The 56,642-nt window shown below is 52.0% G+C and carries 41 protein-coding genes; 33 read left to right on the forward strand and 8 right to left on the reverse strand.

What is annotated here, in order from left to right; genetic code table 11:
• Positions 1-202: 202 nt before the first annotated feature.
• From FD38_RS06350 to FD38_RS06410, 13 genes are all read left to right on the forward strand, one after another.
• Complete coding sequence (locus FD38_RS06350) at positions 203-1,318, forward strand: hypothetical protein (RefSeq protein WP_057732431.1); 1,116 nt, start codon at positions 203-205, stop codon at positions 1,316-1,318.
• Positions 1,319-1,634: 316 nt separating this feature from the next.
• Positions 1,635-2,822 carry an ROK family protein gene (locus FD38_RS06355; RefSeq protein WP_057732433.1) on the forward strand — a complete coding sequence of 396 codons (1,188 nt, stop codon included), beginning with the start codon at positions 1,635-1,637 and terminating at the stop codon, positions 2,820-2,822.
• 227 nt (positions 2,823-3,049) lie between these two features.
• Positions 3,050-4,399 carry a xylose isomerase gene (gene xylA, locus FD38_RS06360; RefSeq protein ID WP_057732435.1) on the forward strand — a complete coding sequence of 450 codons (1,350 nt, stop codon included), beginning with the start codon at positions 3,050-3,052 and terminating at the stop codon, positions 4,397-4,399.
• Positions 4,400-4,610: 211 nt separating this feature from the next.
• Positions 4,611-6,122, forward strand: a complete 1,512-nt coding sequence (gene xylB / locus FD38_RS06365; protein WP_057732437.1) for a xylulokinase — start codon at positions 4,611-4,613, stop codon at positions 6,120-6,122.
• 290 nt (positions 6,123-6,412) lie between these two features.
• Positions 6,413-8,455, forward strand: coding sequence for a right-handed parallel beta-helix repeat-containing protein (locus FD38_RS06370; RefSeq protein WP_057732439.1), 2,043 nt, complete (start codon positions 6,413-6,415; stop codon positions 8,453-8,455).
• A gap of 348 nt (positions 8,456-8,803) precedes the next feature.
• Positions 8,804-10,171, forward strand: a complete 1,368-nt coding sequence (locus FD38_RS06375) for a sugar porter family MFS transporter (protein ID WP_057732441.1) — start codon at positions 8,804-8,806, stop codon at positions 10,169-10,171.
• Positions 10,172-10,504: 333 nt separating this feature from the next.
• The gene (locus FD38_RS06380) at positions 10,505-11,878 is read left to right on the forward strand and encodes a sugar porter family MFS transporter (protein ID WP_057732443.1); all 1,374 of its coding nucleotides are present in this window, start codon (positions 10,505-10,507) and stop codon (positions 11,876-11,878) included.
• A gap of 516 nt (positions 11,879-12,394) precedes the next feature.
• Positions 12,395-13,144, forward strand: a complete 750-nt coding sequence (locus tag FD38_RS06385) for a helix-turn-helix domain-containing protein (protein ID WP_225430796.1) — start codon at positions 12,395-12,397, stop codon at positions 13,142-13,144.
• A 177-nt stretch (positions 13,145-13,321) separates the two neighbouring features.
• Positions 13,322-14,800, forward strand: a complete 1,479-nt coding sequence (locus FD38_RS06390; RefSeq protein ID WP_057732447.1) for an MFS transporter — start codon at positions 13,322-13,324, stop codon at positions 14,798-14,800.
• A 36-nt stretch (positions 14,801-14,836) separates the two neighbouring features.
• A complete protein-coding gene (locus FD38_RS06395) occupies positions 14,837-16,462 on the forward strand; it encodes a glycoside hydrolase family 43 protein (protein ID WP_057732449.1) in 1,626 nt (541 codons plus the stop codon).
• Positions 16,463-16,631: 169 nt separating this feature from the next.
• A complete protein-coding gene (locus tag FD38_RS06400) occupies positions 16,632-17,696 on the forward strand; it encodes a PfkB family carbohydrate kinase (RefSeq protein WP_057732451.1) in 1,065 nt (354 codons plus the stop codon).
• Between the two features lie 204 nt (positions 17,697-17,900).
• Complete coding sequence (locus tag FD38_RS06405) at positions 17,901-19,202, forward strand: glycoside hydrolase family 28 protein (RefSeq protein ID WP_057732453.1); 1,302 nt, start codon at positions 17,901-17,903, stop codon at positions 19,200-19,202.
• Positions 19,203-19,227: 25 nt separating this feature from the next.
• Positions 19,228-20,748 carry an MFS transporter gene (locus tag FD38_RS06410; protein WP_057732455.1) on the forward strand — a complete coding sequence of 507 codons (1,521 nt, stop codon included), beginning with the start codon at positions 19,228-19,230 and terminating at the stop codon, positions 20,746-20,748.
• A 146-nt stretch (positions 20,749-20,894) separates the two neighbouring features.
• Here FD38_RS06410 and FD38_RS06415 read toward each other — a convergent pair whose 3' ends face one another.
• Both FD38_RS06415 and FD38_RS06420 read right to left on the reverse strand, forming a co-directional pair.
• A complete protein-coding gene (locus FD38_RS06415; RefSeq protein WP_057732457.1) occupies positions 20,895-21,407 on the reverse strand; it encodes a universal stress protein in 513 nt (170 codons plus the stop codon).
• 14 nt (positions 21,408-21,421) lie between these two features.
• Positions 21,422-21,931, reverse strand: a complete 510-nt coding sequence (locus FD38_RS06420; protein WP_057732459.1) for a YbhB/YbcL family Raf kinase inhibitor-like protein — start codon at positions 21,929-21,931, stop codon at positions 21,422-21,424.
• A gap of 202 nt (positions 21,932-22,133) precedes the next feature.
• Here FD38_RS06420 and FD38_RS06425 point away from each other — a divergent pair, with 202 nt between their 5' ends.
• Both FD38_RS06425 and FD38_RS06430 read left to right on the forward strand, forming a co-directional pair.
• Positions 22,134-23,300: an ArgE/DapE family deacylase gene (locus FD38_RS06425; protein ID WP_057732461.1), complete on the forward strand. Its 1,167-nt coding sequence runs from the start codon at positions 22,134-22,136 to the stop codon at positions 23,298-23,300.
• 151 nt (positions 23,301-23,451) lie between these two features.
• Positions 23,452-24,198 (forward strand): potassium channel family protein, encoded by a 747-nt coding sequence (locus FD38_RS06430; protein ID WP_057732463.1) that lies wholly within the window; start codon positions 23,452-23,454, stop codon positions 24,196-24,198.
• 41 nt (positions 24,199-24,239) lie between these two features.
• Here the strand turns inward: FD38_RS06430 and FD38_RS06435 are convergent, their stop codons facing one another.
• On the reverse strand, positions 24,240-24,764 hold the full coding sequence (locus FD38_RS06435; RefSeq protein ID WP_225430797.1) for a hypothetical protein: 525 nt from the start codon (positions 24,762-24,764) through the stop codon (positions 24,240-24,242).
• 483 nt (positions 24,765-25,247) lie between these two features.
• Here FD38_RS06435 and FD38_RS06440 point away from each other — a divergent pair, with 483 nt between their 5' ends.
• Entirely contained in the window at positions 25,248-26,111 is an 864-nt protein-coding gene (locus tag FD38_RS06440; protein ID WP_057732466.1) for an aldo/keto reductase, read from the forward strand.
• Between the two features lie 342 nt (positions 26,112-26,453).
• Here the strand turns inward: FD38_RS06440 and FD38_RS06445 are convergent, their stop codons facing one another.
• Positions 26,454-26,843 (reverse strand): hypothetical protein, encoded by a 390-nt coding sequence (locus FD38_RS06445; RefSeq protein WP_057732510.1) that lies wholly within the window; start codon positions 26,841-26,843, stop codon positions 26,454-26,456.
• A 426-nt stretch (positions 26,844-27,269) separates the two neighbouring features.
• On the opposite strand from FD38_RS06445, the gene FD38_RS06450 reads away from it, so the two are divergent.
• The 8 genes from FD38_RS06450 to FD38_RS06485 all read left to right on the forward strand — a co-directional run bounded on the left by FD38_RS06450 (position 27,270) and on the right by FD38_RS06485 (position 36,567).
• A complete protein-coding gene (locus FD38_RS06450) occupies positions 27,270-27,806 on the forward strand; it encodes a GNAT family N-acetyltransferase (protein WP_057732468.1) in 537 nt (178 codons plus the stop codon).
• Between the two features lie 340 nt (positions 27,807-28,146).
• On the forward strand, positions 28,147-29,586 hold the full coding sequence (nhaC, locus tag FD38_RS06455) for a Na+/H+ antiporter NhaC (RefSeq protein WP_057732470.1): 1,440 nt from the start codon (positions 28,147-28,149) through the stop codon (positions 29,584-29,586).
• An 843-nt stretch (positions 29,587-30,429) separates the two neighbouring features.
• Positions 30,430-31,923: an MFS transporter gene (locus FD38_RS06460; protein ID WP_083485295.1), complete on the forward strand. Its 1,494-nt coding sequence runs from the start codon at positions 30,430-30,432 to the stop codon at positions 31,921-31,923.
• Positions 31,916-33,085: a chorismate synthase gene (gene aroC, locus FD38_RS06465; RefSeq protein ID WP_057732472.1), complete on the forward strand. Its 1,170-nt coding sequence runs from the start codon at positions 31,916-31,918 to the stop codon at positions 33,083-33,085. Before FD38_RS06460 ends, aroC begins: the two co-directional genes overlap by 8 nt.
• 9 nt (positions 33,086-33,094) lie before the next feature.
• Positions 33,095-33,622, forward strand: coding sequence for a hypothetical protein (locus FD38_RS06470; RefSeq protein WP_057732474.1), 528 nt, complete (start codon positions 33,095-33,097; stop codon positions 33,620-33,622).
• A gap of 12 nt (positions 33,623-33,634) precedes the next feature.
• The gene (aroA, locus tag FD38_RS06475) at positions 33,635-34,948 is read left to right on the forward strand and encodes a 3-phosphoshikimate 1-carboxyvinyltransferase (protein WP_057732476.1); all 1,314 of its coding nucleotides are present in this window, start codon (positions 33,635-33,637) and stop codon (positions 34,946-34,948) included.
• On the forward strand, positions 34,941-36,038 hold the full coding sequence (locus tag FD38_RS06480; protein ID WP_057732478.1) for a prephenate dehydrogenase: 1,098 nt from the start codon (positions 34,941-34,943) through the stop codon (positions 36,036-36,038). Before aroA ends, FD38_RS06480 begins: the two co-directional genes overlap by 8 nt.
• A gap of 1 nt (position 36,039) precedes the next feature.
• Entirely contained in the window at positions 36,040-36,567 is a 528-nt protein-coding gene (locus tag FD38_RS06485) for a shikimate kinase (protein ID WP_057732480.1), read from the forward strand.
• 734 nt (positions 36,568-37,301) lie between these two features.
• Here the strand turns inward: FD38_RS06485 and FD38_RS06490 are convergent.
• Entirely contained in the window at positions 37,302-37,787 is a 486-nt protein-coding gene (locus FD38_RS06490) for a GNAT family N-acetyltransferase (protein ID WP_057732482.1), read from the reverse strand.
• A 335-nt stretch (positions 37,788-38,122) separates the two neighbouring features.
• Here FD38_RS06490 and FD38_RS06495 point away from each other — a divergent pair, with 335 nt between their 5' ends.
• The 4 genes from FD38_RS06495 (at position 38,123) to FD38_RS06510 (ending at position 42,937) form a co-directional block, all read left to right on the forward strand.
• A complete protein-coding gene (locus tag FD38_RS06495) occupies positions 38,123-39,742 on the forward strand; it encodes an Nramp family divalent metal transporter (RefSeq protein WP_057732484.1) in 1,620 nt (539 codons plus the stop codon).
• Positions 39,743-40,133: 391 nt separating this feature from the next.
• Positions 40,134-41,750, forward strand: a complete 1,617-nt coding sequence (locus tag FD38_RS06500) for an Nramp family divalent metal transporter (protein WP_057732486.1) — start codon at positions 40,134-40,136, stop codon at positions 41,748-41,750.
• Between the two features lie 12 nt (positions 41,751-41,762).
• Positions 41,763-42,194, forward strand: coding sequence for a universal stress protein (locus tag FD38_RS06505; RefSeq protein ID WP_057732489.1), 432 nt, complete (start codon positions 41,763-41,765; stop codon positions 42,192-42,194).
• A gap of 113 nt (positions 42,195-42,307) precedes the next feature.
• The gene (locus FD38_RS06510) at positions 42,308-42,937 is read left to right on the forward strand and encodes a cation diffusion facilitator family transporter (protein WP_083485296.1); all 630 of its coding nucleotides are present in this window, start codon (positions 42,308-42,310) and stop codon (positions 42,935-42,937) included.
• A 68-nt stretch (positions 42,938-43,005) separates the two neighbouring features.
• Here the strand turns inward: FD38_RS06510 and FD38_RS06515 are convergent, their stop codons facing one another.
• Positions 43,006-43,992, reverse strand: a complete 987-nt coding sequence (locus tag FD38_RS06515) for a GMP reductase (protein WP_057732493.1) — start codon at positions 43,990-43,992, stop codon at positions 43,006-43,008.
• A 25-nt stretch (positions 43,993-44,017) separates the two neighbouring features.
• Positions 44,018-45,301: an adenylosuccinate synthase gene (locus FD38_RS06520; RefSeq protein WP_057732496.1), complete on the reverse strand. Its 1,284-nt coding sequence runs from the start codon at positions 45,299-45,301 to the stop codon at positions 44,018-44,020.
• 274 nt (positions 45,302-45,575) lie between these two features.
• Here FD38_RS06520 and purB point away from each other — a divergent pair, with 274 nt between their 5' ends.
• Together purB and FD38_RS06530 are read left to right on the forward strand one after the other, a co-directional pair.
• Positions 45,576-46,871 (forward strand): adenylosuccinate lyase, encoded by a 1,296-nt coding sequence (gene purB, locus FD38_RS06525; protein ID WP_057732498.1) that lies wholly within the window; start codon positions 45,576-45,578, stop codon positions 46,869-46,871.
• 98 nt (positions 46,872-46,969) lie between these two features.
• On the forward strand, positions 46,970-48,532 hold the full coding sequence (locus FD38_RS06530) for an N-6 DNA methylase (RefSeq protein ID WP_057732500.1): 1,563 nt from the start codon (positions 46,970-46,972) through the stop codon (positions 48,530-48,532).
• A gap of 57 nt (positions 48,533-48,589) precedes the next feature.
• Here the strand turns inward: FD38_RS06530 and FD38_RS12775 are convergent, their stop codons facing one another.
• Entirely contained in the window at positions 48,590-50,869 is a 2,280-nt protein-coding gene (locus tag FD38_RS12775) for a hypothetical protein (RefSeq protein WP_057732503.1), read from the reverse strand.
• Positions 50,870-51,263: 394 nt separating this feature from the next.
• Here FD38_RS12775 and FD38_RS06540 point away from each other — a divergent pair, with 394 nt between their 5' ends.
• The 3 genes from FD38_RS06540 to FD38_RS06550 all read left to right on the forward strand — a co-directional run.
• On the forward strand, positions 51,264-54,152 hold the full coding sequence (locus FD38_RS06540) for a type I restriction endonuclease subunit R (protein ID WP_057732505.1): 2,889 nt from the start codon (positions 51,264-51,266) through the stop codon (positions 54,150-54,152).
• A 22-nt stretch (positions 54,153-54,174) separates the two neighbouring features.
• Entirely contained in the window at positions 54,175-55,770 is a 1,596-nt protein-coding gene (locus FD38_RS06545) for a type I restriction-modification system subunit M (RefSeq protein WP_057732506.1), read from the forward strand.
• On the forward strand, positions 55,767-56,642 hold an 876-nt coding region (locus FD38_RS06550; protein ID WP_057732508.1), incomplete at its 3' end, for a restriction endonuclease subunit S. The genes FD38_RS06545 and FD38_RS06550, both read left to right, overlap by 4 nt.

The following is a 56,642-nucleotide window of genomic DNA, read 5'->3' on the forward strand; positions in this document are numbered from 1 at the left end:
AAGGCGATTCATCACGTTCTTAAAAGAACGTGTCTTCTCGCCCAAATATTAATAAAGTTAGGCCCCTTACTCAGCTGTGTGTTGAGTCAGGGGCCTTTTTGGTGACTATAAAGGATTTTATAGCCAATTTGCGAATGTATGTTCGCTTTAGGTGCGAGGTATGGTATCCTGAATTTAAACTGACCCTGGGGAGGGGAACGACATGGCGCAAATCAGTCTGTTAGAGCGTATTGCACCGGGACAACGTAATTATTTCTACATTGTAGGCTATCCTGCCTACCGGTTCACGCCACAGCACCAATTGGCCGTGGCACCGGAGAACACTAAGATGGGCAACGTGACGCAGATCGACCGGGATGCGGCCCAACGGTACGTGGTGCGGTTTCAGACGGGCCAGCAGATTCTCTTGACGGATAAACGGGTGGCCCAAAATCGCGAATTTGCGACGGTCGCCGCCCTGACGCAATATCTACAGGAGCGGGGAATTGTGTTGCCAGCCGCCGCTACTGGTGAGGTGACGCCGCCGATTTTTAAGTCCCTTCAGGTCACCCAACAACTCCCGCGGGAATACATAGTGGTGGACTGTGAGTTCGCGCAGTTGTTTCAGACCCAACGGCAGGCGGACCAGATTCACCGCACGCAGACCACGGTGGCGGGGGTGAACTTTGGCGTGTTTCAGTTGAGCGCACTGGGGTATTGCGGGGAACGGGCGACGGGCCTACGTTTCAACCGCTACGTCGACCGGCCGGAATTTGCGCCCGAGATGAAATTACGCGGCCTAGCGGAAACGGGGTTGACCCTGACGACGTATACGCAACAGGCCGCACCGTTGACCGTGCTCCGGGCGTTCATCGCACAGGTGTTGGCGCAACACTTACCGCTAGTACTCTGGAATTACCATAACGATCTCAAGGCGTTGGCTGCGTTAGTGCGGTTGCACCTGACCGAACTTACCGAAGCGGAACGGGCCATTGTCCTGGCCCCGTTAACGATTTTTGACGGGGAAAGCTACATGAGTCAGGTCCTCAACCGCCATAATCCGGGGCACAGTTCGGTCGAGTACCATTTGCCGCTCAACGGGGTCGCGGGCTTGTTAAACATTGTGAACCCGCATCAGCATCACGCGTTGTGGGATGCCCAGACCACCCAGCTGGTGTTGGTGGAACTGGCGAAGCTACAGCAGCAAGCGGTCCGGGTGGTGCAGGTGCCCGAGTCGCCAGCGGTACCAGCCTCGGATACAGCAACCACAGTCTCCCAATCGCCACGGCGCTTTGCGTGGTGGCCGCACCATTCGCGGCGGGGCGTTCGGCGACGGTAAGGACTAAGGAATAATTATTTTGACTACCAGAATATGCCAAATTTGTGTAATGGTCTATGCGGATATTTGATGAAATTATTAAATAATTCAATTAATGTTGGTTTATAAAAATAGTTTTAGTAAAACGGTTGATTTATTAAGCGGCGTGCGACATACTGGGGTTAGTTGGTTCGCTAAACTAGAACGGGGAGATGTTCCCGTGTGCAAAGTAAGGTAGACCCGCAATTGAGCCGGAGGTTGGTTAGTTGGGTAACGTAATGCCCCTAATTGGACCCCACCGCCAAGACACAAACGTTTAATAATGGAGGGACGTAGTATGGTTCAGCGAAGTATGAATCGCAACCAGTTACACGACCAGAACTTAAAATTGGTCCTACAGCAAGTTTTTAATAATCATCCGACTTCTCGCATCGAAATCTCGCATCAATTACACCTGAACAAATCGACCGTTTCTTCCTTATATAACACGTTAATGGCGAAGGGGTATTTACGGGAACTGGGCTACGGCAACGCTTCAACGTCGGGTGGGCGCAAACCCACCTTGGTCGCCCTCAACCAGGACTACGGCTATACGCTGACCTTTGACTTGGGTTACCGCCACCTGCACGCGTTAGCGACCACACTGAACGGTAAGGTCTGGAAGTATGACCGCATCGAGACCCGGGGGCAATCGATCCACGAAATGGTGGACCGCATTAACCACTACATCGCCATGGTCCAAAACGAAGACGCCTCAACCAACGGTCTGCTGGGCATCTGCTTCTCGATTCACGGGATCATCGATGATAACAAAATCAAGACCTCGCCCTTCATCGACATGGACGGGGTGGACCTCGTTCAGCTCTTTACCATGACCTACGACGTACCCGTGGTGTTGGAGAACGAAGCCAATTTATCGGCCATCTACGAACGGGACTTTAACGGGGCCCGGGACCTGAACAGTGCCGTCACCATCAGTATCCACCGTGGGATTGGGGCTGGGGTCATCTTGCACCGGGAGTTGTTCCGGGGCGAACATGGAGACGCCGGCGAAATCGGGCAGACGGTCACCAGCCTAGAAATTGACGGGCAGGGGCAAGCCACGCCGGTCCGCGCCGAAGACATTAGTTCCGAAGACGCCATCATTCGCCAGGTCGAACAGCAGAAGGGACTCAAAAACCTCGACCGGGACGACATCGTACGGCTGTACCGCCAGCACGACACGGACTTGGCGTTGATCCTGCAACGGTTCACCATCGCCATTAGTAGTCTGCTCTACAACACCATGCGGACGCTCGATCCGGACGCGTTTTTCATCAACTCGCCACTGATCGAAGAGGTACCGGAGTTGTTGGAACAGATTCGGGCGGGGTATCGCCGGTTGGCCAAGCAGGACTTTCCCATCAGCCTGACCACCAACGCCCGGTTGGCCACGGTCTTGGGTGGGTGCTCGTTGATTACCCACCAAGTCCTGGGATTAGAAGGTTACGCCTTACAATTCGAACGCATTCCCGAAAATTTATAATCACCGTGAGACGTCCCCCAGCCGGGACGTCTTTTTTTGACCGATTTTAGACCGCCCGTTGCCGGGAACGCTACGGCCAACTAGGATTAGCCACGTCACCATTGTAAGCCATTACACAAAGTTGAAATTAATTTGCGGAAAACGCTTGCATTTATCGTGCTGGCTTGTATAATAGGATTTGTAAGTTGGTTGTCGCAACGAACTAACTAGGAGGGTTTTAATTAATTATGGCAGAAGAATATTGGAAAGGCGTCGACAAGATTCAATACGTCGGCCACAAAGATAAAAAATCAGGCTTAGGCTTTCAATACTACAATCCGGACGAAGTAATTGGCGGTAAGAAGATGCGCGATTGGTTACGGTTCGCCGTAGCTTACTGGCACACGTTCGACCAACGCTTAGTGGACCCATTTGGTGATGGGACCGCGCAACGTCCTTACGACAAGTACTCCGACCCAATGGACTTGGCTTTAGCCAAGGTAGACGCAGCATTTGAATTTTACGACAAATTAGGTGTTGACTACCTTTGCTTCCATGACCGTGACTTAGCGCCAGAAGGTGACACGTTACGTGAAACCAACAAGAACCTGGACAAAGTCGTTGACAAGATCGTGGAATACCAAAAGACCAGTGGGATGAAGGTTTTGTGGAACACGTCAAACATGTTCACTAACCCTCGGTTCGTTGAAGGTGCCGCAACTTCACCTTACGCTGACATCTTTGCTTACTGTGCCGCTCAATTGAAGCACAGTTTGGAAATTGGTAAGCGGGTTGGCTCCGAAAACTATGTCTTCTGGGGCGGCCGTGAAGGTTACGAATCCTTATGGAACACCAACATGAAGGAAGAACAAGAACACGCAGCGAAGTTCTTCCACATGGCTAAGGACTACGCTAACGAAATTGGTTTCGACGCACAAATGTTGCTCGAACCAAAGCCAAAGGAACCAACGACTCACCAATACGACTTCGATGCCGCAACCACGATTGCCTTCATGAAGGAATACGGGTTGGACAAAGACTTCAAGTTGAACCTTGAAGGCAACCACGCTAACTTGGCTGGTCACACTTACCAACACGAAATTCGCGTTGCCCGTGAAGCTGGCTTGTTAGGTTCCTTGGATGCCAACCAAGGTGACAAGTTGATTGGCTGGGATATTGATGAATACCCATCCAACTTGTACGAAACGACCGCAGCCATGACTGAAGTCGTTGAAAACGGCTCGATCGGCCCTCGCGGTGGGTTGAACTTCGATGCTAAGCCTCGTCGTTCTTCCTTCGAACCTAAGGACCTGTTCTACGGCCACATCGTCGGCATGGACAGCTTCGCCGCTGGTTTGCGGGTAGCCGTTGCCATGAAGGAAGACGGCTTCTTGGACAACTTGGTCAAGAACCGTTACAGTTCTTACGAATCCGGTATCGGTGCAGAAATCGAAAACGGTACGGCGGACTTCAAGTCCCTCGAAAAGTACGCGATCGACAAGCCACAATCTGAATTGTTGGCCGCAACGCATTCCGACCACTTGGAAGAAGTTAAGGATACGATCAACCACTACATCATCGACACGTTAAGCAAGTAATCTTTCGGTTACCTGTGGCGCGAAATAACAGTAAAAAAATGGTGGACGGACGGGAAGTCCGTCCGCCATTTTTAATCAGAACAAGTTTGAGGGAACTGAACCAGGCTCGGACTACGGTCAGAGTCTGACCGGCAAAGTTCAGCTCCGATTAAGAAACCATACATGCAATAACTAGTGAGCGCACATTCAAATACTGATTGGAGGAGCAATAATGGGAAAATATGTACTTGGGGTGGACCTCGGCACCAGTGCCGTTAAGGTCTCGGCCCTCGACCACAGTGGTCAGATTGTCGCCCAGGAAAGCTTCGGCTACGACCTGATCCAACAACAACCCGGTTATAACGAACAGAACCCCGAAGACTGGGTTTCCGGCACGACCGTGGCCATCGTGCGGTTGATCCTGACCGACCACCTGGCCGCCGAAGACATTGAAGGCTTGAGTTTCTCGGGCCAAATGCACGGCTTAGTACTGTTGGACGAAAACAAGAAGGTCTTACGGCCAGCCATTCTCTGGAACGACACGCGGACCACGGCGCAACGTGAAGAGATCATGGACAAGATGGGCGACGAGTTCATCGACATCACCCGTAACCAACCGTTGGAAGGCTTTACGCTGACCAAGTTGTTGTGGGTCAAGGAAAACGAACCCGACATCTGGAAAAAGGCGAAGTACTTCGTCTTACCGAAGGATTACGTGCGTTACCGGATGACCGGCAACCTAGCCATGGACTACTCCGACGCAACCGGGACGGTCCTGCTGGACGTGGCGAAGGGGCAATGGAGCCAACGCATCTGTGACGTCTTCGACATTCCGATGAGCATGTGCCCACCACTGATCAAGTCGATCGACTTGGCCGGCACGGTGACGCCCGCCTACGCCGAATTTTCTGGGTTGACCACGGCCACCAAGGTCTTTGGTGGGGCCGCCGACAACGCGGCCGGGGCCGTGGGGGCCGGCATCCTAGAGCCTAACATGGTGATGTCCAGTATCGGGACGTCCGGCGTGGTGCTGAAGTACGAAGACAACGCGGACGTGAACTACCACGGCGTGTTGCAGTTTGAGGACCACGCGATTCCCGATAAGTTCTACTCGATGGGCGTGACGCTGGCCGCAGGGTACTCCCTGAGTTGGTTTAAGAAGACCTTTGCGCCGGCCGAAGACTTTAACGACGTGGTGGCTAGTGCGGGTAAATCGACCGTGGGCGCCAACGGCTTACTTTACACGCCGTACATCGTGGGTGAACGGGCGCCGTACGCTGATGCCAACATCCGCGGGAGCTTTACCGGGATCGACGGTATTCACCAACGCTACGACTTCGTGCGGGCCGTGCTGGAGGGCATCATCTTCTCGTTTAGAGACCTCTTCGACATCTACGAAGAAAACGGTGGGGACTTCGATACGGTCGTCTCCATCGGGGGCGGGGCCAAGAGTCCGCTCTGGCTACAGATCCAGGCCGACATCTTTAACCGCAAGGTCGTCAGCTTGAAGAACGAACAAGGGCCTGGTATGGGGGCCGCCATGATGGCCGCCACCGGTCTCGGCTGGTTCGATTCGCTACAGGACTGTGCCAAGACCTTTGTCCACTTCGGTAAGGAATATCAACCGATTCCGGCTAACGTGGCGAAGTACCAGAAGCTCCACCAGATTTACAAGCAAGTTTACGGTCAGACCAAGCAGATCAGTGAAGAACTGCTGGACTACCGTCGTGAAAATTTGAACTAAGTATTGAATCGTTCGGCAAAAAGGTGCGGGTGTGAGCCCGGGCCTTTTTGTCCTTAAAATTAAGCGTTTATTTGCCTAAATAAGAACGATTAAATATATATATGATTAAAAGTTCGCATTAATGAAACCGGGTTTGAACTAGATGGAGGTGACCGTTAAGTCCAAATTTCAGTAGTACGATCGCAAGCGTGATTATTTTGGGACGCCAGCTGGTCATGCGGGCTGACCCGTTACGGGTGGATGGCCGATGGCCCACTCAGGATGATTTAGGTTAAAAGGAGGCAATTATCGTGAAAATCTATGTTGATGCGCAAGCAACACGAGAGGGTAATGGGACCCAGGAGGCCCCTTATCGCCTCATCAACGAAGCGGCGCAGGTCGCCGTTGCGGGGGATGAGATCCTGGTCTTTCCAGGAACTTATCGCGAATATGTCAATCCCGTTCACGGCGGCACGAACGACGCGCGGATTACATACCGCAGTGTGGAACCCCTGAAGGCAGTCATCACTGGGGGCGAAGCGGTTAAGAACTGGCAACCCTATCAAGGTAATGTCTGGGTCACCCGGATCAATAACGGACTGTTCGGGTCCTATAACCCCTACACAACTTACGTGATGGGGGACTGGTACTTCGGTCCGGTCAATAAGCACACCGGGGCGGTTTACATGAACGACCGCCAGTTCTACGAAACGACTTCCGTAGCAGAATGTTTGGCCGCAGAAGTTTACGGTCGGTCGTGGGAACGTAAGAATTCCGTTTACAAGTGGTACACCGAACAAGACGAGGCCACGGACGAAACCGTGATTTACGCAAACTTCCAGGGGAAAGATCCTAATCACGAAGACGTGGAAATTAACGTGCGGCGGGAAGTTTTCATGCCACAAGCCACGGGCGTCAACAACATTACCGTGAGTGGCTTTACCGTCAATAAAGCGGCCACGACTTGGGCACCGCCGGCATCCTACCAAGACGGGATGATTGGCCCGCACTGGTCCAAGGGCTGGATCATCGAAGACTGTGACATCAGTCATAGTCGCTGTGCCGGAATTTCTCTGGGGAAGTACGAGGATCCGGTGAATAACCAATACTTTACCTACAAACACGTGAAGAGCCCAACGCAAATGGAACGTGATGCCGTTTGCCGGGGCCAGTACCATGGGTGGCTCAAGGAAAACATCGGTCACCACATCATCCGGCGGTGCAACATCCACCACTGTGAACAGGACGGCATCGTCGGCCGGCAAGGCGGCGTCTTCAGTCTTATCGAAGACAACCACATTCACGATATCAACAACATGCAAGAATTAGCCGGGGCTGAAATTGCCGGGATCAAGATGCACGCGGCGATTGACGTGATCATTCGCCGCAACCACATCAACGATTGCACCATGGGCATCTGGACCGACTGGGAAGCTCAGGGGACGCGCATCACGCAGAACCTGTTAGACCATAACTACGCGCCAAAAGGTACGGCGCAACGCATCGTTGGTGCTATGCAAAGCCAAGACATCTTCGTCGAAGTTGGTCACGGGCCGACCCTGATCGATAATAACTTGTTGCTATCTAAGGCGTCCTTGCGGTTAGCCACGGAAGGGGTGGCCTGTGTGCACAACCTGATGCTGGGATCCATTACGTCGATTGGCGCCAACACCGACTTCTTCGTGGACGGCAAGAACCAACCCCGGTTTACGCCTTACCACATCCAACACCGAACCGAAGTGGCGGGCTTCATGACCATCCTGCACGGGGATGACCGTTTCTACAACAACATCTTCGTGCAGAATTGGCCGGTGGAAGCGACCGATCACGAGACCTTGGTCGACCGGGAACCGGAAGATACTGAACAAGTGGGGACCAACGGGTTCGATGATTACCCGACCTACGACGAATGGTACGCGCAGTTTGAACGTTTGGACGGAACGATTGCCAAGGAAAACGACATGAACGACTTGATGAGTGCCCACTTTGGTCACTTACCAGTCTGGGCGGCCGGCAACATGTACTTTAACGGTGCCAAGGCTTGGAAGAAAGAAACCGACAATTTCGTGAACACTAGTGACAAGGTAACCGTCGAATTGGTTGAAAACGATGATCAAGTCACCTTGAAGACTAACCTGTACGATTTGCTAGGTGACTACGCCGAGGGCATCATCACGACCGATACCTTGGGTGAAGCCTTCGAACCGGAACAACGGTACGAAGCGCCAAACGGTGATGACATCATCTTTAACCAGGATTACTTCGGGAACCACCGGGGTGTTTCAACGCTTCCAGGACCGTTCGTTTCTGGCGAGGACGCCCAAGCGGCTTTGTGGGAATCGCGAAGAGGCTAGTTAATTGAATTAAGTAACCGTAAAACTCAAAATCCTTGTTGGCGAGTCACTGAGCCGACAAGGATTTTTTGACGCGATTGATAAATTTTGAAGGATTAAAGCCCATAAATCCCGTGGTTACGGGAATCCCGGTATGCTAACAAGTAAACCGTTACAACCTAAAATTAGACTTACAGAAAACTGTTGATAAAAATTTGTTGCTTTAAGAAAACGCTTCCAAAATTTAAAAAGATATGCTATAGTATCTTCAAGGTTGGTAGTGCGAACCAACCAACATAGTGAGCGGCAGTCACCAACTTACAATTTGACTGGGAAAGTAACGTACGCAAACACTAAGGAGCAAACACTATGCGAAAAGTATCTACAGGTTTTGTCTACTTCTTCGGCGCATTGGGCGGCCTACTCTTCGGGTACGACACCGGGGTTATCTCTGGGGCCATTTTGTTTATTCAACGGCAAATGCATTTGGGATCCTGGCAACAAGGTTGGGTCGTGAGTGCGGTTCTGTTAGGGGCCATTCTGGGGGCGGCCATCATTGGCCCGTCATCTGACCGGTATGGTCGGCGTAAATTATTATTAGTTTCAGCTATTATCTTCTTTGTTGGGGCGATTGGCTCTGCGTTTTCGCCCGAGTTCTGGACGCTGATCATCTCACGGGTCGTCTTAGGGATGGCCGTGGGGGCCGCATCAGCGTTGATTCCAACTTATCTGGCCGAATTGTCACCGGCTAGCAAGCGGGGGACCGTCTCTAGTCTGTTCCAGTTGATGGTTATGACCGGGATCTTCCTGGCTTACGTGACTAACTACACCTTCTCCGGCATGTATACCGGTTGGCGGTGGATGGTGGGGCTGGCCGCAGTTCCCGCTGCCTTACTGTTCTTAGGTGGGTTGATCTTACCAGAATCACCACGATACTTAGTTAAAACGGGCCACAGCGATGCCGCCCGCGAAGTTTTAGATACCATGAACAAGCATGATACGGCCGCGGTGGATGAAGAATTAGCTCAAATCCACGAACAAGCTAAAATCAAGAGTGGCGGCTGGTCCGAACTCTTCGGGAAGATGGTGCGGCCTTCCTTGGTAATTGGGATTGGCTTAGCTATTTTCCAACAAGTCATGGGGTGTAACACCGTGCTCTACTACGCGCCAACTATCTTCACCGACGTGGGGTTCGGAGTTTCGGCCGCATTGATTGCCCACATCGGAATCGGGATCTTTAACGTGATTGTCACCGCCATTGCCGTGGCCATCATGGATAAGATCGACCGGAGAAAGATGCTGAACATTGGGGCCTTAGGTATGGGGATTTCCCTGTTCATCATGAGTATCGCCATGAAGTTCTCCGGGGGTTCCTTTACCGCCGCCGTGGTCTGTGTGATTGCTCTGACCGTCTACATCGCGTTCTTCTCCGCTACTTGGGGTCCCGTGATGTGGGTCATGATTGGGGAAGTCTTCCCGTTGAACATTCGGGGACTCGGAAACTCCTTTGCCAGTGTGATCAACTGGTCGGCCAACATGGTCGTGTCCTTGACCTTCCCGTCCTTACTGGACTTCTTCGGAACCGGGAGTTTATTCATCGGTTACGGGGTACTCTGCTTTGCTTCCATCTGGTTCGTTCAAAAGAAGGTTTTCGAAACGCGGAACCGTTCTTTGGAAGAAATCGAAGGGACGTTGCGGGAAAAGGCGGCGGAACACGAAGCTGCCGCTGCGCACTAATTTTAGTTGAATCGTTGAGGTCGAGCCAGGGCGCTCGGCCTTTTTTGCTGAGTTTGAAAAATATTTTTTTCGAAAAGTATTAGCGGAATACCCGCTTTTCTTAAGGGGAAAGAACCTTGATAACTATTAGTTTTTTTCAATATGTTATCTGGAAATGTATGGATTTCTTTCGTATATTACTGCACAAATTTCAGATATAGCGCTTTCATTTTTGCGGCAACCGCGCTATACTAATGTCATGGTTGGTTGCGTGCATCAACCAACTTACATATAAAGCCATTTCCGGTGACTTTAAATCTCACGGGCAACACCGCGAAAAGGGAGCAATAAAAGATGCGAAAAGTATCGACTGGGTTTGTGTACTTCTTCGGTGCCCTCGGAGGACTACTCTTTGGGTACGATACCGGGGTTATCTCCGGGGCCATCCTGTTCATTCAAAAGCAAATGAACTTGGGATCCTGGCAACAGGGTTGGGTCGTTAGTGCCGTTTTATTGGGAGCCATTTTAGGGGCCGCCATCATTGGACCATCGTCTGACCGGTTTGGTCGGCGGAAGCTTCTGCTATTATCTGCGATTATCTTCTTTGTTGGGGCCTTAGGGTCAGCGTTCTCACCAGAATTCTGGACGTTGATTATTTCCCGGATCATCTTAGGGATGGCCGTTGGGGCCGCTTCAGCGTTGATTCCAACTTACTTGGCTGAATTATCACCAGCCGATAAGCGGGGGACCGTTTCTAGTTTGTTCCAGTTGATGGTCATGACCGGGATTTTCCTGGCCTACGTCACCAACTACACCTTCTCCGGCATGTACACTGGCTGGCGTTGGATGTTAGGGTTTGCGGCGATTCCAGCTGCTCTGTTGTTCTTAGGTGGGTTAATCTTACCTGAATCACCACGGTTCTTGATCAAGCAAGGTCACATGGATACGGCGCGTGAAGTGCTGGACACCATGAATAAGCACGACCAAACCGCTGTGAACAAGGAAGTTGCCCAGATTCAAGAACAAGCCAAAATCAAGAGTGGTGGCTGGTCCGAACTCTTCAGTAAGATGGTTCGTCCTTCCCTGATTATCGGGATTGGCTTAGCTATTTTCCAACAAGTCATGGGTTGTAACACCGTGTTATACTACGCACCAACCATCTTCACCGACGTTGGGTTCGGGGTCTCAGCTGCCTTGTTAGCCCACATCGGGATCGGAATCTTTAACGTGATTGTCACCGCTGTGGCCGTGGCCATCATGGATAAGATCGACCGGAAAAAGATGTTGATCGGTGGGGCCATCGGGATGGGGGTTTCCCTGTTCATCATGAGTATCGCCATGAAGTTCTCTCACGGGTCCTTCACCGCCGCCGTGGTTTGTGTCATCGCCTTGACCGTTTACATCGCCTTCTTCTCCGCAACTTGGGGCCCGGTTATGTGGGTCATGATTGGGGAAGTCTTCCCATTGAACATTCGTGGGTTAGGGAACTCCTTTGCCAGTGTTATCAACTGGACGGCCAACATGGTCGTTTCCCTGACGTTCCCATCCTTACTGGACTTCTTCGGTACCGGGAGCCTGTTCATCGGTTATGGGGTTCTCTGCTTTATCTCCATTTGGTTCGTGCACAAGATGGTCTTCGAAACGCGGAACCGTTCTTTGGAAGAGATCGAAGCAACCTTACGGGCCAAGAGTGGCGAAAAGGAAGCCAAGTTCTCTGCACAAAACTAGTCTGAAATTTAATTGAATTACGCTTAAAGGTCATTCCAGAGAGGGTGGCCTTTTTGCACGTTAAGTGACCATAGAAGATGGAAAATAATTATCAGAGTATATAACTAGCTATCTAAATTAAAGCGTGGATAATAGTGACCAATAATGAAGTAGAAAAAGTGGTTGTTCCGTGACTGATTGGTTGTCACTATAAATAAATACCTTGTGAATTGTTATTCGTAAGCGTTTTCTTTAAGCGCGAAATTATGCTAAAATTTAGACAATGAAAACGGTTGGTTTTTCTTTAAACTAGTCCCAGAATGACCAAAATAGGTTACGAATTGACAAAAATAGAATTAAAGATGAAAGGTGATGGCTCCCGTGACGAATGATTTTGTAGCGATTCCGAGTTTAGAATCAAGTATTCGACTGTTTGGTGGTCATATGCGAACCGTAGCGGGAGGCTGGAAGTTCTTTGGCCAGCAACACCAGTCATTTGAACTGATGTGTGTAGTTTCCGGACAACAGGTCACGGAGATGAAAAATTTACCACCCATGGTCTACGGGGCAGGCGAGGCGCTGATCATCTCGCCGGGGACCTGGCATATCAACGCTAATGCCAGCCAGACCACGCCGATGACCTACATCACCTGTCATTTTGATATGGAAAATTTGAGCCTTAAATCTGAAATCATCAGTAACATTGCGAATTCCGTATATCGTGCGGATAGCTTTTTTGGCCAACTCGCCTTCAAAACGGCTCAAGATTTTGTGCACATTAGTGCGGATAGGTCGCTATCGGGGGAGGAAAAGCGTCTGAAGTTACAGATCATCTTCCTCTCATTTCTGTTCGCCATCGTGCATAATGGAAAAAAATTCAAGAAGAGTGACACTAATTATACCGACCGGGAAGCCCAATTGGCGCGGTCGTTGGCAACGTTGATCGCCGACGATTTGAAATCGGATCAACCTAGCCTGAACAGTTTTGAGGAAAATTGTCAGCGACTTAGCATCAGCACCGGTTACGGGCACCGGGTCTTTCGCAAGGTGTACGGCATCACGCCACTGCACTATTTGGAAGACAAAAAGTACAGTAAAGCCAAGCGGCTCTTGGGGTCGCCCGAGTACACCATCGAACAGGTCGCCCAGATGGTCGGGGCTCAGAACCTTTCCGTTTTTAGTAAACAATTCAAGAAATGGTCGGGCATCACGCCCAGTAAATACCAGAAAAATGCCAAGAATAAGCGTCAAGTTCGGACCGTTAAGGGTGGCGGTTACTTCGAGTGAAAAAGGTCACGATTCGACAAAAAGCCGTCACTTCTGATTATAGATTTCCGGCTTGTATTCGATTACACTAACTGTAGAGATTAGGAAATCAGTCATGGCCATGACGCTTATTTTTTTAATCTAACCGGAAAGCGCTTTCTTTAAATTGAGGGTTTTATTTGAAGGGAGTTCATACAGATGGCAGCAAATACGGAATCAACACCCGCAAAGCCGGAGACGACCGATGAATTTGCTAAGTTATCTTGGCGTGAGCGAATTAGTTATGGTGCTGGGGATTTAGCGCAGAACTTAATCTTCGGGACCGTTGGCTCAATGCTTTTGTTCTATCTCACCACGGTTTACGGTATTTCAGCCGCCGCTGGGGCCACCATTTTCTTAGTTGTTCGGTGGGTCAACGTGTTCTGGGATCCTTGGGTGGGTGCCTTTGTCGATAAGCACAATTTTAAAGCCGGTAAATACAAACCTTACCTGATTTACGGTGGGATTCCACTGACGATCATGGCCGCCTTGCTCTTCTTACCAAGCGCAAGTCTCCGGGGCAACATCATGTACGCCTTTATTTCTTACCTGGCAACTGCTTTAATTTATTCGTTCGTTAACATTCCTTACGGGGCCTTAAACGCTTCGTTAACGCGGGATAACGACGAAGTTTCCACGTTGACCACGGTCCGGATGACCGAAGCCAACATCGGGAACCTCTTGGTTTACACCTTCTTGCCATTATTTGTTCAAATGGCGTCACCAAATCTGCAATCCAAGGACATTGGGTTCTTTGGGATTCACATGCAATTAGGGGATTACACCTCACCTAAAGCCGGGAAGGCCTACTTCCTGGTCATGGCCATCTACATGATCATTGGGTTCATCATGTTAATGTGCACTTACGGTGGGATTAAGGAACGGGTTCTTCCAACTAAGGAAGAAACGTCAACCGTTAAGTACTCTGACTTATGGTTCGAATTCAAGAACAACAAGCCGTTACAAGTTTTAGGCTTCTTCTTCCTGATTGGCTTTACCTTCATGTTCTTTGGGAACACCGTTTGGCCATTCTACATGCAATACAACATCGGCCACTCCGAATGGTTAGCTTCGATTAACTTGATTGGGTCGATTCCTGGGATTTTCTTAGTCTTCTTATGGCCAATCGTCCGCAAGAAGATTGGGAAGAAACAATTCTTCTACATTTTCTTACTCCTGTTCGTTATCGGGACCTTGGTTCTGTGGGTTTGGTCCATGCCAGCCTTCAAGAACAGCGTGGCCTTAGGGTACATCGGCCGGTTCTTGATGCAATGGGGGATCACCGCCGCTACTGGTTACATGTGGTCCTTAGTTCCCGAAGTCGTTTCTTACGGCGAATACAAGTCCAAGAAGCGGGTTGCCGGGATCATCAACGCCATCATGGGGCTGTTCTTCAAGATTGGGTTGGCACTTGGGGGGATCATCCCTGGGTACATCAACGCCTTCTTCAAGTTTGACGGGAACAGCGCAACCCAAAGTGCTGGTGCTTTGATGGGGATTCAATGGTCCATGATCTGGTTACCAATCATCTTGGCCTTCGTTGCCATGTGGGTCATGAGTCGTTACCCATTGACTGATAAGCAAGTCGTTGAGATTAACGAAACCTTGGAAAAGGAACGGCGTGAAAACGCAATTTAACCCTGTATTTTAAGTTAGGAAAGGATGCATTTCGTTATGAAAATTCAGAACCCCGTTTTACCTGGTTTTAACGCGGACCCCAGCTTCATTCGGGTCAACAACACGTATTACATTGCGAACTCGACTTTCGAATGGTTCCCCGGTGTCCGGTTACACGAATCCCAAGATTTAGTGCACTGGAACCTGTTACCATCCCCGCTGTCGACCACGACGCTCCTGGACATGAAGGGCAACCCTTCATCCGGTGGGATCTGGGCACCAGACTTATCCTATGCAGACGGTAAATTCTGGTTGGTTTACACCGATGTTAAGGTCACGGAAGGTCCTTTCAAGGACGTCCAAAACTACCTGACCACGGCGACCGACATTCACGGCCCATGGACGGACCCGATCAAGCTGAACAACTTAGGCTTCGATGCGTCCCTGTTCCACGATAAGAACGGCCGGAAGTACCTGGTTCAACAGACCTGGGATCACCGTGAATACCACCACCCATTCAACGGGATTACCCTGACCGAATTTGACACCAAGACCATGAAACTCAAGCCAGAAACGGCTCGCAACATCTACAACGGCGACGACGTTAAGTTAGTCGAAGGACCACACTTGTACCAAATCAACGGGTACTACTACCTGTTCGCCGCTGAAGGTGGGACCGTCTTTACCCACCAAGAAGTCGTCGCCCGTTCCAAGACGCTCGACGAATTATCCTTCGAAGGCGAACCAGATGGGCCATTCATCACCAACATGGATACGCCGGACTTCTACTTACAAAAGCAAGGTCACGGGGCATTGGTTGATACGCCAGAGGGCGAATGGTACTACGCATCGTTGGTTTCTCGTCCTTGGAACCATGCGACGGAATCGTCTCATGATCCACGGGGCTGGAGCACCTTAGGCCGTGAAACATCCATTCAAAAGGTTGAATGGGACGACCAAGGCTGGCCACGCGTGGTCGGCGGTCATGGTGGCCAAGTGGAAGTAGATGCGCCTAAGGGGGCCATCGAAACCAAGGCCCCGAAGGACCACTCCCAACACGATGACTTTGACAGCGACAAGCTGGACTTGAACTGGAACACCTTACGGCAACCCTTCACTGATAAGTTAGGGACTGTGGGGAACGGGAAGTTGACCTTAGTCGGGAACCACTCCTTATCCAGCACGTTCGACGTTTCCATGATTGCGCGGCGTTGGCAAGCCTTCAACTTTGATGCGGAAACCAAGGTGAAGTTTGACCCAGCCCGTTACGAAAACATGGCCGGTCTGGTCAACTTCTACAACGACAAGCACTATTCCTGGATCTACATCACCCGGGATGAAAAGCGCGGTCCCGTGATTGAAATTGCCCAAAACGACAACAACAATTACACGTCGTTCTTGAAGGACCAAGCCATCCAGATTCCAGCCGGAACGGAATACGTTTGGTTCAAGACCAAGGTTCGCAAGCAATCGTACACTTACGAATACTCGTTTGACGGCATCGACTGGCACGAAATCCCAGTTGAATTAGACGCAGCGATTCTGTCTGACGATTACGTTCTGCAGACGTACGGTGGTTTCTTCACCGGGGCCTTCGTGGGCTTGGCTGCTGTCGACTACGCTGGTTACGGCCAGACTGCCGAATTCGACTACTTCGATTACAAGGAATTGGGCGACGATTAGCCACTGATTCTACGCATAGGCTTCATGTAATTTACCCAGTCAAAAAATGGCGTCCCGTGCACGGGGGCGCCATTTTTGCGTACGGATAGGATTAATGATTACGCGAGAACAGGACGTTATCTGGGGTATAATGAATGGATAATCAAACTAGAAATGGAGCCCTGTAAAAATGACCTCACGTGAACAACAGATCTTGGAATGGATCAAACAAAACCCAATGATTAGTCAAAACGAGTTAGCAGAGCTAGCTGGTATTACGCGTTCGGGAATTGCAGCACACGTCTCAAACCTTGTTAAAAAAGGCTACCTTCAAGGAAAGGGATATATTGTTGCACCCGAAAGTTATGTGGTGGTTGTTGGGGGAATTACTTTGGATATCTTTGGTATTCCGGATGATGAGGTAATTGAAAAAAAGTCAAATTCTGGGGTTATCTATTCCGACGTTGGGGGACTGGGACGAAACATTGCGGTTAATTTAACGAAATTGGAGATACCTAATTACTTTATTTCGGTATATGGCCATGATTCTGCCGGTGAAGAATTTAAAAAAGATGCACTGGAGAAAAAATTGAATATTACCTATGCTAGTCAAATTTCGAGTATGCCAACATCACGTTACCTGTATATTAATCAGACAAGTGCTAAACGAATTTTTGGCGTAGATGATAGTCGAATTCATGATGAAATTACTCCTGAATTTTTAAAAAGTCGACTGACGATTTTACGAAATGCGAAGATGATTGTGATAGATCCTAACCTTCCAGAAAAAACAATTGCTTGGTTGTATCATAATTTTCAGCAACCATTATTAGCAGATTCCATCAATAAAGTAACTCGGTTAAAACCAGGGATTGAAGCGTTGGATACATTGGTGTTAAATGCTGATGAATCTCAAGCTATTACGGGGATTAAAATTATTGATCGTCAATCGGCGGAGCAGTGTGCAGATAAATTACTCGCTATGGGAATTACAAACGTATTTATTTACGATGCAGAGGTTGGATTCCTTTATCAAAATCAGGAAGATACCATCTATGCACCGGTCACCCTGACTAAGGTTTTAAACACAAACGGGGTTGGTGCGGCGGCATTGGCAGCTATTATCTATGCGCGACGCCAAGGATTGACCACAAAGCAAACAGCGAAAGTTACTCGGGTGGCAGCGCAAAGTGCCATGACTACCTATCTGAACATTTACGAAGGAATGGCACCAGAACTTTTAGAAGACCATTAAGTTTCAACTAGAGACCGGCGAAGAACGGGTCTTTTTTTTAGCCTTTTTATAAACAAATGTTTATCGACATAAATAAATGTTTACAAAAAGTTTTGGACGTGATATTCTTTAATTGTGATAAGTAAGCGTTTACATATTCTAACAAAATCATCAAACAGACGACGGTCACTTGATGAAAAATGGTGGTAAGAAAGCAGGGATAGCATGTTAGTCATTAACGTTACACCGCAAGATGACATGCAAACAGCAATTGATAAAATCGCCGTAGCAGGCGGTGGACAGCTTAACGTAGAAGCAGGACAACATCTCACAGGGCCATTGGAACTCACAACAAATTTGACGATGAGTTTTCAGTCAGGAGCAGTTTTAAAGTTTAAGGATGATCCTAATTTGTACCCACCAGTTTGGACACGGTGGGAAGGAGTCGAGTGTTATGCGATGCATCCGTTAATGTACGCTAAGAATCAGCAAAACATTCAAATCCTTGGTGATGGGATTATTGATGGCTCAGGTGCAGCATGGTGGCACAAGTTTAAACAGATTGAAACGAAGAACCGTACAACACCCCGAGAAGCGTATGAATGGCGGTTAGCCAAGCTAAATCCAGATTATCAAACCCGTACAGGTGGTGGTGGCCGGCCATCAACACAATTTTTGCGGCCACCGTTGGTTCAGTTTTGGCAATGTCGCGATATCTTAATGGATGGTATTACCTTAAAAAACTCACCATTCTGGACGTTACACATGGTCTATACCCAACAAGTAACGATTAAAAATATGACATTTATTAATCCTGCAGATGCGATTAACACTGATGCAATGGACATTGATTCTAGCGAGAATGTTACGGTTAGCCATTGTCTACTAGACGTTGGGGATGATGGAGTAACTTTAAAGTCAGGTTCCGGCGAAGATGGAATTCGGGTTAACCGACCAACTAAGCACGTAAAGGTTTCCGATTGTCGTATTTTGGCTAGTCATGGCGGCATTGCGATTGGTTCTGAAACGGCTGCTGGAATTAGTGATGTCGAAGTGTCAAATTGTCGTTTTGAGGGCACTCGTCGAGGAATTCGACTAAAGTCTCGCCGTACTCGTGGGGGAACTATTCAAAACATTAAGCTTCATGATTTAAAAATGGATGCGTGCTGGTGCCCAATTTCTTTGGAACAGTACTTTGCACCAGGCGTTTTGCCGCAAGAAGAAGCAACCGTTTTGTCGTTACAACCACAACCTGTAGATGAAACGACGCCACACATTAAAGATATAAAAATTAGTGGGATTACTGCAACAAACGTTCGAGCAACGGCGGCATTCATCGTAGGTTTACCGGAAGCAAACATTCAGAATGTGACTATCCAAGACTTTCAATGGACGTTAGCGCCTGAGGATAAGCTCTTACCAACTGAACGAGCGGAAGAAACTGGTGGTCGATTTCATGATGCTGACCGAGGAGTTAAGACAATTAATGTGTCTAATTTAGTAGTAAACGGTGAACGGGTAGGCTAATCCAAAGATAGGAAGTTGGAGAAAAATGGAGACTCAAAAGAAGCGTTGGGTGTATACCCCGCATAAAATTTCTGTTTGGCGGTCAATCGGGTACGGTATCAATGACATGAACGGGGCATCATGGGGAACGTTAGTCGGTTCTTACTTAATGTTCTTCTTAACGACTTATGGTAAGCTATCAGCGGCTTCGGTAGGGATGTTGTTCTTAATCGGAAAGTTCCTTAACGCCATTATGTCTATGCTAGCTGGATCCGTTTCGGACCGGTTATACGCTACTAAACTGGGGCGTCGATTTGGTCGTCGACACTTACTATTATTGGTTGGGGCAATTATGACGATTTTGTTCTTCCCAATGCTGTTTATGGTGGTACCGGGAAGTTTCTGGTGGTATTTAATTGCGTTTGTTATGGTTGAAACTGCTAACGTGATTATTGGAACCGCTTACGAAACGTTGGCCACTGAAATGACGCCTAATGCGGATGATCGAGTAAAGATGTCTTCAATTCGATTGTTTATTTCGGCGTTTGCCACCTTCTCGGTATCTGCTTTGCCCGCAACGTTGTTAGCCGTCTTGGGTCAAGGCGCACGGGCTTACACGATTTCAGGAATTGTATTTGGGATTGTGTTTGCCATCTCAACCTTAATTACGTACCGTGCCACTTGGGAACATTCTCCGGAAGAAGTTGCAGAATTTGAAAAGGGATCTAATACACACGAAGAAAATAGCTTTATGGGTTCCTTGCGAGATTACTGGGAGATGTTACGAAATAAATCAGCACGGTATATGGTGTCGATTTACTTCATGACTTACTTTGCTAAAGACTGTTTCTCAACGGCTTTTCTATACTATGTCGTTTTCGTTTTAGGACTTTCTCAGACGATTGGTCAAGGAATCTCGTCACTGTCGTTTGTAGGGATGTTAGTGGTTCCAGTAGCTGCATTTATGTTAATTAAGACCAAGAATCCGAAGATTAATTGGTCAACATCGTTTAGTCTAATCTTTGTTGTAATGGCCGGTTTCTTCGTTCTATCACTGCAACATGCCAATTTAGGTAAGGGCACTACGATTATTACTTTAATTGTATTAGGTGTTCTTTGGCAGATTGGCCGTCAGTTCCTAGAATACACAGCTTGGCAAGTTATTCCATTGGTACCTGACGTTGATACAATTGTATCTGGAAAATTACGGACCGGGACTTTCGCAGCTGTACAATCCTTTACGCGACAATTGACGGGGGCTTTAGGGTCAGCTTTACTGGGATTCATTCTTCAGTGGGGTGGTTTTAAAGAGGGTGCTTTACATCAAACTGCCCAAGCTCAAAACGCCATTATGGTTGTACTAATTGTAGTACCAGTTATCTCTATTGCAATTGCATGGTGGATGGTTTCTCGCTTTAATTTGAATCAACGGACACATAAGATTTTGCACGATGAAATCGATCGGCTTGATGCTGGTGGAGACAAGGCGGATGTTACGCCAGAAACCAAAGCTGTTGTTGAAAACTTAACTGGCTATAAGTGGAGTCAAGTTTGGCAAGGCAAGTAAAATTGAATGTCAAACTATGTTAAATGCATCTTAGTGTTAAAAAGAAAACCCAGTCAAAAAATGGCGTCCCGTGCACGGAGGCGCCATTTTTGTATACCAACTAAAAAGGGGCCTCACCGTTAATGGTGAAGCTCCTGTAATGGTGTTTACAACTTGGGTTGTTCCTGATTTTCCGCCGTGACCTGGTGCATGTTGACCGGTTGGCGGTCTAGGTCGGTTCGGACCACGAAGACGTCGACGGGGGCCATGCGGCTGACGTACGCCGTCACGGACCCTTCGACCATCCGGGCCACGGCACTCATCCCCGTGGCCCCCAACATAATCAGATCGTTGTGGTGGTCCTTGATGAACTCACTAGCGATGACGGTCTTGGGATTACCGAACCGCACGTGGGGCGCGATGTCGTGAAAGCCGGTGGCCGCACCGGTGGTTTCGACCAACGACTGCAAGTAGCCCACCGCGTCCTTGGTCAATTCATGGATCACGTCGCCGGGCATCGACCCGCTGGCGTAGAAACCGTAGTGGTTGATCCGTAAGACGTTGAGCAGGTCGATGTGCGCGTGGTGTTGTTGGGCCACGGTGACCGCCTTTTTTAACGCGAGTTCCGCTTGGACGGAGCCGTCGATGGGGACCAGAATATTTTGATAGTCAGATTGCATACTGAACCTTCCTTTTAGACCCGCCCACGTAACGTGATGGTGGCGGTGTCGAGCACGTGACCGTTGATTTGGTGTAACAGGTCGTTTAACCAGAAACCGTCTTGCAGGTCCAGCTTGGTGTTCAGCGCGTAGACCGTCAGACTGTAGTCGTGGTCTTGGTCCGGTGGAAAGGGACCGGTGTAGTTTTGGAAAATCGCCGGGTCGGTGTTGCCCACCAAAGCCCCGGCGTTACTGTTGCGACCGTGAACGTGGGAAATCGCGTTGGTCCGGGATACGTCGGCCGTGATTTCGCGGGTCGTGCCCGGGAAGTTAGCGGCGACCCAGTGAATCCAAGGGAAGCCGGAAACGGGGACGGCATCGAAGTCAATTAAGTTCAACGCTAACGTTTGGGTCTTCTTGGGGATTTTACTGAGACTGATGGGAAATGATTTAACCGGGGTGCCCTGATAAACGTCATCCCCCGTGGCATGCTTACTGAATTCATCGGCGAGGTAGCCGTTATCGGTCGGTACAAAGATACGCATGAAATCCCTCCTATAAGGTCTAATTACTTTCATTATACCGCAGGTGGTGGCGGAACCGCGAACGAATTAGCTATGCAACTTTATGTATAAAAATCCGTATAGTAAAAATAATCCGCATAAATTATTAAAATACACTTGATTTTTGATTAAAATGGCGTAAGCTTGGTTTAATCATTTTTTCAGAGAAAGGATTTGACCCAGGATGACTCCCCAAGCCAAAATTGAAATTTTACAACATTTGATCCAGATTCCGTCCGTGAACGCCCACGAGGCCGACGTGGCCGACTATCTCGCTAGTCTCTTCGCCCCGTACCCGCAGGCACAAGTCGAACGCCTGACCTATGCCCCGGGCCGCGATAACCTGGTGGTCACGATCGGTAACATGACCGGACCACGCTTGGGATTGTCCGGGCACATGGACGTGGTGGCCCCCGGCGATGAAAGTGCGTGGACCCGCGCGCCGTTTGGCGGCGAAGTCGTAGGCGACCAACTCTTCGGGCGGGGGGCGTCGGACATGAAGAGCGGACTAGCCGCCATCGTGATCACCATGCTGGAGTTCCTGGAACAGGGGACGCCGCTGGCCGGGAGCGTGCGGTTGTTAGCCACGGTCGGCGAGGAGACCGGCGAATACGGAGCGGCTCAGCTGACCGATGCCGGGTATGCCGACCATCTCGCCGGTCTGGTGATTGCCGAACCCAGCGGCCTGGACCAGGTGGTTTACACGGCGCGGGGCGTCATCGACTATAAGGTGGTCTCCACGGGCAAAGGTGTCCACAGCGCGAGCCCGGAACTGGGGATCAACGCGATTACGAATTTAATGAAGTTTTACAACGCCGTGGGGCCGTTGATGGCCCAACACACTAAGACCGACCCCGTCTTGGGCGGCCTGTTGCACAACGTTGACCTAATTTCCGGTGGGGAACAGATCAATTCGATTCCGGCCCACGCCGAACTGATGGCCAATATGCGGACGATTCCGGCGTACCCGAACCAGGTGATTTACGATGAGTTAGAAGGCCTAGTGGCGCAGCTCAACCAGGAGCCGGGCGTTCAATTGGACCTGTCGTACAGCTTCCCCGAAGAAGCTATTCCGGGCAACCCGAACGCGCCGTTGGTCCAACTGGCAAAGCAGATCAGTGACCAGGTTTGCGGTCACGACACTAAGGTAGTGGGGTCCGGGGGCGCCAACGACGGGGCGGAGTTCTTACGGGCCAAGGGCGATTTCACCAGCATCGAAATCGGCCCCGGCAGCAATACCTCGCACCAACCCGACGAGTACATTGCCATTCAAGACTACTTACAAGCCATCGACTTTTACGAGGCCTTGGTGCCGGCGTTCTTTGCGGCTCAGACCAAGGTGCACGCCTAACGCCATTTAGCGGTTCTTCCCTAATTCCGGGAAGGACCGCTAAATTTTTGCTAAAAAAAGGGCGCAATTTGGTAAAGTTTTGCCGGAAAACTTGGCAGGGTCGCACCGAGCGACTATATTAGAGCTTAATTCATTAAGGGGAGCGAAAAATGTGACAACGCAACAACGCGACCGATGGCTGGTGGGCTACCACCTCGGGGTGACCGCCCTGACCCTGTTGTCCGTGCTCAACGTCGGCTTATTACTGGGCCAATGGGGGCCAGTCGGGGTGGAACGGCAGGTCAGCAACGGACTATTGGTGATCTTTGCGATCGACTACTTCGTGCGGTTAGCCCGGGCCCAGAACCGGAAAATTTTTCTCATTCAGGCGGCGTTTGACCTCTTGGGCATCATCCCCATGCACCCGGTCTTCGCCTGCTTTCGGTTAGGGCGCTTAGTCCGCCTGATTCGGGCCCACCACCTGTTCTGGCGGTTGGGCCTCGACGGCGCTTGGACTAAAGCCTATCACCGGTTCATTTACAGTACCGGCTTCATCTACCTGTTTTCAATCAGCGTGGCCATCATCGTCCTCAGCGCGTTTCTCTTCTCGGTGGTCGAGCGGCAAAGCCTGGCCAATTCCCTGTGGTGGGCGGTCACCACGGCTACCACGGTGGGGTATGGGGACCAGACGCCCCACACCGCCATCGGGAAAATCATCGCGAGCGTTTTGATGTTTGGCGGCATTGGGTTTATCGGGTTGTTGACCAGCACCATCACGGACTTCTTTACCACCCAGGCCCAACCGACCACGCCCGCCCAACCGGAGGACCTGACCGCGTTACTACACAAGATCGACACGTTGACGGCGAAGGTCGACCAGCTCCAAGCTCAGGTTCGGCAGCTCGACCGGCACCGCTAAAAAAAACGGCCCGCTGTCAAAGGACAACGGGACGCGCTAGTTTAACGGACGAATTGTAAATTGTAATTCCCCTGACCATCGGACGTGATGGTGTAGGTCGAGTATCCGGCCTGTAGCCACTGATTCTTCGAGGCCTGCGCCCAGTTCTGGGCGTCGTTGACCGATGAGAAGGTGTGGGTGGTGTCAAATGAGGTCGGATTACTGCTACTACTGCTCTTGGTGGCCGAACTTTGGCTGGTGGTCGACGAACTAGCCGTCGAGGATTTTTGGACCTCGGCTTGATCGAGCAACTTTTGTTCTCTAGCCTGAGTAGCACTGTTACTTTCGGCATTAACGATGGCCTGCAGCTTTTGGTGCTGGGATGCGGTCAGGGTACCGTTGGTCAAATACTTGCGGTATTTGGCTTGAAAACTCTCGTAAGCGGACGATTCGGACGCCGACGAGGACTTCGTTGTGAGCGAGGACTCGGCGCTGGACGCGGTGGCGGTGTCCGAGGATGATGAGGATTTATGGGTATTGATGACCAGCACCAACACGATGGCGATGGTCAGCGTCAGTAAGGTCATGATCCAGGGCCACCATCGGCGTTGACGCCGCCGTCGCCGAGGAGTGGGTTGATCGTCCGCATTAAAATTATAGCGTTGTACGCGTGATTTTGGGTCTTGGTTGTTCAACTGAAAAACCTCCATGTCCAGAAACGGTAAATTGGTCGTGAGGCGACCAAGCCAGCATGGCGTGACTGTCGGTGAAACGACTATCTGATCACACCCAGAACGGGCATCAAAAATCTAATGAGTTAGCGTCATAATAGCATGCGAGGCGTTCCCCTAACTTAAAATCCGGGGAATCCCGACCGTTTCTTTGTTGTGAATCCAAAAAACGAGTTTACCGCCACGACGGTAAACTACCACACCCTTCATCTTACCGCAAAAGCCCCACGGAGAGAAACCAAAACCACCATTTTTCTCATTTTAGATGGCCGAAAGTGGGGGAAAGCGGTCAATTATTGTATGATGGAGACATAAAGTTGAAAAGGTGGTTTTTAAATCATGCATAATGAGATTCCAGCCTTACCATTAAACAATGGCAATCGCATTCCCCAACTCGGCCTGGGGGTCTTTCAGGTCGACAACGCCGAAGATACCAAGAACGCCGTGAAGTGGGCGTTAGCGGCCGGCTACCGGCACATCGACACGGCGGCCTACTACGGTAACGAACAGTGGGTGGGCGAAGCCATCCGCGAAAGTGGTCTCAAACGCGAAGACGTTTTTGTGACCTCGAAATTGTGGAACAACGAGCGAGGCTACGACCAGACCAAGGCGGCCTTTCAGGCAACGCTTGATAAGCTGGGTTTTGAATACCTCGACATGTTCCTGATCCACTGGCCGGCACCGGGCTACGAAGAAAGTTGGCGGGCCATGGAAGACCTGTACAAGGCCGGCAAGATCAAGAACATCGGGGTCTCCAACTTCCAGCAACATCAACTGGAACACCTGATGGAAAAGGCCACGGTCAAGCCGGTGGTCGACCAGATTGAAACGCACCCGTACTTCCAACAAAAAGAGTTGCACGCCTATCTGGAAACGCAGGGTATCTTACACGAGGCCTGGAGTCCGCTAGGCGGCGGCCGCAACAACGCCTTACACGACGCCGTGATCAACGAAATTGCGGCGGCCCACGACGTTAGTGCGGCGCAGGTCATCTTGCGTTGGCACGTCCAACGCGAGGAAATCGTGATCCCGAAGTCCACGCATGAAGCGCGGATTGCGGAAAACCGCGACATCTTTGCCTTTGGCTTGGACGAAGACGAAATGCACCAAATCAGTGACTTAGACGCCGGTAAGCGGGTCGGCCCGAATCCAGACGATGACGCCTGGTTGAAGCAGTCCCAGACTTACGCGGGCCGCAAATAGCGCGAAGCTTTAGGTAAGATAAAGCTGGTCGCCCTCCGGCGCTCAGGGGCTGGAACGCCAGTGGGCACAACTTCAAGCCTCGAAAGGCCCACGAGTCTTGAAGATTGGCCTTATTCTAGGTCGGGAAAGAACCCCGGCCAAGAATAATTTCACCGGCTGAGCCCCTGCTCGCCTCCGGGCTGGACGTTAGCAATTCCGGCCTACGATTGGTTTAGAGATAACGTCGTTTTTACTTTAGTAGCCGCTCAGCAAAGCAGCAAAAGTAAACACTCTACTAATTTGAAGACTTATAATTAGCAAAATGGCGATCCTTCGGTAACCGGGGGAGCGTCATTTTTAGATTCAACGGTATTTAGGGATGCCCTTGGCTTTCGCTTCGGCGCTGAGCTTATCCCCGATGATATTGGTCGCGGTAATCGGGACCTTGGTGAACGGGCTGAAGAGCCGGGGCTTGTCCGGGTTAGGGACGTCCTGATTCTCCCGCAAATTGGGCACCCAGGATTTCAAGTCGGCATAGTGATAACCGAGTTTTTGTGCGTAGTAGATAATTTCACGGTAGGTGACGTTTTTAAAGTAGAAGTAGTACGCCAGTCCGGCGGCCACGAAGTACCACAGAATGGTCCATTGCAGGCCAATCTTGCTGGGGGCTAAGAAGCCGGTGGTCACGGCGACCACGACGAAGGCCACGTAAAGGACCACGGCGGCAATCGCCCAGCGTAATTTGTGCGTCAAGTTAATCATCTCACTTCCGGTTGAGTTGTTCCCAGTGTAAGGGGCGCACCCCGGTAAATTCAAGCGATTTGGTCAAATTTAAAGGGGAATCCTCGAAATTTGGGCTTAGTCGTGTATAATAGCACAGTATTATATCTGTGTATTATCTTAGTTGAGGCAAAATAGTTAATCTAAGAGATGCAGGACGTAATTCTATGAATCTGATGTAGGTGAGTAATTCTTTGATTAGGGTTACGCAATGAGAATTAAACGTTTGTTTCATCACCTGCTAGTCAGTTACTAGGACCCGCTTTGAGGCTAGATGATGACTATTTGTTGAGGATTGATTCCAAAGCGGCCATTTCTGACTGGCCCGGAAGCGTTTATTAAAGGCAAGTCCTAGTTATCAAATTGTTGTGAGCCGCTGAGAAATGAGAGGTAGACGAATTGAAGTTAAGCTTTGAAACGATTCAACCAACGGATTTTGACCAAGTCGATCAGGTTGTGACGGACGCCTTTGCGCCGGTCAACGAAAGTCACGGACGGGAGGTCGCTTTCCTTCACCAGCTGCGAACCACTTACGATTACCAACCAAGTTTTGAAATGGTCGCTAAGCCCGACACGGAACAAGTCGTGGCCCACGGGATGTTAACGCCCGTCACGGTGCGTGGAGACCGCCACACCACTAAGATTCTGGCCTTGGCGCCGTTAGCCGTGCACCCCGATTGGCAAGCCCAAGGGGTGGGCAGTCGGCTACTGAGTGAGTTAGAAGTCCGGGCGCGCCTAGAAGGTTACCCGGCCATCAGCGTGGTGGGCGATTCTAACTACTACGGGCAACGTGGATACGTGATGGCCGAAGAATTTTCGATCCATAACAGTCGGATGGTGCCCATGGGTAACCACTTGATCAAACCGTTGACGCCCGGGGCCTTGGCCCACGTCGGCGGGATGTTAGAATATCCGGCGGCCTTCGATAAAATTTAAATTAAAGGTTGACGGCCTTTTCTCATCGTGCTATCATTCTAGTCAATCAAATAACGAACGCTAACTTCCATTACAAGTAGCGGATTATCTGGGTGTCAGAAAGTCGGTGGGTGCTGCGAACCGATCAGGGTAATTTCGACGAAATACAGTGGAACGTCCTGGTCCGCCAGGCGGAGAAACTAGAACCGTTACCTTCTAGAGAGTGGATTAGCTGGGCCCTTAGGCGGACTGGCTAGTCAAGCTGGGTGGTACCACGGTAGAAGTCAATCAATCGTCCCTGTTGCAAGGAAACTTGCGGCAGGGACGATTTTTTTATTGAGAGAACGAGGAGAGTGGTCGTATGAAACAAGCAAAGCAGTGGCAACCCGTTAAATTAGGGGAAGCCTTGATCGTGTTACTTCTGATGTTGGTGATTATGGGAACCGGGGTCATTAAGTTTGGCTTGTCCCCCCAAACGCCGGTCATGTTGGTCATTGCCCTGGTCATCTTGTGGGCGCGGGTCCGCGGCGCCGACTGGGAAAAGATTCACGGCGGTATCATTGACGGTATCAAGACCGGAATCATCCCCATCTTCATTTTCATCCTGATTGGGGCGCTGATCAGTGTCTGGATTCAAGCCGGGATTATTCCGTCCATGATGGTGGTTGGGTTTCACTTAATCTCCGCCAAATGGTTCGTGCCGTCGGTCTTTCTGGTGTGTGCCATCATCGGGTCGTCCATCGGGAGTGCCTTTACCATCATCTCGACCGTGGGAATTGCTCTGTTCGGGATGGGCGCGACCATGGGGATGAACCCCGCGTTAGTCGCCGGGGCCATCATCTCTGGGGCCATCTTCGGTGATAAGACCTCGCCGCTATCCGACTCGACCAACTTGGCGTCCGCCGTGGCCGAAGCCGACCTGTTCAGCCACATCCGTAACCTGATGTGGTCCACGATTCCGGCCTTCCTGGTGTCGCTGGTGATTTACGCCGTCATCGGGACCGGTGCCGCCAGTGACAACGGCATGAGCAAAATCGCTACGACCGTCAACACGTTACAGACGCACTTCACCATCAGTTGGTGGGCCGCTTTGCCACTGGTCATCATGGTCGTTTGTGCCGTGATGAAGGTGCCGGCCATCGCTACGCTGTTCTTAAACATCGGGGTGGCCATCGTAATGATTTTTGTGGAACAGCCTAAGACCTCATTGTCCGGGTTAGCCACGACCATCGAATCCGGGTTCGTGTCCAAGACCGGGAACGCCAGTGTCGACGCCCTGTTATCCCGGGGTGGGGTCAGTTCGATGATGGGGACGGTTTCCCTGATCATCTTGACCCTGTCATTAGGGGGCTTACTGATGAAGTTCGACCTGATCCAAACGGCGATGACGCCACTGGTCAACCATCTGACCAAGTCTGGATCTCTGGTCACCGCTGCCATCTTAGGGGGCATCGGGGTCAACATCTTCGTCGGCGAACAGTACTTATCCGTGATCTTACCCGGCAAGGCCTTCAAGCAAGCCTTTAACCAACGCGGGTTAGCCAACTTAGCGTTAAGCCGGGTCTTGGAAGATGGCGGGACCGTCATCAACTACCTGATTCCTTGGGGCGTGGCCGGGGCCTTTGCGGCCAACACGCTGGGCGTCTCGACGCTGGCTTACCTGCCATTCTGCTTCTTCAGTCTATTGTCGCCAATCTTCTCGATCATCAGTGGGTTCACAGGCATTGGCTTGAAGCGGCAAGCGCCCGCTGCGGCCACCAACGCCACCACGGCCGTTACGCCGGAAGCTTCTGGTCGGTAGAGTTGTTAGATCTGTCGTTGTTGGTCGCCTTACCGGTCGGTCCCAGTGGGGCTGGAACGTGGTGGGCACGACTTGAAGCCTCACCCAACCCGTGAGTCTTCAAGCTCGACCTTTCTGTAAGCCGGGAAACCCACCCGCCTAACAGAAATTTCACCACTGAGCCCCATTGGGATCTCCCTCTCGGCTAAGATTGGTGATTCCTCCCAGATGGCGGGAGCACTTAACGGTGGGGGACTGGGGTACCAACTTTTCCTGAGAGTAGCGCAACGGCGCCGACTGGCGTTCCAGTAGTGAAATTATCCTTAAGCGACGTTTCTTGTCGCTTTAGGATAAGGTCGAGTTCTGGAGACCGCCGGGGTTGGGCGGGCTTCAGAATCGTGCCCACTACTGGAACGCTGGCTCGGCAGAGTGCAGCGGCTGGCACCACGACAGCCGACCGGCAAGGCGGCTCACCAACGACTAGCCTCCACAAAAAAAGAAAATTAAAATGAAATTAGCATTGACATTGTAAAATGAGAATGTTTTAATATAACCAATCACTTAAACGGAAAGGACAGATAATCATGACAACCTTACAGTTACCAACGACCGCGTATTATTTTGGCTTAGTTTACTTTAGGTAGCGTCCGTATCGCATTCCAGATACGGGCGGCACACACGTCCGTGTCTAGAGTTAGCGAAGTCATGATTGTCTTTGGCCAGCTAGACACGTTTCACCTAGCTAGGCTAAATCCAATTTCTCTCGAGAAAAAATCCGTCTTAGGGCGGGGATTAGGTCAGCTAGATGAATCTCTAGCTGGCCTTTTTGTTTGCTTTTACCGTCAAATCAAGGGAGAGAGTTCTATGAATAAACGCACGTTATCACTCAGCCTATACCTGAACTACTTCGTTCACGGGATTGGGTTGATCATCCTGACCCAAAACATGCAGGCGCTCAGCCAGCATTGGAATTCACCGCTGGCCACCGTGTCCTACGTCTTCTCGGGTATCGGGATCGGCCGGATCTTCGCCTACTTCATCTTCGGTAACTTGTCCGACCGCTTCGGCCGCAAGGTCTTCGTCAACATCGGGATGCTCAGCTACCTGGTCTTCTTCTTGGGCATGGCGTTCGTCAGCAACATCCAAGTGGCCTACGCCTTAGCTATTGTTGCCGGGATCGCCAATTCGGCGTTAGATTCCGGGACCTACGCGACCTTCATCGAAATGGGGGGCAATCAGGGTTCCGCCAACATTTTGATCAAAGCCTTCATGTCCATCGGGGAATTCATCTTGCCCCTGTTCATCGCCACGCTGGAAGCCAACCAGGCATGGTACGGCTGGTCCTTCATGTTAGCCGCCGCGGTCCTGGTCTTCAACCTGTTCTTCTTGAACCGGCAGACCTTCCCACAACGGAACCTGGCCGACGACGCCACGGCGGTCGCCGCTCAACAGTTACCCAAGTCCCGCCGGATCCTTGCCTCGTTAGGCTTGGCGGGTTACGGGTACACCTCAATGGCTCTGATGATTCTTTACACCCAGTGGATTAGTCTGTTCGTCACCAAGACTTACGGCTTCGGTCCGGTCTTAGCGCACCTGTTGTTGTCGCTGTACAGTATCGGCTCCATCACCGGGGTCATCGTGATTTTCATTCTTCTGCGGGCCGGCTTCGCGGAACGCAAGTTGTTGGTCGGCATGAACGTGGGCTCCCTGGTGACCCTCGCGGTGGTCTGCTACGCGGCCGTGCCGTGGTTGTCGATGATCGCCTCGTTTACCTTCGGGTTCTTAGCCGCCGGGGGCGCGATGCAAATCGGGTTAAACATCTTCTTGCGGTTGTACCCGCACATCAAGGGGACGATTACCGGGACGTTCTTCACGTTCGGCAGTGTGGCGGCCTTCACGATTCCGCTGATCACCGGTTGGTTGTCCAAGCAAAGCATTGCCGCGGCGATGCGGTCCGACTTAGTGGTCGCCGTTGCCGGGTTGATTTGTGTGGCGGTCACCGCCTGGGCGTTACGACCGACGCATTCGTTAGAAGCCGACCGCAAGACCATCAACCAAATCGACCAAAAGATCGTCCGCTTGTTGAATCAACGGTTCGAGACCGTTACCGACATTAGCGACCTGAAGCAACAGGCCCACTTGCCGGTCTTGGACCAGAGCCGAGAAGACCGGGTCTTGGACCGGGTCGCTCAACGCAGTAATCAAGCGGCGCACACGCCGTACCTACAAGCCATTTACCAAGCTATTATGAGTAATTCGCGGGCTTACCAGACCGCCCGTAAGACTACCACGCACCACGTGACCCCGGCCGCACCACAGGCTAGCGGGCTAACCAATAAGGAGGATTTACATGATTAATTACGTAACCGCAGGCGAATCACACGGCCCCCAATTAACGGGCATTCTGACCGGCATTCCCGCCGGTTTGACCTTAGACATCGACGCCATCAACGCGGGCCTGAGTGCCCGGCAAGGTGGCTTCGGCCGGGGCAACCGGCAACAGATCGAACACGACCAGGTCACCGTGGTCGGCGGCCTGCGCCACGGCGTCACGTTAGGCTCGCCGTTAGCGTTGACCATTCAAAACCGCGACCACGCCCACTGGGCCAAGATCATGAACCCGACCAGCCCGGCCACTCCGGAAAATACCCTCCGGCAGGTGACTCGGCCGCGACCCGGTCACGCCGATTTGGTCGGGGGCATGAAGTACGGCCACCGCGATTTGCGCAACGTTTTGGAACGCTCCTCGGCCAGAGAAACCGCCATGCGGGTGGCTATTGGGCAGATTTGTAAACAACTCTTAGCCCAACTGGACATCCACTTGGTGGGGTACGTCCAACAAATCGGTCAGGTCAAGACCGACCCGCAAGCCGGGCTAGACGTGGCCGACCTGGAACACGCCATCACCCAAAACGACCTGCGCATCACCGATAACACCAAGGTCGACGAGATCCACGAGTTGATTACCGCGACGCGCAAGGCCGGCGATACGCTGGGCGGCGTGATTCGGGTAGTCGCCACCCACGTGCCGGCCGGCTTGGGAAGCTACACCAACTGGGACACCAAGTTGGATGGCAAACTCGCCGCGGCCGTGATGGGCGTCAACGCCATGAAGGGGGTCGAGATTGGCGACGGCTTCGCGGCCGCGGCCAGTCACGGTAGCCAGGTGATGGACGAGATCGACTGGAACGCCGAAGATGGCTGGTCACGGTTGACCAACCACCTGGGCGGGTTCGAAGGCGGGATGACCAACGGCATGCCAATCATCGTCAAGGCGGCCATGAAGCCGATTCCGACCCTCTACAAGCCGCTACAGAGCGTCGACATTGCCACCAAGGAAGTCAAGAAGGCTAGCGTGGAACGCTCCGATACCACTGCCATCGTGCCGGCGTCCATCGTGGTCGAAAGTGTGGTGGCCATCGAATTGGCCAAGGCAATCACGGAAACGTTTGACGGCAGTAACCTCGAGCGGCTGAAGCGGACCATCGCCGAGTACCGCGACGAGCTCCAACGCTACTAAGGGGCGACCATGAAAATTCATACCCTGGGGCCCAGAGCGACCGATAGTTACGCCGCGGCCCAGCATTATAACCAAGTCGCGTACGCCGGGGCGGCCACCATCGTGGGGCATTCCAGCTTCGAAGAGATTTTGACCGACCTCGACGCGTACGCGCACGACGAATTGGTGATTCCGGCGGCCTTCAAGTCGCCCACGTTGCACGCCAGCTGGGGCGACGTCCATTATGCGTTGCTCGACCACTGGACCTTAAAGACCAGTTTCATCACGGCCCTGGATCCGCTGGTGGTGGTGCAACGGTTAGATGCCGACAACCGCATCGGATACACCCACGCGGCCACGGCCCAACTGCTCCAGCGAATCGTCAGTCAGGTGGACGTGCAGACCGCCACCAGCAAGTATTTAGCGTATCGCGCCTATCAGGATAACCGGGGCGCCTACGTGTTGACCAACGAAAAAAACGTCAGCTTAGGGGCTGACGAACGACTATTAAAACGCCTCACGCCCAGCATGGTGTGGTGCGTCTATCAAATTAAGTAAGGGTGAGACCAGATGATCAAAACATTAATGCGCCGGCCAACGACCGGTTTACACGGCGCCATCACGGTGCCCGGCGATAAGAGTATTTCCCATCGCGGGCTGATCTTGGGGGCCATTAGTACGGGGACCACGCGGTTGACCCACTTCTTAACGGCCGCGGATTGCTTGTCGACGTTAAACGCGTTACACGCGTTGGGCGTGCCGATTCAGCGCGACGGTACCACGGTCACGGTGACCGGCCAGGGCTTACACGGCTTACGGGCCGCCAATCAGCCCCTCGATATGGGGAACGCCGGGACCGCCACGCGCTTGATGACCGGGTTACTGGCCGGCCAAAACTTCGACGCGACGTTGGTGGGGGATGCGTCGTTGAGCCAACGCCCGATGGCCCGGGTCCAGCAACCGTTGGCTACCATGGGTGCGCAGATTGACCTGACGGCCGGCCACCTGCCAATGCAAATTCACGGCCGGGCGTTACACGCCACGCACGTCGAGATGCAAGTGGCCAGCGCCCAGGTCAAGAGTTCCTTGATCTTAGCGGCCTTACAGGCGGACGGTCCCAGCACCATTGTCGAAAAGCTCCCGACCCGCGACCACACCGAACGGCTCTTGCGGGCGTTTGGCGGTGACTTGACCACGGCGGCGGACGGACACACCATAACGGTCCAGCCCCAACCGCACCTGACCGGCCAAAACATCACGGTGCCCGGAGACGTCTCCTCAGCGGCCTTTTTCTTGACGGCGGCCAGCATCGTTCCCGGTTCGCAAATTACTCTCAAGGACGTGGGCTTAAATCCCACCCGGACGGGGATCATCGACGTGCTCCAACGGATGGGCGGCCACCTCGACATCCGGCCGACCGACCAGCCGGGGGAACCGCTGGGTGACATCACGGTCAGCGCCGCGCAGTTACACTCCATCAAATTGACGGCCGCCGATATTCCGGCGGTGATCGACGAGTTGCCGCTGGTGGCCTTACTGGCCGCCACGGCCGACGGGGTCAGCGAAATCAGTGGGGCCGAGGAGCTGCGGGTCAAGGAGACCGACCGCATCGCCACCATCGTGACCGAACTACGGAAATTGGGCGTGCAGATCACCGAAAAACCGGACGGCTTTATCATCGACGGGCGGCCAACCTGGCGGGTCACCGACGCGCAATTTGACAGCCACGGCGACCACCGCATCGGCATGATGATGGCCATCGCGGCCCTGCGGTTGACCACGCCGACCACCTTAGCGGACGCCGGGGCCATCAACATTTCCTACCCCAGCTTCTTTGACGACCTGACCCACTTGACTACCGAAACGGAGGCCACTCATGCCTAAAATCTTGATTAAGGGCCTCGGCCTGATTGGTAGTTCGCTAGCGTTAGCGATTCGCGCGGCGCACCCGGACGACCGGCTGGTGGGCTGTGACGTCAACGGGGACAGCCTCGACTACGCGGTGGCCCAACACCTGATCGACGAACGGGCGGACGACTTCATGGCCGCCGCACCGACCGCCGACGTGATTATTCTGGCCGGCCCGGTCAGCGTGATCTGTGACGACTTGGCGTTGCTGGCGTCGTTGACGCTCAAACCCGACGTCTTGATCACCGACGTGGGGAGCACCAAGCAAACCGTCTTACGGGCCGCTAAGCCCTTGCAACAGCGCGGCGTGACCTTTATCGGCGGCCACCCCATGGCCGGGTCGCACAAGTCCGGGGTCACCGCCGGACGCGCCGATTTATTCGAAAACGCGTTTTACTTTCTGGTGCCGGGCCTCGCGCCGAGTAGCGCGGTGACCCGGCTACAGGACCTCTTAGTCGGCGCTCACGTCAAATGGTTGACGGTCACGCCGACCCAACACGACCGCATCGTGGGCCAGCTGAGTCACTTACCCCACATCGTGGCCGCCGCGCTGGTCAACCAGACGCAAGCCGCGTTGGCGGACTCGCCGTTGGGGCTGCGGTTAGCGGCCGGGGGCTTCAAGAGCATCACTCGGATCGCCTCGTCGGACCCGACCATGTGGACCGCCATCCTACTGAACAACGGCGCATTAGTGGCCGACCAGTTACGAGCCTACCAGGCGGAACTGAACCGGATGGAAACGGCGATTACCACCCGAGATGCCGCGCAGATTAACGCGTTTTTCACCCACGCGAAGACCACCCGCGACCACCTGGGGCCCGACCGGTTGGGGAGCCTACCTAATTTTTTTGATTTATTCCTGAACGTGCCCGACCAGGTTGGCGCCATTGCGGACGTCACCCACCGCTTGGCTACGGCCCACCTGAGCTTAGTCAATATTCATATTTTAGAGATTCGTGAAGAAGTCGACGGGGTCTTGCAGCTGACCTTCGGGGAAGCCGCGACCCGCGACCAGGCCGCCGAGCTATTACAGGCCGCCGATTACCAGATTGTGAGGAGGAGTTAACATGCAGGCAATTTTGATTGGCTTCATGGGCAGTGGGAAGACCACCGTGGGGCAGTTATTAGCCACGGAACTGGGGACCCACCACGCCGACTTGGACGACATGATCGTCCAACGCGCCGGGAAGACCATTAGTACGATTTTTGAGGAACGGGGCGAAGCCTACTTTCGCCAGCTCGAACAACAGACCCTCCGCGACGCCATCGCCCAACCGGGAATCCTCTCCACGGGGGGCGGCACGCCCACGATTGCGGCCAACGCGGCGATCTTAAAGGCCAGCCCGGTACCCGTCATTTGTTTGACGGCCAGCGACCAGACGATTCTGGGACGCGTGGCGCAGGACACCGGCCGGCCCCTGGTCGACGAATTAGGCAGCCAAGGGTTAATGGCCCTGAAGCAAAAGCGCGCGGCCCTGTACCGCGCGGCGGCCGACGTTCTGGTGGCCACGGACAACCTGACCCCGGAACAAATCGTGGCCGAGATCAAGACCCGGATTTTACGGCCGGTACACCGACTGGCGGCCAACGGGTAAAGCAATTTAAACTCTGATGACTAGAGTCCGTCTTAAATAATTAATTTGGAGTATTCAGCGCCTCCGGGCCAGTCAGAAATGGGCTGGAACGGAGTGGGCGCGGCTTCAAGCCCGCAGTTCAGGTCTTGAAGACCGACCTTTGTCTAGGCTGGCAAGGAACGCCAACCAACACAAATTTCACTCCTGAGCCCATTTCTGACTGGCCCTCCAGCTTACACGAGTTATAACAATAATTAAACTAGATTCTTTTCAGCAAAGGGTAAGGGCTGGTCATTTAAATCGGCGATTGGGTTAGGCCCTAGGAGCATCGTTTTGGTTACGTGGTCGAATAGCTGGACATGGATGGTGAAATAGTTTATTTATAGAAGATGAAGTTTTTACTCGTTGGCGTTTAATAAAAGTAGTAAAAGAAAATATAGCGGATACAAAAACGATATCGAAACGGACTATTCACCGTGTAAAGAAAGGTTGATGAATATGGCACAAACCACCCTAGAACAAAGCTTGTTAGAATTAGACCAGTTGTTAGATGGCCATAACCCTGGGGCAATCATCCATGAACGTTGCTTACCAGCGTCTCCAGCGGAAAAATGACTGATAGCGCATTATTCTGAAGTTAAAAGGGCAACGTTATCATGAAATCTTTCATGACGACGTTGCCCTTTTGAAGTTACCGGACGATTATCTCGACATCAGAAATCGTGGAAAGCTCACATGATCAACGGCAAAACGTTCTAGTTGAGCGTCTTCACCAGGTCGTACCAGGTTTCCCCGGCGTGAGTGGAACTCGACACGCCGACCTTGACGTACCCGTTCTTCTGGTAGAAGGGGATCCGGTCGGCCAGGCAGGTCAAGGCGATGGTGTCGCAGTGGTGGGCTTGCGCGACCCGGGCCAGGGCGGTCAACAATTGACTGCCGATCCCGCGCCCCTGGGCCGCCGGTGAGACCGCCACGGTCAGAATCATCTGGTGACCGCCGGTGGGCCGGTTGGTCGGCGCGTCGTCGTACATCCAGTCTTCGACTAACGGTTGGTCGACGATGGGGCCGCAAATGAAGCCCAGTACCTGGTCGCCGTCTTTGGCCACCAGAAAGGTTTCGGGGAAGGCCTTCAGCCGCGCGGCGTAGGCGGCCGGACTGCCGGCCTCGGCGGGGGTGAACCCGGCGTTTTCAATGGTGAGGATGGCGGGAAGGTCCGCCGCAGTAGCTTGACTGATTTGCAAAAAATCGCTTCTTTCTTCAACTAAAGTACTGAGATTATGTTCCCTAGTGTACCGCGAGTTCGGGACGGTCACCAGTTAATTTTGGCGGGAGGAGGTGATGTGGGGGCGTAATTGAACAACCGGGGTTCGTAAAGTATGGCATACAAGCGACCACCTTTAAGGACGTTTTATAGACCCGGGATGGGCCTTTTTTGCTACACTTTGGGCGATTAAGAAAGGAGCGAAGTAACTACAGAAAGCCGAAGTTGGGTGCGCGTGACGGCGCAATGGACCCGGACAATGTGGCGCCCGGATTGAACCACTGATCACCCATCCGTTGAAAGGAAGTTTTTTTCATGGCGGAAACGACGACCAAGAAGCGTAAGCTGATCCAATACGCCAACGGACGATCACTAGAGGAAATCAACGGCACCGTGGATGTGCCGCACAATATTAGTTTTATGAAGGCCTTGTTCATGTATTCGGGGCCCGGGGCCTTAGTTGCCGTGGGGTACATGGATCCCGGCAACTGGTCGACGTCGATTACCGGGGGGCAAAACTTCCAGTACCTGTTAATGTCTGTCATCTTGATTTCAAGTTTAGTCGCGATGCTGTTGCAGTACATGGCAGCCAAACTTGGAATCGTGAGTCAAATGGACTTGGCCCAAGCCATTCGGGCGCGAACCAGTAAAGCCCTGGGCATTGTCTTATGGATCATGACCGAATTCGCCATCATGGCGACCGATATCGCCGAAGTTATCGGGGCGGCGATTGCGTTATACCTGCTGTTCCATATTCCGTTGATCATCGCGGTGTTCATTACCGTTTTTGATGTGTTGCTTTTGCTCTTATTGACCAAGATTGGTTTTCGGAAGATCGAAGCGATTGTGGTCTGCCTGATTATGGTGATTCTGGTGGTCTTCGCCTACCAAGTCGCCTTGTCTAATCCTAACTGGGGTGGCGTTTTCGCCGGCCTGATTCCGACCGGCAAGACGTTTGCGGCCAGTCCGACCGTGGGCGGGTCCAACCCGCTACAGGGGGCGCTGGGCATCATTGGGGCGACCGTCATGCCGCACAACTTGTACCTGCACTCCGCCATTTCGCAAACCCGGAAGATCGACCACAATTCTGAAAAGGACATTGCGCGGACGGTCCGCTTTGCCAGCTGGGATTCCAACATCCAACTGACGCTGGCCTTCTTCGTTAACGCGCTGCTGTTGATCATGGGGGTCGCCGTCTTCAAGTCCGGCGCCGTCAAGGATCCGTCGTTCTTCGGGCTGTTTCAAGCGCTGTCCGATACGGCGACCATGAGTAACGGCGTGTTGGCCTCGGTCGCCAAGACCGGGATTTTATCCACCTTGTTCGCCGTCGCTTTGTTGGCCTCTGGGCAAAACTCCACGATTACCGGGACCTTGACCGGGCAGGTCATCATGGAAGGCTTCGTCCACATGCGGATGCCGCTGTGGTTGCGGCGCTTAGTTACCCGGGTCATTTCCGTGATTCCCGTACTGATCTGCGTGTCCATGACTAGCGGCAAGAGTGCCATTGACGAACACGTGGCCTTAAACGATTTGATGAACAATTCGCAAGTCTTTCTGGCCTTTGCCTTGCCATTCTCGATGCTGCCGTTATTGATGATGACCGACAGTAAGTTGGAAATGGGAAAGTTCAAGAATTCCTTATGGGTCAAGGCGTTAGGCTGGTTGTCCGTGATTGGGTTGACCGTGCTGAACATGCAGGGCTTACCCGACCAAATCACCGGCTTCTTCGGGGACAACCCGACGGCGGCCCAAACGGCATTGGCGCACGGCATCGCTGACTTCCTGATTGTCGTGATTCTGGCCTTACTGCTCTGGACGATCGTTGAGTTGCACCACGGCAATAAGCAGTTAGCCGCCCATCTGAAGGCGGAAGGGCAACCGTCCGCCGTAGAAGCGGCGATGACCGAAGGCGTGGAGAACCACGAGGAAGATTAAGGTAACCAGCCCCCGATATCTGGGGGCGGCCATTTTGACCGGTGTCACCATCTAGGAGTGTGACCGTTGACGGAAAACGTCAGCGGTCACACTTTTTGTTATGGAACAATAAGTAGGAAGTTTAGGGTCCCTTAAAAATGAGTTGGTATTATCAAAAAAATATCGACCGAATTTTCGTGGGGATTTCCGGCAGAAAGGCCGGTTTAGCGGCGAGGAGTCTACGCCGAAATGGCCACGTTGGTTCCGCTTTCAAGTAAAAATAAATAGTTTAAAAAATAATCTTATTCAACGCAAACTAAGTTTAGGGTCAACTAAAAAAGTCTTTGCACGAGTTTAGATTTAATGTACAATGGGGCTGTTGTTAAGTTGTAAAGAGAGAGGGTTTTTTGTCGTGTCGGATAACGCTGTGAAGAAACACAAGTTGATTCAATACGCCAACGGTCGGTCGTTGGAAGAAATCAACGGTACCGTGAAAGTGCCACGTAACATTAGCTTTGGTAAGGCGCTGTTTATGTATTCTGGTCCGGGTGCCCTGGTTGCCGTGGGGTACATGGATCCCGGGAACTGGTCCACGTCGATCACCGGGGGGCAAAACTTCCAGTACTTATTGATGTCTGTTATCTTGATTTCAAGTTTAGTTGCGATGTTACTACAATACATGGCGGCCAAACTTGGGATCGTGAGTCAGATGGATTTGGCCCAGGCCATTCGGGCGCGCACCAGTAAAGCGTTGGGTATCGTGCTCTGGATCATGACGGAATTAGCCATTATGGCCACGGATATCGCCGAAGTTATCGGGGCGGCGATCGCGTTATATCTATTATTCAATATTCCCTTAGTTATTTCCGTGTTCATTACTGTCTTTGACGTTTTGCTCTTACTGCTGCTGACCAAGATTGGCTTCCGGAAAATCGAAGCCATCGTGGTTTGTCTGATTCTGGTCATCCTGGTGGTCTTCGCCTACCAAGTGGCCTTGTCCAACCCTAACTGGGGCGGCGTCTTTGCGGGCTTAGTGCCCACCGGTGCTACTTTCGCGGAAAAGCCAGTGATTGGCGGGAACAATCCGTTACAAGGAGCCTTAGGAATCATCGGGGCGACCGTGATGCCGCATAACTTGTACCTGCACTCGGCCATTTCCCAAACGCGGGAAATCGATCACAACGATGAAGCCGACATCGCCCGGACTGTGCGTTTTGCCAGCTGGGACTCCAACATTCAGCTGACGTTGGCCTTCTTCGTCAACGCGTTACTGTTAATCATGGGGGTTGCCGTCTTCAAGTCCGGTTCCGTCAAGGATCCATCGTTCTTCGGCCTGTTCCAAGCCTTGTCCGATACGTCGACCATGAGTAACGGGGTCTTAGCCGGGGTCGCCAAGACCGGGATCTTATCGACCTTGTTCGCCGTAGCGCTGTTAGCCTCCGGGCAAAACTCCACGATTACCGGGACCTTAACCGGTCAGGTCATCATGGAAGGGTTCGTCCACATGCGGATGCCACTTTGGTTACGGCGTTTAGTTACCCGGTTGATTTCCGTGATTCCCGTGCTGATCTGTGTCATGATGACCAGTGGGAAGAGCGCCATCGCCGAGCATACCGCGTTAAATGACCTAATGAATAACTCACAAGTCTTCCTGGCGTTTGCCTTGCCATTCTCGATGCTGCCGTTGTTGATGATGACCGACAGTAAACTAGAAATGGGGAAGTTTAAGAACGCCATGTGGGTCAAGATTCTCGGGTGGGTCTCCGTTGTGGGACTGACCGTCTTGAACATGAAGGGCTTGCCAGATCAAATCGCCGCCTTCTTCGGGGACAACCCAACGGCCGCTCAAACCAATACCGCCAATCTAATTGCTTATCTGTTAATTGCCGCAATCTTAGCGCTCTTGGTTTGGACCATCGTGGAACTGCACCAAGGCAACAAGCGGTTAGCTAACCACTTGAAGTCTGAAGGGGTTGAGTCCGCCGTGGAAGCTGCCAAGGTTGATGGTGTTGAAAACCAAGAAGCATAAGGGGCGATAGGAATGGCAACGAAATTTAACCGTATTTTAGTCGGGGTTGACGATTCGGCCGATGCGCTGTTAGCATTTGAGTATGCGTTGCATCAGGCGAAGCGTGACGATGCGGAATTGTACATTGTGTCCGTGTTGGAAAGCGACGACATGAGTGTCTACGAAGCCTTGAGCAAAGACTTCGTGCACGGGGAGCGTCAGGCGCTGGAACAACACATTCAGGACTATCAACGTCAGGCTAAGGAAGCCGGCCTCACGAAAGTTCACGCGTTGGTCGCGGACGGGGAACCGGGAGAAACCATCGTTAAAGATGTGATCCCGCACGTTCAACCAGATTTGTTAATCATTGGCTCGGAAGCTAAGAAGGGTGTTCGGCGCCACTTCGGGAGTCAAGCCGCTTACATGGCGAAGTACTCACCGATTTCGGTCTTGGTCATCCGGTAATTAGCTGTTAAAATTAAATTAGCATCACTTGTGGCGGTCTAAGTCATGTTCAATTCGAACATGGCTTAGGCCGCCACTTTTTAGACAAACTTAGTTAAAAGGGGATAAAAAACATGACATCAACCAAGCAACAGGCGTTTCGCCGGGGGTTACACCTCGAATATTTCTCAACGGCCTGGATGACCTTTGAGTTTCTGGTCGGGTTTACTTCGGGGGTCAAGGCGGGTTCCATCCTGCTGATTGCCTTCGGGTTGGACAGCTTTTTGGAAATCATCTCGGGCAGCACCTTGATCTGGCGGCTCCGCAAGTCGGTGACGGGCACGGCTAGCGATGCGGAAATCGCGCGGGCCGAGCAGCGGTCGTCGTTAATCGTGGGGACGGTCCTGCTGTTGCTTTCACTCTACGTCATCGGGGTGTCGGTGTACAACCTGGCCACGCACCAGTTGGCGGATACCAGTTGGTCGGGGATCGCGATTGCCGTGGCCTCAGTGATCCTAATGCCACTGTTGACCGTGGGTAAACGTAAAATCGGCCACCAGATTGACTCGCCGGCGTTGATTGAGGACGGCATGTGCAATATCACCTGCGCTTACATGGCCGGCACGGTCTTGGTGGGGGCAATCTTGACCGCCGCCTTTGGCTGGTGGTGGGCCGATTCCGTGGCCGCATTGGTCCTGGTCTACTTCATCGCCAGCGAGGGCTGGGAAGCCTTTCAAAATGGCCGGGGTAAGGACGAACAGTGAGCTAGCTGGACAACAAAAAACGACCGATTCGCCCACACGGGAATCGGTCGTTTCGTCTCATTTCGGATTTAATAGTGGTCGCCGTTGGTGATGGAGTTCTTGACGATCACGTAGTCGACGGTGCGAATGTCCAGCAGGTTGCGGCCACCGGCGTAAGAAATCGAGGACTGTAAGTCTTGGTGGATTTCCTGTAAGGTGTCGGCGATGTCGCCACGGTAAGGCACCAGCATCTGCTTGCCTTCCACGTTGCGGTAGGCGCCCTTCTGCTTCTCGGACGCGGAGCCCCAGTATTGCTTGTAAACGCGACCGTCGATGGTCAACTTACTCCCCGGCGATTGTTCGTGGCCGGCTAACATGGACCCAATCATTACCATGCTGGCGCCAAAACGCACAGACTTGGCGATGTCGCCGTCGTAGCGAATCCCCCCGTCGGCGATAATTGGTTTCCGGGCCGCCTTAGCGCAGAGCCGGAGGGCGGCGAGCTGCCAGCCCCCGGTCCCAAAACCGGTCTTCAGCTTGGTGATGCAGGCCTTACCGGGGCCGATACCGACCTTGGTGGCGTCGGCGCCCGCGTTTTCCAATTCCCGGACAGCTTCGGGCGTTCCGACATTACCGGCAATCACGAAACTGGCGGGCAGGGTGGCCTTGATCTTCTTGATCATCCGAATCACGGAATCGGCGTGCCCGTGGGCGATGTCGATGGTAATGTATTCGGGGACCAGGTCGGCCGCCGCGAGTTCGTCGATGAAGGCGTGCTCGTCGGGCTTGACGCCGACACTGATCGAGGCGAACAGGTGCTTAGCGTGCATGCGTTCGATGAAACCGCGCCGTTCCTGGGGTTGGAAGCGATGCATCACGTAGAAGTAGTCGTTTTGCGCCAGCCAGGTGGCCAGTTCTTCGTTGATGACGGTTTCCATGTTGGCGGGAACCACGGGAATTCTAAACTTGCGGCCGCCAAAGGTAATCGTGGTGTCGGCGTCGGACCGGCTGTCGAGGATACACTTGTTGGGAATCAGTTGGATGTCTTCGTAATCAAATACTTCGGATGGATGCATCGCTGGTCAACTCCTAATTAATGGATTAGTCCCAGATGGACTGTAAAATGTTGGTTTGTTCACGGTCGGGGCCCACGGATAAGGTAGCCACGGGGACGCCGACGAGTTCTTCAAGCCGCTTGACGTAGTTGCGGGCGTTTTCGGGTAATTCCGCCAATGACCGGCAACCGGTGATGTCTTCGGTCCAACCCGGTAATTCTTCGTAGACCGGTTGGCAAGCCGAGAGGTCCTTCAAGCTAGCGGGGTAGTGGTAAATCGTTTCGCCGTTAAGTTCGTAGGCCTTGCAGATCTTGACGGTCTTCAGGCCGGTCAGGACGTCTAAACAGTTCAAGGACAGGTGGGTCAAGCCGGAAACGCGCTTGGCGTGCCGGAGTACCACGCTGTCGAACCAGCCGATCCGGCGAGGCCGCTTAGTAACCGTGCCGTATTCGTGGCCGGTCTCCCGGATGGTGTCGCCAATCTCGTCGTGAAGTTCGGTTGGGAATGGCCCATCACCGACCCGGGACGTGTAGGCCTTGCAGACGCCGACGACTTGGTTGATCTTAGTCGGGCCGACCCCGGAGCCGATGGTCACGCCCCCAGCGACAGGGTTTGAGGAAGTGACGAACGGATAAGTCCCGTGGTCGATGTCGAGCATGACCCCTTGAGCGCCTTCGAACAGCACGTTCTTGCCGGCGTCGATGGCATCGTTGATCACCACGGAGGTGTCGGTGACGTGGGCCTTCAATTGCTGCCCATATTGATAGTAGGTTTCGAAAATATCGTCAAAATTGAGGGGTTGTTCGTCGTAGAGTTTGACGAACAACTCATTTTTTTCGGCCAAGTTTTGCTTGAGCTTCGCGGCAAAGATGTCGTGGTCAAGCAAATCGGCCACCCGGATACCGACCCGTTCGGCTTTATCCATGTAAGCCGGGCCGATTCCCTTGTTGGTGGTCCCAATCTTGTTGGTCTTGGTCTTTTCTTGGCACTTGTCCAAGAGAATGTGGTACGGCAAGATGACGTGGGCCCGGTCGGAAATCCGGAGATTGTCCGTGGCGACGCCGTTGTCGTTGAGGTACTGCAGTTCTTCAACTAAGGACTTCGGGTTCAGGACCACACCGTTACCAATCACACTGGTCTTATCCGCGTAGAAAATCCCGGACGGAATCAAGCGTAATTTGAACGTTTGGCCGTTGAAGACGATGGTGTGACCGGCGTTGTCGCCCCCTTGGTAGCGCGCGATAACGTCCGCTTTTTCACTCAGAAAATCAGTGATTTTGCCCTTTCCTTCATCGCCCCATTGACTACCAACTACTACTGTTGATGACATAACAACACCTCATCGTTTTATTTTTGCTAAGCCGAACGACCCAGCAAGAATTAATTTACCATGTTCGGAATTAAAAAGCAAGCCGAAAGCGAACGATTATAAATTATTTTCTATTATCATTCTATTTATTGCGGGACATCACTAAAAGCTAAGACTAGTTTATCGGCAAAAATACCCAGTTTTAGGATAATCTATGCTATAATAGCAGACGGAGATTTACCGAATAATTATTAAAACGTTCGTGTTTTACCGTAAATTTAAGGAGGAACCCCCCATGTTATCACGTTATACGCGTCCCGAGATGGGCAAGATTTGGTCGTTACAGAACCAGTATGCGTCCTGGTTAGCCGTAGAAATCGCGATTGACGAGGCCTGGGCCAAGTTAGGCGAGGTCCCGGTGGCCGATGCCGAGAAGATTCGCGCCAACGCCACCTTCGACGTGGACCGCATCGCCGAGATTGAAGCCGTGACCCACCATGACGTGGTCGCCTTTACCCGCGCCGTGTCCGAATCATTGGGTGCCGAACGTAAGTGGATCCACTTTGGTGTCACTAGTACCGACGTGGTCGACACCGCGCAGGGGTACCGCTTGAAGCAGGCTAACACCCAACTGCGGCAGGGCATCGTGACGCTGATTGCCACGTTAAAGACCATGTCGCTGAAGTATAAGGATACGGTGATGATCGGCCGGACTCACGGGGTGCAAGCCGAACCGACCACCTTTGGGTTGAAAATTGCCCGCTGGTACGCGGAAATGCAACGGAACTTGGACCGCTTCGACCGGGCCGCTAAGGGCGTTGAGACCGGTAAGATCAGTGGCGCCGTGGGGACGTTTGCCAACGTGCCGCCCGAGGTGGAAGCCTACGTTTGCGACCGGCTGGGCATTACCGCGCAGCCCATCGCCAGTCAGGTGCTCCCCCGCGACCTGCACGCCGACTACATTGCCACGTTGGCGTTGATTGGGACCAGTATTGAAGAATTTGCCACGGAAATCCGGAGTCTCCAACGCTCGGAGATCCACGAAGTCGAGGAACACTTCAATCCCGGCCAGAAGGGGTCGTCGGCCATGCCGCATAAGCGTAACCCCATCGGGTCGGAAAACGTGACCGGTTTGGCGCGGGTCCTGCGGGGCAACGTCATTACGGCCTACGAAAACGTCAGCCTGTGGCACGAACGCGACATCTCGCATTCGTCGGCCGAACGGATTATCTTGCCGGAGACCACCACGCTACTGGACTACATGCTGCACCGTTTCAACCGAATCTTGACCAACCTGGACGTGTTCCCCAAGACCATGCTGGCCAACATGAACCGGACCTACGGCTTGATTTACAGCCAACGCCTGTTACTGAAGTTGATTGAGGCCGGGATGAGTCGTGAGGACGCCTACGACCTGGTCCAACCGTTGACCGCTAAGGCCTGGGACGAACAAACCCAGTTCCGGCCGTTGGTGGAAGCCAGCGCGGGGATTCGCGACCGGCTCACGCCAGATCAGATTGAAGACGCCTTCGATTACCACTACCATCTGCGCCGGGTGGACGTGATTTTTAAACGCTTAGGCCTAGAATAGTTTACTGAACGCCGCCATCTCGTTGCCTTTCGGGATGGCGGCGCTTTCTGTCTGCGGCTATAATGAATTTTATAAGACAACGCGAGGAGGCCTGAGAAATGACGCAAAGACGAACAACGGCATTTAAAAAACTACTGGCAACCTTCAAGGGGGTGCCCAAGGGGGGCGAACGGGTCTATTGGCAGGCGGCACTGAGCTTCTTCGGCTACCGGTACCTGGCGATGCGGGTTGAAACGGTGGTCCGCCAACGCTTAGGGACCCAACGACCGGAAGTGGTCTGGCAGGACGCCACGCACCGGCAACGCCTTCAAACGGCCCTCCAGGAAGAATTAGGCTTTTACCTGGAACCCCAACTCTGGCCGGAGCAGTTCTTGGCGGCGATGCACCACCTGCATGGCCACGATTTAAGCATGCGGCTGACGGGGGCCTTACAACAGGCCATGGACCAGATTGCCGCTTCGACCACGCCCACGTCGCGCCCGACCTTCGTGCATTTGTTCGACGGCGTGGACTTAGACAGCTTGCAGTTCGGGGGGACGGCGGAACAGCGAATTGAAAACGTCAGCCGGTTGTTCCTACGAGTTTATCAGTTACCGGTCGACGACTGGGGGGCCGTGTACGAGGACCTGTTACAGTGTGCGGCGGCCCAGGTGCGTCTGCCCGCGGGGAGCTTTTACACCCCCCGGTCGGTCTCGACCCTGCAGGCGGGCCTGGTCGACCAGGGCCAAGCGGTGACGGCGGTGTACGACCCGACCATGGGCACGGGGTCGTCGCTGATTCTGGCGGGGCAACGCTTGGAGGTTACCGCGTATTACGGGCAGGAGTTGATGCCTCGGACGGCGAGCTTGGGGCAGCTTAACCTTTTGGTTCACGGGGTGTCCTACCGGGATGGTCAGGTGGCCGTGGGGGACGTCTTAACGGCGGACCAGTTGGCCGGTCGGAAATTTGCGGCCATCGTGGCCACCCCCCCGGTCGCGGCCCACTGGGACCCGCACTACCTAGCGAATGACCCGCGGTTTACAGCCTACGAACAGTTTGCGCCCAAATCCAAGGCCGATTGGGCGTTCGTCGAACACATGCTGGCCCATTTGACGGATCAGGGGTGTCTGGCAGTGGTTCTGCCGGTGGGCAGCCTGTTCCGACAGGAGGCCGAGGGCGTGATTCGCCAGCAAATCGTCGAACGGGACAACTTGTTGGACGCGGTGATTAGTCTTCCCGCTAAAATTGCCCAGTTGGCGGCCAGCGCGGTGGTCGTTTTTCGGCGCGGTCGGACGACCCGGGACGTGTGGTTACTGGATGCGACCGGGTTCGGCACGAAACAAGACGGGAAACCCGACCTGGCGGCAACGGCGGTCACGGCCATCTTGGACCGGTACCACCAACGGCAGGAGGAACCCCACCTGGCGCACTTGGCGACCCTGGCGGAACTCCGCAAGAACGCGTTTGACCTCAGTGTGGCGCGGTACGTGGCGCCGGCGAATCGGCAACCGGCAGTAGACGTGCCGGCGACGTTGCGGGAGATTCAGGCGACGAAGCGCGAATTGGCGCAGCTAGACGACGAGTATAACCGGTTGTTGGCCCAGCTGGTGCAGAGCCAGGATGCGGCGACGCCAGAAACTCTGGCGATGTTGCGTGAGATGGGTAAACATGATCAAACATAGCTAAAGGCCCCCAGCCGATTGGTTTGGGGGCCTTTAATGATTACGGCAGCGGGTGCGTTATTGGCGTTTTCGGTAGTAAGCCACTAGGGTTGCTAGAAGTAGGCTCCCGCCGAGCAGTTGGGTGAACCGGGCTAGTCGTTCGTGAGTCTGGGGGAGTTGCCGAGCGGTTGCTGGTAAGGCCGCTGGTGTGCGGTGGGTCGTAGGGTGCTTGACCGTGGTAGGTGCCGGAAAGCGTGGCACCGTCCCCTTTGCCGTTTGTGTGGCGTGGATGATAGCAGTCGACGTTGGTGACGTAACGGGAGTCGTGGACTTAACGGGATGCGTAATCTTCGCGTTAGCGTTCCCGGTCAGGGGATGGGAAGTCGGCGTTGCCGTAACGGTTGGCGTTGGGGTGACTTGGGGCGCGGGTTGCGGGTTAGGTTCTGGTTGTGGGGTCGGTTTTTGTTGCGGATTTGGTTTTGGCTGCGGGTTCGGTTCTGGCTGCGGGTTCGGTTCTGGCTGCGGGTTCGGTTCTGGCTGCGGGTTCGGTTTTGGCTGCGGGTTCGGCTCTGGCTGCGTGTTGGGCTTTGGTTGCGGATTTGGCTCCGGCTGCGGATTTGGCTCTGGTTGCGGGTTGGGCTCTGGTTGCGGGTTCGGTTCTGGTTGCGGGTTGGGCTTTGGATGCGGATTTGGCTCCGGTTGCGGGTTCGGTTTTGGTTGCGGATTCGGCTCCGGCTGCGGATTTGGCTCTGGCTGCGGATTCGGCTCCGGCTGCGGATTCGGCTCCGGCTGCGGATTCGGCTCCGGCTGCGGATTCGGCTCTGGTTGCGGATTTGGCTCTGGTTGCGGATTTGGTTCTGGTTGCGGGTTCGGCTTTGGTTGTGGATTTGGCTCTGGTTGTGGGTCCGGTTCTGGTTGCGGATTCGGCTTTGGCTGCGGGTTAGGTTCTGGTTGCGGGTTAGGTTCTGGTTGCGGATTCGGTTTTGGCTGCGGGTTAGGTTCTGGTTGCGGGTTAGGTTCTGGTTGCGGATTTGGCTCTGGCTGCGGATTTGGTTCTGGTTGCGGGTTCGGTTCTGGCTGTGGGTTAGGTTTTGGCTGCGGGTTAGGTTCTGGTTCCGGGGTTGGCTTAGGTTCCGGCTCCGGTTTTGGCGGAATCAATTGATTATTCAAATGAAACACAAAATCGGCCGAGTAGCTGGACCCGGACCACGGATCGCCGTTGGGGATGGCGGAAAACCAGTAGGTCCCGTTGGGCGTGGTGGGCGTCGCCGTCACGATGTATTCGCCGTTCGTCTGGGTCACTTTAAAGTCGTCCGTGGCGTCATCGTCCATATCGTCGTTCGGTCTAGTACCGGATAACCGATAAATTGTTAACGGGAAACCCGCGGCGGGGGCTAAGGCCAAGGTTTGGGCGTCGCCCACCGTGCCCGCCGAATGGTCTCTGAGCTTACCGGTGAAGTTGTGCGTGATCAGCTGCGTGAGGTTTAGTGCGGGCTGGGTGGCCGTCGTGGTGAGCGTCCCGATATCAAAGGACTGATCGTCATCGATGCCGGCGTCTTTGAGGGCCGTTAGAATGTGGTTTTGGGCATAGTCGAATTGGCCTTTGAGGTCGCCACCCGGTAAGTAGCCGGTAAAATCGTTGTTCGTGACGGCTAATCTGTGAGCCCAAGTGATGTTATGCACGTCGGTGACGTCCGCCTGATCCCGGACGAACCCCGGATAGAAGTTGATGGGGCCGCTGAGATGATTGCTGACCAGGTTGGCGTACATTAATTTGGGATATTGGTCAAAGTGGGGCATGCCGCCCGTCAGACCTAGACCGCTTAGGGATAACCCCGTCAGTTCTGGGTTTTGGGGAAGAAGCTGGTCTATGTAGGCTTGCGCGTTGACGTTTAGGCCGAGTTCCGGACCCACTAAGGGTTCGCCGTCGTCCGTCATGGGACTGTACTGGATGACGACCTTCTGGAGGTGGGGGGCAAACGCCAGCGACAGGTGTTTAAGCTGGGTGAGGTCGACGCGGTCGGGATCTTGAAGCGTGAATTCGGTGATATTTTTAAATTGTTCGATCCCGGTCAAATCGTGGATGAAGCCCGGCTTCACTTCGGGGTAGTCCGGAAAGTCAACGTGGGGCCAGACTTGATTATCATCGGGACCGTCATTTGCCGGCGGGATGGGGGCCGATGGTATGGCGATATCGGGGGTTAAAATCTGGGTATTGGCGTCGGTGAGGGCGGGCACCTTATCGACGTAGTCCGCGAGGTTGTCGTCCGTAATCGTGATATCCGGATACAGGGGTTCTTCTTCTCCTTCGTCACCAACTTTAATCTGTCGGAGTTGTTCCTGAGCGACCCGTTCCAACCAAACGCGCAGGGTGTCGTCGTGAATCCAAGTTTTAGCGTTGCCCAGCTTGGCCTTGGCGGGCGCAGTTGGGGTGGGCGTCGCTGGGGCCGGAGCCTGACTGGTGGCGGCCGCCCGGGGAAGCGTGACGACGGGGGCTTGTAAAGGGTAAAATCACAATCACGGATAGTTTATTATATGCAACGTTTCACGACCCCATTATAGAATGATGCTAGTCAATGGCAAGCTAAACTACTTATAAATATTATGATGAAGGAATGTATAGGCAATAATTGCTTCCGTTTTATAACGGCATTCATGAAGAAAACTAAGTCTGTACCGGAAAGAGCAGACCGCCCACAGTTAAAGCTGTATAATGAAACCAACTATAAATTAATGAAAAGTGGGGTGCCTCATGGCTAGTGAATACCAGTCAGAAGCGGCGCTGGAAGTACAGTTTATGAAACGGTTAAATGCGCTAGGCTATTCGACAGTTCAGTTGCCGGATGAAGCCGCGGTTTTAGCTCATTTTCGGGACATTCTAAATCAACGAAATGCTCAAAGACTGAAAAATCAGCCGCTTAGTGATGTAGAATTTACACGCGTTTTGCATGAGATGGTGGGTTCGCGGACGCTTTACGATATCGGTCAGCTGCTACGGGGATCCGATGTTCAACCGTCTGGAAAGATTACCATCACTCGTGACGATAATTCCGAAGTTTACCTGGAATTTTTTGATGGCAAGACGGTGGATAATAATATTTTTGAAGTGGCTCATCAAATTACTGTGCACGCTCAGTACACCAACCGGTATGATGTCACGATTTTGATTAATGGTCTTCCGTTAGTGCAGATTGAGTTAAAGCGCCGTGGGGTGGAATTTACGCAGGCGTTTAACCAGATTATTCGTTATCGGGATGAATCCTTTCGCCAACTATTTCGGTTCGTTCAATTGTTTGTGGTGACGAATGGGGATGAGACGCGGTATTTTGCTAATGGGGATGGTAAATTAAATCCTAATTTTATGTTTTACTGGACGGATCAGCAGAATCATTGGCTAAACGACATTGATGCGTTTACGGCGTCATTCTTCGCTAAGAAACGACTACATAGTCTAATCGCACAATATACGATTTTTGATAACGCCAACCAGAAAATGTTAATTATGCGGCCGTATCAAATTTACGCGGCTGAGGCGATTATTGACCAAGCAGAACATCATCCACATGACAACGGTTACGTTTGGCATACGACCGGATCCGGGAAAACAATTACGGCGTTTAAGGCTAGTCGGTTAATTGCGCAACGAACAGACGCCCAAAAGGTGATTTTTTTAATTGACCGTCAGGATTTGGATAAACAAACGGCGGATAATTTTAATGCCTATCTACCCAAGGGCGTGGGCAACGAACCAGCTTTGGACCGGACTAAAAATACACATACGCTCATTAAACAACTGAAGAGTCAAGATAACTCGTTGATTATTACCACAATTCAGAAAATGAATAATGCTATCACCGGTAATAAATATCGTGATGTTTTGACACCGTACCATGACGCACACGTGGTGTTTATTGAGGACGAGGCCCATCGCAGCCAGTTCGGCAAAATGCGAACAGAAATCGACCGCTGGTTCCAGAACGCTCAACATTTTGGGTTTACGGGGACACCAATTTTTCCCGAAAACGTGGGCGTGGACGGCCGGACAACGGAAACGCTGTATGGAAAATGTCTCCATAAATATCTGATTAAGGATGCCATTCGGGATCATAACGTTTTAGGATTTTCCATCCAGTACATTAATACGCTTAAGGCCAAAGCGGGAATTACCGATGGGAACGAGTACTTTGCGCGGATTGATAAACGCGAGGTGATGGAGGCCGATGCCCGGTTGGAGATGATCGTGCAACATATTCTGTTGAATCACGATCAGGTAACCCAGAATCGGCGCTATAATGCCATCTTAGCGGTTAGCGATACGGAAGTTGCGTTAAAATACTACCATTTATTCCGGCAATTAGACCCGAATCATCGACTAAAGGTCGCCACGATTTTTACCTGGACGGCAAATGAAGATAATTCGGACGAGAAGCAATACGCGGATCAAACAACCGGGAAGATGCGGGTCAAAACGTCACGCCACGGCTTAGACGCTGCTATTGATGACTATAATCAACAATATGGAACCAGTTTTAATACGGAAAATTTTAAGGATTACTTTGCGGACGTGTCTAAGCGGATGAAGGCCCATAACGCCCAAACGCCGGACGACAATATTGATATTTTAATTGTGGTAAATATGTTTCTAACGGGATTCGATTCACCACGTTTATCAACCCTGTACGTCGATAAGAAATTACAATGGCATAATCTGATTCAAGCCTTCTCACGGACTAATCGTATCGAAAAGGAAACAAAGCCTTTTGGAAACATTATTGCCTACCGAAACATTAAGCAATATACCGATGATGCGGTTGAATTGTTCTCCGAAGGGTCATCGAAGGCATTCTTTGTACCAAGCTATGACGAACTTAAGCAGGCTTTCGATGATGCAATTGAAAAATTACATGCTGTAGCGCCGACGCCAAGCGCGGTGGATGACTTACACAACCAGGGTAATGATGAATTAAAGAGCTTCGTACTGGCTTTTCGTGACGTTTTACGGCTGCATAATAAGATTCGGGTCTACGAGCCCTTTAACTGGAACGATGTTAAGGATATGACGCCCCAGGATTTACAATCTTATCGTAGCAAGTACGCGACGGCCTATGACGAATTACAACGTGGCGCCGAGCAAGGAGAGACCGGGTCGATTTTAGACGATATCGACTTTGAAATCGAATTATTGGCGACGGATGTGATTGATGTCCAGTATATTAGTAATTTGATCAAGACCATTAGTCTGGATGATGATGAAAACATGCAGGCTGATCGGCGCAAGATTAAACATCTACTGGATAATGCGGACAGTCCAGCCTTGAAACTCAAGGCCGACTTACTGGCGGCCTTCCTAGATGAAGTAGTGCCGACGTTAAAGCCGGGTGCTAATGTAGGTAGTGAACTTAATAAATATCTGATTCAAAAACAACAGGAAGCAATTGGTACCTTCTCCGAAGAAGTTAAATTACCGCGGGAAGTTGTTGAACAACAGATGGAAAGTTATGAATTTTATGGCACACCAGATTCACGTAGCCTAACGCACGAATTAACCAAGGCTGGGTTTAAATTTGGTGAAAAGATCACCTTAAAGAAAAAGGTGACCACGTTTGTGAAACACGCATTGAAGAAATTTGCGTTAATTTAGTTGAATAGGAGTTTTTAAACACATGGCAGATACACACATTACGCAGGCGCAGCAACAGGCTGACATGCAAAAGCGACTCTGGGCGATTGCTAACGATTTACGTGGAAACATGGACGCCAGCGAGTACCGAAATTACATGTTAGGTTTAATTTTCTACCGCTTTTTGTCGGGTAAAGTGGACAGTTACGCGGGGGAGTTACTCGCTAACGATGATTTAACGTTTACTCAGGCCTACGCGGATGAAGACATGCAGGCAGAACTGCGAGAAGAAATTTTGTCTACCTTAGGGTTCTTTATCGAACCGCAATACCTTTACAGTACGTTGATTACGGATATCCAGGCTGGCGACTTTGACATTGAAAAGTTGGAAAACGCCTTGAATAAAGTTCAAGAATCCACGATTGGTCGCGATTCCGAAGATGATTTCCGCGGACTGTTTGCCGATATGGACTTGCATTCTAGTCGTTTGGGTAAGGATACGGCGCAACGTAGCGAACTCATGGCGAAGGTTATGCTGAATCTGGCAGATATTCCGTTCGATGTGAGCGACTTGAAGATTGACGTGTTAGGGGATGCCTACGAGTATCTGATTGGACAATTCGCGGCAACCGCCGGAAAAAAAGCGGGAGAGTTCTATACGCCCCAACAAGTATCGAAAATCTTAGCGGGAATTGTGACGTTGGGCCATGATCGGCTGAAGAGTGCTTATGACCCCACAATGGGTTCAGGCTCTCTGCTGTTACGTGTGGGAGATAGTGTGCCGATTGGGGAATACTATGGACAGGAACTTAACGGGACGACCTATAACCTGGCAAGAATGAACTTGTTAATGCACGGCGTAAATTATGCGCGTTTTGACGTTTACAATGGTGATACGTTAGAGGATGACCACTTTGATAGTATGGTTTTTGATGCGGTGGTAGCTAATCCGCCGTATTCGGCGCACTGGGATCCGGAAGGAAAGCTAGAAGACGAACGCTTCCGAAAGTATGGTAAAACGGCGCCGAAGTCCAAGGCTGATTTCGCTTTTGTAGAGCACATGTTGTATCATCTGGCGAATGACGGGACCATGGCGGTCGTTTTACCGCACGGGGTCCTATTCCGGGGCGCAGCGGAAGGTAAGATTCGCCAATACATGATTGAACAAGATAACGTGTTGGACGCGGTGATTGGCTTACCGGCGAACCTGTTCTACGGAACATCGATTCCAACGGCCATTTTAGTGTTTAAGAAGAATCGGTCAAAGAAGGACATTCTATTTATCGATGCGTCGAAGGAATTTGAGAAAGGTAAAAATCAAAATAACTTAACGGATGCACAGGTCGATAAGATTGTTAAGACCTATGCGGACCGGCAAGATATTGATAAGTTTGCGCACGTTGCGCAGTACGATGAAATTGTCGAGAACGAATTTAACTTAAACATTCCACGCTACGTAGATACGTTTGAGGAAGAACCACCGGTAGATGTGGATAAGCTAGTGGCCGATATTCAGCAAACGGACCAGGAACTTAACCAGTCGATGGCGGAATTCAGTAAGATGTTGAACGACTTAGAAGGCCAAAATCCTGACGCTCAACAGCAGCTTACGAAGATTAAGGAGCTGTTTGGCCAATGAGTGAGAAGATGACGCCCAATGTGCGGTTTAAGGGATTTTCGGACGATTGGGAACAGCGTAAGTTAGGGGATGCAGTGAATGTAGTCGGTGGAGGAACTCCTAAATCTAGTAACCCGCAATTCTGGGATGGAGAAATCGAATGGTTTACGCCAACGGAAATAGGAACAACAAAGTATGTTTCTAAGTCCGTTAGGAGAATATCAATTGATGGGCTTCAACATAGTTCAGCGAAGATTTTGCCCAAGAATACAATTTTATATACTTCGCGAGCATCTATTGGAGATGTTGCTATTACAAAAAACAAAGTTACCACTAACCAAGGATTTCAGTCGTGGATTCCTAAAAGTGAAGAGACTGAATTTTTCTATTATTTAGCACAAAGAATAAAAGGGACAGCTTTAAGATTGGCATCAGGATCTACTTTCAAAGAAATTAGTTCATCAAATATTAAAGGAATCAAAGTTGTTATTCCATCACAAAGCATTGAAAAGCAAAAGATTGGAAAAATGTTAGGTATCTTAGACGCCACTATCGCTTCCAATCAGAAAAAGGTTGATCAGTTAAAAACGCTTAAAAAACTTTTCCTACAAAAAATCTTTGACCAGGAATGGCGGTTTAGAGGTTTTACTGACCCTTGGGAACAGCGTAAGTTAAAAGATATTTCAAAATATTCAAATGGTGGCAGTTTCGAAAAAGACGTTGTCAGTACTGGAAAGTATGAACTTATAACTCTAAAATCCGTTGATATTTACGGTAATTTGATTAATTCTGGTAAATTTATCGATAAGTCCGTTACGACTTTGAAAAAAGGAACGCTTCCTGAATTATTCACCAGAAACTCCAAAATCCCCATCAAACACATGATTCAAGTG

Origin of the sequence: Levilactobacillus zymae DSM 19395 (assembly GCF_001434115.1) — a bacterium.
Lineage (GTDB): Bacteria > Bacillota > Bacilli > Lactobacillales > Lactobacillaceae > Levilactobacillus > Levilactobacillus zymae.

Coding starts and splice junctions, on each gene's coding strand:
- FD38_RS06495 (WP_057732484.1), top strand. CDS start 38,123: ATGGCGGAAACGACGACCAAGAAGCGTAAGCTGATCCAATACGCCAAC.
- aroC (WP_057732472.1), top strand. CDS start 31,916: ATGATTAATTACGTAACCGCAGGCGAATCACACGGCCCCCAATTAACG.
- FD38_RS06530 (WP_057732500.1), top strand. CDS start 46,970: ATGACGCAAAGACGAACAACGGCATTTAAAAAACTACTGGCAACCTTC.
- FD38_RS06355 (WP_057732433.1), top strand. CDS start 1,635: ATGGTTCAGCGAAGTATGAATCGCAACCAGTTACACGACCAGAACTTA.
- FD38_RS06420 (WP_057732459.1), bottom strand. CDS start 21,931: ATGCGTATCTTTGTACCGACCGATAACGGCTACCTCGCCGATGAATTC.
- FD38_RS06435 (WP_225430797.1), bottom strand. CDS start 24,764: ATGACCTTACTGACGCTGACCATCGCCATCGTGTTGGTGCTGGTCATC.
- FD38_RS06390 (WP_057732447.1), top strand. CDS start 13,322: ATGGCAGCAAATACGGAATCAACACCCGCAAAGCCGGAGACGACCGAT.
- FD38_RS06350 (WP_057732431.1), top strand. CDS start 203: ATGGCGCAAATCAGTCTGTTAGAGCGTATTGCACCGGGACAACGTAAT.
- FD38_RS06520 (WP_057732496.1), bottom strand. CDS start 45,301: ATGTCATCAACAGTAGTAGTTGGTAGTCAATGGGGCGATGAAGGAAAG.
- FD38_RS06410 (WP_057732455.1), top strand. CDS start 19,228: ATGGAGACTCAAAAGAAGCGTTGGGTGTATACCCCGCATAAAATTTCT.
- FD38_RS06385 (WP_225430796.1), top strand. CDS start 12,395: ATGAAAAATTTACCACCCATGGTCTACGGGGCAGGCGAGGCGCTGATC.
- FD38_RS06540 (WP_057732505.1), top strand. CDS start 51,264: ATGGCTAGTGAATACCAGTCAGAAGCGGCGCTGGAAGTACAGTTTATG.
- FD38_RS06375 (WP_057732441.1), top strand. CDS start 8,804: ATGCGAAAAGTATCTACAGGTTTTGTCTACTTCTTCGGCGCATTGGGC.
- FD38_RS06485 (WP_057732480.1), top strand. CDS start 36,040: ATGCAGGCAATTTTGATTGGCTTCATGGGCAGTGGGAAGACCACCGTG.
- FD38_RS06505 (WP_057732489.1), top strand. CDS start 41,763: ATGGCAACGAAATTTAACCGTATTTTAGTCGGGGTTGACGATTCGGCC.
- FD38_RS06395 (WP_057732449.1), top strand. CDS start 14,837: ATGAAAATTCAGAACCCCGTTTTACCTGGTTTTAACGCGGACCCCAGC.
- FD38_RS06470 (WP_057732474.1), top strand. CDS start 33,095: ATGAAAATTCATACCCTGGGGCCCAGAGCGACCGATAGTTACGCCGCG.
- FD38_RS06510 (WP_083485296.1), top strand. CDS start 42,308: ATGACATCAACCAAGCAACAGGCGTTTCGCCGGGGGTTACACCTCGAA.
- FD38_RS06415 (WP_057732457.1), bottom strand. CDS start 21,407: ATGCAATCTGACTATCAAAATATTCTGGTCCCCATCGACGGCTCCGTC.
- FD38_RS06480 (WP_057732478.1), top strand. CDS start 34,941: ATGCCTAAAATCTTGATTAAGGGCCTCGGCCTGATTGGTAGTTCGCTA.
- xylB (WP_057732437.1), top strand. CDS start 4,611: ATGGGAAAATATGTACTTGGGGTGGACCTCGGCACCAGTGCCGTTAAG.
- FD38_RS06425 (WP_057732461.1), top strand. CDS start 22,134: ATGACTCCCCAAGCCAAAATTGAAATTTTACAACATTTGATCCAGATT.
- purB (WP_057732498.1), top strand. CDS start 45,576: ATGTTATCACGTTATACGCGTCCCGAGATGGGCAAGATTTGGTCGTTA.
- xylA (WP_057732435.1), top strand. CDS start 3,050: ATGGCAGAAGAATATTGGAAAGGCGTCGACAAGATTCAATACGTCGGC.
- FD38_RS06405 (WP_057732453.1), top strand. CDS start 17,901: ATGTTAGTCATTAACGTTACACCGCAAGATGACATGCAAACAGCAATT.
- nhaC (WP_057732470.1), top strand. CDS start 28,147: ATGAAACAAGCAAAGCAGTGGCAACCCGTTAAATTAGGGGAAGCCTTG.
- FD38_RS06460 (WP_083485295.1), top strand. CDS start 30,430: ATGAATAAACGCACGTTATCACTCAGCCTATACCTGAACTACTTCGTT.
- aroA (WP_057732476.1), top strand. CDS start 33,635: ATGATCAAAACATTAATGCGCCGGCCAACGACCGGTTTACACGGCGCC.
- FD38_RS06515 (WP_057732493.1), bottom strand. CDS start 43,992: ATGCATCCATCCGAAGTATTTGATTACGAAGACATCCAACTGATTCCC.
- FD38_RS06545 (WP_057732506.1), top strand. CDS start 54,175: ATGGCAGATACACACATTACGCAGGCGCAGCAACAGGCTGACATGCAA.
- FD38_RS06400 (WP_057732451.1), top strand. CDS start 16,632: ATGACCTCACGTGAACAACAGATCTTGGAATGGATCAAACAAAACCCA.
- FD38_RS06440 (WP_057732466.1), top strand. CDS start 25,248: ATGCATAATGAGATTCCAGCCTTACCATTAAACAATGGCAATCGCATT.
- FD38_RS06380 (WP_057732443.1), top strand. CDS start 10,505: ATGCGAAAAGTATCGACTGGGTTTGTGTACTTCTTCGGTGCCCTCGGA.